The 50,763-nt window shown below is 62.9% G+C and carries 49 protein-coding genes, 1 tRNA gene and 3 pseudogenes; 23 read left to right on the top strand and 30 right to left on the bottom strand.

Annotated elements, in window-relative coordinates; all coding sequences use genetic code 11:
• From ACX80Z_RS14845 to ACX80Z_RS14835, 3 genes and pseudogenes are all read left to right on the top strand, one after another.
• Positions 1-134: pseudogene (locus tag ACX80Z_RS14845) on the top strand (IS30 family transposase); the annotation flags it as partial.
• 876 nt (positions 135-1,010) lie between these two features.
• Positions 1,011-1,304, top strand: coding sequence for a hypothetical protein (locus ACX80Z_RS14840; RefSeq protein ID WP_459316402.1), 294 nt, complete (start codon positions 1,011-1,013; stop codon positions 1,302-1,304).
• A gap of 116 nt (positions 1,305-1,420) precedes the next feature.
• Positions 1,421-2,077: an alpha-ketoglutarate-dependent dioxygenase AlkB family protein gene (locus tag ACX80Z_RS14835; RefSeq protein WP_459316401.1), complete on the top strand. Its 657-nt coding sequence runs from the start codon at positions 1,421-1,423 to the stop codon at positions 2,075-2,077.
• Between the two features lie 14 nt (positions 2,078-2,091).
• On the opposite strand, the gene ACX80Z_RS14830 is transcribed toward ACX80Z_RS14835, so the two are convergent.
• Positions 2,092-2,619 (bottom strand): mycothiol transferase, encoded by a 528-nt coding sequence (locus ACX80Z_RS14830; protein WP_459316400.1) that lies wholly within the window; start codon positions 2,617-2,619, stop codon positions 2,092-2,094.
• 37 nt (positions 2,620-2,656) lie between these two features.
• Positions 2,657-3,397 carry a FadR/GntR family transcriptional regulator gene (locus ACX80Z_RS14825; RefSeq protein WP_459316399.1) on the bottom strand — a complete coding sequence of 247 codons (741 nt, stop codon included), beginning with the start codon at positions 3,395-3,397 and terminating at the stop codon, positions 2,657-2,659.
• Positions 3,398-3,553: 156 nt separating this feature from the next.
• Between ACX80Z_RS14825 and ACX80Z_RS14820 the strand changes: the two genes are divergently transcribed.
• The 5 genes from ACX80Z_RS14820 (at position 3,554) to ACX80Z_RS14800 (ending at position 10,328) form a co-directional block, all read left to right on the top strand.
• Complete coding sequence (locus ACX80Z_RS14820; protein WP_459316398.1) at positions 3,554-4,783, top strand: alpha-hydroxy acid oxidase; 1,230 nt, start codon at positions 3,554-3,556, stop codon at positions 4,781-4,783.
• Between the two features lie 475 nt (positions 4,784-5,258).
• Positions 5,259-5,591 (top strand): hypothetical protein, encoded by a 333-nt coding sequence (locus ACX80Z_RS14815; protein WP_459316397.1) that lies wholly within the window; start codon positions 5,259-5,261, stop codon positions 5,589-5,591.
• Positions 5,592-5,801: 210 nt separating this feature from the next.
• The gene (locus tag ACX80Z_RS14810) at positions 5,802-7,805 is read left to right on the top strand and encodes an S-layer homology domain-containing protein (protein WP_459316396.1); all 2,004 of its coding nucleotides are present in this window, start codon (positions 5,802-5,804) and stop codon (positions 7,803-7,805) included.
• A gap of 74 nt (positions 7,806-7,879) precedes the next feature.
• Entirely contained in the window at positions 7,880-8,371 is a 492-nt protein-coding gene (locus ACX80Z_RS14805) for a heme-degrading domain-containing protein (protein WP_459316395.1), read from the top strand.
• A 325-nt stretch (positions 8,372-8,696) separates the two neighbouring features.
• The gene (locus tag ACX80Z_RS14800) at positions 8,697-10,328 is read left to right on the top strand and encodes a ribonuclease J (RefSeq protein WP_459316403.1); all 1,632 of its coding nucleotides are present in this window, start codon (positions 8,697-8,699) and stop codon (positions 10,326-10,328) included.
• A gap of 311 nt (positions 10,329-10,639) precedes the next feature.
• On the opposite strand, the gene ACX80Z_RS14795 is transcribed toward ACX80Z_RS14800, so the two are convergent.
• From ACX80Z_RS14795 to ACX80Z_RS14740, 12 genes are all read right to left on the bottom strand, one after another.
• Entirely contained in the window at positions 10,640-10,897 is a 258-nt protein-coding gene (locus tag ACX80Z_RS14795) for a hypothetical protein (RefSeq protein ID WP_459316394.1), read from the bottom strand.
• 63 nt (positions 10,898-10,960) lie between these two features.
• On the bottom strand, positions 10,961-11,191 hold the full coding sequence (locus tag ACX80Z_RS14790; RefSeq protein ID WP_459316393.1) for a hypothetical protein: 231 nt from the start codon (positions 11,189-11,191) through the stop codon (positions 10,961-10,963).
• Positions 11,192-11,277: 86 nt separating this feature from the next.
• Positions 11,278-12,153 carry an HpcH/HpaI aldolase/citrate lyase family protein gene (locus ACX80Z_RS14785; protein WP_459316392.1) on the bottom strand — a complete coding sequence of 292 codons (876 nt, stop codon included), beginning with the start codon at positions 12,151-12,153 and terminating at the stop codon, positions 11,278-11,280.
• On the bottom strand, positions 12,150-13,337 hold the full coding sequence (locus tag ACX80Z_RS14780) for a CaiB/BaiF CoA transferase family protein (RefSeq protein ID WP_459316391.1): 1,188 nt from the start codon (positions 13,335-13,337) through the stop codon (positions 12,150-12,152). Before ACX80Z_RS14780 ends, ACX80Z_RS14785 begins: the two co-directional genes overlap by 4 nt.
• The gene (locus ACX80Z_RS14775) at positions 13,334-15,295 is read right to left on the bottom strand and encodes an SUMF1/EgtB/PvdO family nonheme iron enzyme (protein WP_459316390.1); all 1,962 of its coding nucleotides are present in this window, start codon (positions 15,293-15,295) and stop codon (positions 13,334-13,336) included. The genes ACX80Z_RS14780 and ACX80Z_RS14775 overlap by 4 nt, the downstream gene beginning before the upstream one ends.
• The gene (locus ACX80Z_RS14770; RefSeq protein ID WP_459316389.1) at positions 15,292-16,224 is read right to left on the bottom strand and encodes a ribokinase; all 933 of its coding nucleotides are present in this window, start codon (positions 16,222-16,224) and stop codon (positions 15,292-15,294) included. Before ACX80Z_RS14770 ends, ACX80Z_RS14775 begins: the two co-directional genes overlap by 4 nt.
• On the bottom strand, positions 16,221-17,588 hold the full coding sequence (locus ACX80Z_RS14765) for an ADP-ribosylglycohydrolase family protein (protein ID WP_459316388.1): 1,368 nt from the start codon (positions 17,586-17,588) through the stop codon (positions 16,221-16,223). The genes ACX80Z_RS14770 and ACX80Z_RS14765 overlap by 4 nt, the downstream gene beginning before the upstream one ends.
• On the bottom strand, positions 17,585-18,754 hold the full coding sequence (locus tag ACX80Z_RS14760; RefSeq protein ID WP_019484091.1) for an ADP-ribosylglycohydrolase family protein: 1,170 nt from the start codon (positions 18,752-18,754) through the stop codon (positions 17,585-17,587). Before ACX80Z_RS14760 ends, ACX80Z_RS14765 begins: the two co-directional genes overlap by 4 nt.
• 71 nt (positions 18,755-18,825) lie before the next feature.
• Positions 18,826-20,121, bottom strand: a complete 1,296-nt coding sequence (locus ACX80Z_RS14755) for an ABC transporter substrate-binding protein (RefSeq protein WP_459316387.1) — start codon at positions 20,119-20,121, stop codon at positions 18,826-18,828.
• 52 nt (positions 20,122-20,173) lie between these two features.
• Positions 20,174-21,013 (bottom strand): carbohydrate ABC transporter permease, encoded by an 840-nt coding sequence (locus ACX80Z_RS14750; protein ID WP_019484089.1) that lies wholly within the window; start codon positions 21,011-21,013, stop codon positions 20,174-20,176.
• Entirely contained in the window at positions 21,010-21,963 is a 954-nt protein-coding gene (locus ACX80Z_RS14745; RefSeq protein ID WP_459316386.1) for a carbohydrate ABC transporter permease, read from the bottom strand. The genes ACX80Z_RS14750 and ACX80Z_RS14745 overlap by 4 nt, the downstream gene beginning before the upstream one ends.
• On the bottom strand, positions 21,960-23,084 hold the full coding sequence (locus ACX80Z_RS14740; RefSeq protein ID WP_459316385.1) for a LacI family DNA-binding transcriptional regulator: 1,125 nt from the start codon (positions 23,082-23,084) through the stop codon (positions 21,960-21,962). The genes ACX80Z_RS14745 and ACX80Z_RS14740 overlap by 4 nt, the downstream gene beginning before the upstream one ends.
• A 209-nt stretch (positions 23,085-23,293) precedes the next feature.
• Between ACX80Z_RS14740 and ACX80Z_RS14735 the strand changes: the two genes are divergently transcribed.
• Both ACX80Z_RS14735 and ACX80Z_RS14730 read left to right on the top strand, forming a co-directional pair.
• Positions 23,294-23,860, top strand: a complete 567-nt coding sequence (locus ACX80Z_RS14735; RefSeq protein ID WP_019484086.1) for a DM13 domain-containing protein — start codon at positions 23,294-23,296, stop codon at positions 23,858-23,860.
• A gap of 215 nt (positions 23,861-24,075) precedes the next feature.
• Positions 24,076-24,285: pseudogene (locus ACX80Z_RS14730) on the top strand (transketolase-like TK C-terminal-containing protein); the annotation flags it as partial.
• 436 nt (positions 24,286-24,721) lie between these two features.
• On the opposite strand, the gene ACX80Z_RS14725 reads toward ACX80Z_RS14730, so the two are convergent.
• Positions 24,722-24,919, bottom strand: coding sequence for a PDDEXK nuclease domain-containing protein (locus ACX80Z_RS14725; RefSeq protein ID WP_459316384.1), 198 nt, complete (start codon positions 24,917-24,919; stop codon positions 24,722-24,724).
• A 374-nt stretch (positions 24,920-25,293) separates the two neighbouring features.
• On the bottom strand, positions 25,294-25,533 hold the full coding sequence (locus tag ACX80Z_RS14720) for a DUF1016 N-terminal domain-containing protein (RefSeq protein ID WP_459316383.1): 240 nt from the start codon (positions 25,531-25,533) through the stop codon (positions 25,294-25,296).
• Positions 25,534-26,870: 1,337 nt separating this feature from the next.
• On the opposite strand from ACX80Z_RS14720, the gene ACX80Z_RS14715 reads away from it, so the two are divergent.
• Both ACX80Z_RS14715 and ACX80Z_RS14710 read left to right on the top strand, forming a co-directional pair.
• On the top strand, positions 26,871-27,110 hold the full coding sequence (locus tag ACX80Z_RS14715) for a hypothetical protein (RefSeq protein WP_459316382.1): 240 nt from the start codon (positions 26,871-26,873) through the stop codon (positions 27,108-27,110).
• Between the two features lie 147 nt (positions 27,111-27,257).
• Positions 27,258-27,758, top strand: coding sequence for a hypothetical protein (locus ACX80Z_RS14710; RefSeq protein WP_459316381.1), 501 nt, complete (start codon positions 27,258-27,260; stop codon positions 27,756-27,758).
• A gap of 129 nt (positions 27,759-27,887) precedes the next feature.
• On the opposite strand, the gene ACX80Z_RS14705 is transcribed toward ACX80Z_RS14710, so the two are convergent.
• From ACX80Z_RS14705 to ACX80Z_RS14690, 4 genes are all read right to left on the bottom strand, one after another.
• Positions 27,888-28,259: a hypothetical protein gene (locus ACX80Z_RS14705; protein WP_459316380.1), complete on the bottom strand. Its 372-nt coding sequence runs from the start codon at positions 28,257-28,259 to the stop codon at positions 27,888-27,890.
• Between the two features lie 174 nt (positions 28,260-28,433).
• A complete protein-coding gene (locus ACX80Z_RS14700; RefSeq protein WP_459316379.1) occupies positions 28,434-29,093 on the bottom strand; it encodes a nucleoside/nucleotide kinase family protein in 660 nt (219 codons plus the stop codon).
• Between the two features lie 258 nt (positions 29,094-29,351).
• Positions 29,352-29,678, bottom strand: coding sequence for a hypothetical protein (locus ACX80Z_RS14695; protein WP_459316378.1), 327 nt, complete (start codon positions 29,676-29,678; stop codon positions 29,352-29,354).
• Between the two features lie 1,014 nt (positions 29,679-30,692).
• Positions 30,693-30,765 (bottom strand) — tRNA-Ala (locus ACX80Z_RS14690).
• A gap of 51 nt (positions 30,766-30,816) precedes the next feature.
• On the opposite strand from ACX80Z_RS14690, the gene ACX80Z_RS14685 reads away from it, so the two are divergent.
• The 4 genes from ACX80Z_RS14685 (at position 30,817) to ACX80Z_RS14670 (ending at position 35,983) form a co-directional block, all read left to right on the top strand.
• The gene (locus ACX80Z_RS14685; protein ID WP_459316377.1) at positions 30,817-32,337 is read left to right on the top strand and encodes a DHA2 family efflux MFS transporter permease subunit; all 1,521 of its coding nucleotides are present in this window, start codon (positions 30,817-30,819) and stop codon (positions 32,335-32,337) included.
• Positions 32,338-32,461: 124 nt separating this feature from the next.
• Positions 32,462-33,955, top strand: a complete 1,494-nt coding sequence (locus ACX80Z_RS14680; protein ID WP_459316376.1) for a S10 family peptidase — start codon at positions 32,462-32,464, stop codon at positions 33,953-33,955.
• A 100-nt stretch (positions 33,956-34,055) separates the two neighbouring features.
• Positions 34,056-34,184 (top strand): hypothetical protein, encoded by a 129-nt coding sequence (locus tag ACX80Z_RS14675; protein WP_459316375.1) that lies wholly within the window; start codon positions 34,056-34,058, stop codon positions 34,182-34,184.
• An 8-nt stretch (positions 34,185-34,192) separates the two neighbouring features.
• Positions 34,193-35,983, top strand: coding sequence for a glycoside hydrolase family 15 protein (locus tag ACX80Z_RS14670; RefSeq protein WP_459316374.1), 1,791 nt, complete (start codon positions 34,193-34,195; stop codon positions 35,981-35,983).
• Between the two features lie 10 nt (positions 35,984-35,993).
• Here the strand turns inward: ACX80Z_RS14670 and ACX80Z_RS14665 are convergent, their stop codons facing one another.
• Together ACX80Z_RS14665 and ACX80Z_RS14660 are read right to left on the bottom strand one after the other, a co-directional pair.
• Complete coding sequence (locus tag ACX80Z_RS14665) at positions 35,994-37,607, bottom strand: amidohydrolase (protein ID WP_459316373.1); 1,614 nt, start codon at positions 37,605-37,607, stop codon at positions 35,994-35,996.
• A 50-nt stretch (positions 37,608-37,657) separates the two neighbouring features.
• Complete coding sequence (locus ACX80Z_RS14660; protein ID WP_459316372.1) at positions 37,658-38,158, bottom strand: DUF456 domain-containing protein; 501 nt, start codon at positions 38,156-38,158, stop codon at positions 37,658-37,660.
• 109 nt (positions 38,159-38,267) lie between these two features.
• Here ACX80Z_RS14660 and ACX80Z_RS14655 point away from each other — a divergent pair, with 109 nt between their 5' ends.
• Positions 38,268-39,308 (top strand): YrzE family protein, encoded by a 1,041-nt coding sequence (locus ACX80Z_RS14655; RefSeq protein ID WP_459316371.1) that lies wholly within the window; start codon positions 38,268-38,270, stop codon positions 39,306-39,308.
• A gap of 58 nt (positions 39,309-39,366) precedes the next feature.
• On the opposite strand, the gene ACX80Z_RS14650 is transcribed toward ACX80Z_RS14655, so the two are convergent.
• The 6 genes from ACX80Z_RS14650 to ACX80Z_RS14625 all read right to left on the bottom strand — a co-directional run bounded on the left by ACX80Z_RS14650 (position 39,367) and on the right by ACX80Z_RS14625 (position 45,508).
• A complete protein-coding gene (locus ACX80Z_RS14650; RefSeq protein ID WP_459316370.1) occupies positions 39,367-41,439 on the bottom strand; it encodes a cytochrome c oxidase assembly protein in 2,073 nt (690 codons plus the stop codon).
• On the bottom strand, positions 41,432-42,268 hold the full coding sequence (locus tag ACX80Z_RS14645) for a DsbA family protein (protein WP_459316369.1): 837 nt from the start codon (positions 42,266-42,268) through the stop codon (positions 41,432-41,434). Before ACX80Z_RS14645 ends, ACX80Z_RS14650 begins: the two co-directional genes overlap by 8 nt.
• A gap of 39 nt (positions 42,269-42,307) precedes the next feature.
• A complete protein-coding gene (locus tag ACX80Z_RS14640; protein ID WP_459316368.1) occupies positions 42,308-43,561 on the bottom strand; it encodes a Dyp-type peroxidase in 1,254 nt (417 codons plus the stop codon).
• Positions 43,558-44,163, bottom strand: a complete 606-nt coding sequence (locus tag ACX80Z_RS14635; protein ID WP_459316367.1) for a copper chaperone PCu(A)C — start codon at positions 44,161-44,163, stop codon at positions 43,558-43,560. The genes ACX80Z_RS14640 and ACX80Z_RS14635 overlap by 4 nt, the downstream gene beginning before the upstream one ends.
• 42 nt (positions 44,164-44,205) lie before the next feature.
• On the bottom strand, positions 44,206-44,766 hold the full coding sequence (locus ACX80Z_RS14630) for a copper resistance CopC family protein (RefSeq protein ID WP_459316366.1): 561 nt from the start codon (positions 44,764-44,766) through the stop codon (positions 44,206-44,208).
• Positions 44,767-44,887: 121 nt separating this feature from the next.
• On the bottom strand, positions 44,888-45,508 hold the full coding sequence (locus ACX80Z_RS14625; RefSeq protein WP_459316365.1) for a hypothetical protein: 621 nt from the start codon (positions 45,506-45,508) through the stop codon (positions 44,888-44,890).
• An 86-nt stretch (positions 45,509-45,594) separates the two neighbouring features.
• Between ACX80Z_RS14625 and ACX80Z_RS14620 the strand changes: the two genes are divergently transcribed.
• Entirely contained in the window at positions 45,595-46,188 is a 594-nt protein-coding gene (locus ACX80Z_RS14620; RefSeq protein ID WP_019484064.1) for a vitamin K epoxide reductase family protein, read from the top strand.
• A 3-nt stretch (positions 46,189-46,191) separates the two neighbouring features.
• On the opposite strand, the gene ACX80Z_RS14615 is transcribed toward ACX80Z_RS14620, so the two are convergent.
• Both ACX80Z_RS14615 and ACX80Z_RS14610 read right to left on the bottom strand, forming a co-directional pair.
• Positions 46,192-46,476, bottom strand: coding sequence for an ArsR/SmtB family transcription factor (locus ACX80Z_RS14615; protein ID WP_019484063.1), 285 nt, complete (start codon positions 46,474-46,476; stop codon positions 46,192-46,194).
• A gap of 123 nt (positions 46,477-46,599) precedes the next feature.
• A complete protein-coding gene (locus tag ACX80Z_RS14610; protein ID WP_019484062.1) occupies positions 46,600-47,511 on the bottom strand; it encodes an SDR family oxidoreductase in 912 nt (303 codons plus the stop codon).
• Positions 47,512-47,831: 320 nt separating this feature from the next.
• Between ACX80Z_RS14610 and ACX80Z_RS14605 the strand changes: the two genes are divergently transcribed.
• From ACX80Z_RS14605 to ACX80Z_RS14585, 5 genes and pseudogenes are all read left to right on the top strand, one after another.
• A complete protein-coding gene (locus ACX80Z_RS14605; RefSeq protein WP_459316364.1) occupies positions 47,832-48,674 on the top strand; it encodes an NmrA family NAD(P)-binding protein in 843 nt (280 codons plus the stop codon).
• A gap of 9 nt (positions 48,675-48,683) precedes the next feature.
• Positions 48,684-49,298: a flavin reductase family protein gene (locus tag ACX80Z_RS14600; RefSeq protein WP_459316363.1), complete on the top strand. Its 615-nt coding sequence runs from the start codon at positions 48,684-48,686 to the stop codon at positions 49,296-49,298.
• 439 nt (positions 49,299-49,737) lie between these two features.
• Positions 49,738-49,929 (top strand): helix-turn-helix transcriptional regulator, encoded by a 192-nt coding sequence (locus ACX80Z_RS14595; protein WP_024476534.1) that lies wholly within the window; start codon positions 49,738-49,740, stop codon positions 49,927-49,929.
• The gene (locus ACX80Z_RS14590; protein ID WP_459316362.1) at positions 49,919-50,347 is read left to right on the top strand and encodes a hypothetical protein; all 429 of its coding nucleotides are present in this window, start codon (positions 49,919-49,921) and stop codon (positions 50,345-50,347) included. Before ACX80Z_RS14595 ends, ACX80Z_RS14590 begins: the two co-directional genes overlap by 11 nt.
• A 152-nt stretch (positions 50,348-50,499) precedes the next feature.
• Positions 50,500-50,763 (top strand): annotated as a pseudogene (locus ACX80Z_RS14585) (acyl-CoA desaturase); the annotation flags it as partial.

Below are 50,763 nucleotides of genomic sequence, written 5' to 3'. Positions count from 1 at the left end.
CCCAGCGGTTGCTCGAGGTCGCGGCCGAACTCAATGACCGGCCGCGTAAAACCCTCGGCGGAATCACCCCCGCATACGCCATGCAACAACTACTATTCGAACCAGAAACCCCTACCGTTGCGACGACCGCTTGAATACACCGATCGCTAAATAGGACGACAGGATCGCCAACTGAAGCTGCGATTAACCCCCATTCCTGGCTAACAGTCACACCCTGATTGAGCGCTATCTTGAATCGGCAGCCCAGACTGGCGTGGCCTGCGAAGCGGCCTCGTTTAGCATTGTCCCGATGTCGGCTGCCGTCGTAGTCGGTGAGATGCCCCGCTCCGGCCAGGAACAGAAGAACTTCAGGGCACCCGGTGGCGGGAGCGGCCACAGCCACACTTCTCGACTCCAACTATCGGCGAACCCACTCGGTGGCCCCCCGATGGCTTCAATGACGGGATGATCCGGTGCCCACGTATAGATGTCCGTTCCCTCGGGGGCGCCCGCCGCCCAGGGTGATTCAGCGTCTGTGGATGTGTGCCGACCGTCGAGGAATTCGACTCCCCAAATTAGTCCCGGGGGTGTGAGCGGGGCGTGGACACGATGTTCATCAATCATCGTGAAGCCCCGGAGGATTCGGCGCCATTGCTTGGGATCGGTTTCCCGGATTTGTACCACCGTCCGTAGGACGAGGCCCTGTTGATAGACGGAAGCGCCTTCCAACCGAACAACAGTCGAGGACGAACGCCCGATCTCGACCGACAGCGCGGTGACCCCCGGCTGCACGTGCCAAGGCGGACCAGCCCAAGCGGGCCCAATCGGAGGCGGCTGCGATTCAAACGACATATGGCTCCTCGATGTGGTCACTACAGACTATGTGCAGAAAGGAGGGTTCACGCCCTGTCCACAATACGAGAGAAGGTCGGAACCCCACCTTGCCCTTCCCGTAAGCATCGATCCCTATATCGAATGGCATAGTTCGTACCGGTGGAGTATTGCCGTCCCGTCCGACTATCGTGGCATGCATGAGCGAGGGCGAATCTACAGCAAAGAAGCTGCATCCAAAGCTTGAGGCGATCCGCTCGCGAGCAGTCGAGCGAGGCAGGACCGTCCAGGTGGTCCATTCGACCGAATTAGTGGTCGAATGGGAACGAAGTCCCGGCTTTCTATCCCAAAGCGTCACTTTCTTGCTGGGCCTCGTAGGTATGCGCAGGGCGATTGAGGCACCCGAAACGCAACAGCCTTACAAGCTTGTCTATTCGATGAATTCCAGCGGACGCGTCCATAAAGAACAGCTCTGGGCGCCACACCGCATCTAACGCGAGACCATCGAAGACTCACAACCCTCGGGCCGAAAGGCCAAGACCTGCCGCTTGCACACTGCGGTTTCTGGTCCTCCGGGCCGTTATTGCGAATAATCGGCCACAATTGAGGCATGGATTCCTTACTGCCGCGGGAACGAAGCGAACCCGCTCCGGGCGCCGTCCACCTACCCGACTGGCTCAGCCTCGAGCAGCAACGCGAACTGGTTGTCGCGTGCCGCGGGTGGGCGGCAGGGCCCGTCCCGATACGGGCTGCCCGCATGCCCAACGGATCAATGATGTCGGTCAAGACCGTGTGCCTGGGCTGGCACTGGCAGCCCTACCGGTACACCAAGACCGCCGACGACGCCGGCGGCGGCCAGGTGGCCGAGTTCCCGGAGTGGTTGGCCCAGCTGGGCCGCGATGCAGTGACCGCTGCCTACGGCGGTCCGAACAGTTACGCACCCGACGCCGCCCTGGTGAATTTCTACGATGATGGGGCGGCGATGGGAATGCACCAGGACAAGGATGAGCGGTCCCCCGCCCCAGTGGTTTCCCTGAGCATCGGCGACTCCTGCGTCTTCCGCTTCGGCAACACCGAGACCCGAAACAAGCCCTGGACCGACCTTGCCCTCGAATCAGGTGACCTGTTCGTCTTCGGAGGCCCTTCCCGTTTTGCCTACCACGGTGTACTGAAAACCCAGCCGGGAACCAGCGATCCGGCACTTGGCCTCAAGGGCAGGCTGAACATTACGCTCCGCGAAACCGGGCTCACCGCACCCCGCGCCTAGTCCGGATCCAGACCCTAGTTCTCGTCCTGGGTCAGCAAACCCCGCACATAGGCCGCCTGTCCGACGTGCTGCATGCAGTCTTCGATCACGCTGACCAGTCGGACCTGAAGCGTCACGGGAGGGTTCCAGGAAGTGTCGACGATCCGGCTCAGGTCCGCCTCGCCGAGCCCGGTGACAAACTCCAGCGTGCGGGCATGCACGGCGTCGTAATAGTCGACCAATAGGTCAACACTGGCGGGGCGAACCTTACTGACCTGTGCCGAGGAATGTCCGTACCCCGTGTCCGATTCGTCGAGGTCCAGGGCGAAACGTCCAGCCCAACCGCCGACGACCCATAATTCCGGGAGCGCTGCGGCGTCGGCAATGTGGTTGTCCTGGACCCGCGCCAGATGCCAGACCAACCAGGCGATTGAATTTCCTGCCGCGCTGCCGGGGCCGGCGGGTCTGAACGCCAGTTGACTCGGGTCCAGACCGGTGACGACCCTGCGCACAGCGTCCGGAATTCTTCCGTAGGCCTCTTCAAGGGTTGCCGTTGCACTCATCATGTTGCCTCCGTCTATTCGTCGCGTCGTCCCTGAGTTATAAACCCGCTTCGCGGTAGAAGCCAGCGATATGGTCGGCGATCAGGACTGAGGCATCCGGCCCAGGCGAGCGAGCGGCGTCGTCGTTGTCGTCGTCGCTGGCGTCGTCGGCGGCGTTGTTGTTGTTCCCGTCGGCGATCGCCTGAAAGATGGCCCGATGCTCGGCTCGCAAGCGTTCAACAGTGCGGGTCCAGTCCGGCAGGCGGCTGGTCAACTCCAGCGTGTAGGACTCGATCGACCCGCGAAGCGAGGACATCATCGCGCCGATCAGCACATTCCCGGCCGCTTCGGCGAGCGCCACATGAAACAGGGCATCGAGGCGGAGGAATTCGGCGGCCGCCAACCCGGGATTGTCCATCTCATCCAGGAGGTCCTCGGCGACAGCCATGGAGGGCGCGGTGGCTTGTGCCTGCCCGACGGCCCAGGTTTCGAGCAGCAACCGCGTTTGGACAATGTCTTCCACTGGAAGATGCGAACTGGCCACGTGGAAGCGAAGAGCTGCGCCGAGCGCCACGGCCGGGTTTGCGGTGATCACTGTGCCAGCACCAGGGCCTGACCCTACCCCCGCCCGCACCACCCCCATCGCCTCAAGGACACGGATGCCTTCCCTGGCCGATGCGCGGGACACGTTCAATTGCTCAGCAACCGCGCGCTCGCCTGGAAGCCGCTGGCCAACGGCCAGCCGACCCGCAGCCAACTCGGCTTCAATCCACGACAGCACGAGCTCATGGTTACGCATGCACCAATAGTAGTCAGCGGTCGGACCACAGGGGCAAAGCACGAAGGCGCAACGCAACCGCTGGCAGCTATCAATGCTTGCGTGGCTGGGCCGGGTGACGGTAGAGTCCACCAAAAGCCCTGTGGTCCGACCACACCGGATTGAAGCGAGGTCAGCATGCCATCCCAGATTCCCCCAGCACTCAAACGACGCATCCCGAAAGTCAAGGACCTCGCCCCCCTGATGCAGTTCAAGAAACCTGAACTGGGCGCTGCCGCCCGGTTGAGGCGCGCCAGCACTATCTGGGATCTCCGTGATCAGGCCAAGCGGCGCACTCCCACCGCCCCCTTTGACTACACGGATGGCGCGGCGGAAGCGGAAATTACCTTACGGCGGGCCAGGGGCGCATTCCTCGACCTGGAATTTCGGCCCGGCATCCTCCGCAATGTGGAGACGGTTGACACCTCGGTGTCCGTGTTGGGTCAGTCCTCCACCCAGCCCTTCGGCATTGCCCCCACCGGTTTCACCCGGATGATGCAGTCTGAAGGCGAATATGCCGGTTCGCAGGCCGCCGAGGCCGCTGGCATCCCCTACACGCTGTCCACCATGGGCACCGCCTCCATCGAGGATGTGGCTACAGCAGCCCCGAATGGGCGGAACTGGTTCCAGCTCTACCTGTGGACCGACCGGGACCGGTCAATGGAATTGATCAGCCGCGCCGCCAAGGCGGGCAATGACACCCTTATGGTCACCGTCGATACTGCGGTGGCCGGGTCGCGGCTTCGTGATGTGCGCAATGGCCTCACCATCCCGCCAGCACTCACCGCGAAGACGGTACTGGACGCGTCCTACCGGCCGGCCTGGTGGTTCAATTTCCTCACCCATGAGCCGTTGGCTTTCGCCTCGTTGTCCCGCTATTCGGGAACCGTGGCCGACCTCATCAATTCCATGTTCGATCCCACCCTCACCTACGAGGACCTTGACTGGCTCCGCGAGGTCTGGAAGGGCAACCTGGTGGTGAAGGGCATTCAGACAGTCGACGACGCCAAGAAGGCCGTTGACCACGGAGTGGACGGAATTGTGCTGTCCAATCACGGCGGTCGCCAACTGGACCGGGCACCAATCCCTTTGCATCTGCTCCCGGACGTCGCGGCCGCGCTGAAGGGCAAGACGAACATCATGCTCGATACCGGCATCATGAGCGGCGGCGACATTGTGGCGGCACTGGCTCTCGGCGCCGACTTCACACTGATTGGGCGGGCCTACCTGTACGGGCTGATGGCAGGCGGACGAGCCGGTGTGGACCGGACCATTGAGATCCTCAGCAAGGAGACCGCGCGGACCATGCAACTGCTCGGCGTAAACCGCGTGGAAGACCTCAACCCCGACCACGTGCGACTGCTCTAGCGGCTCACGCTGCTCACGGGCGGCTAGTCTCGCGGGAGTTTGCGGTGCGCTTCAGCCTGGCGGTTCTTGCCGTCGTTGTGCGCCTTCGCCCCCTGTTGACGAGGTCGGCGTATTCACTCATCGACCGACCACTGCGATTGTGCGGTACGCCCCCGAACCCTGGAAGGCCCAGCGCATACACTGGCCCGGACTGCTCCAGGTGCGGAGCAAGCTGTTCGAAGTAATGGGATGAGACGCCAATACCGCAGACGAGTACGAACGGGTGCCGACCCCGAGCGCCGACGGAATTCACTCGAGTCCAGAGTTTGCCGCTATACACGCGGCCGACGCGAATTCTTTCGTCTTTATTTCTGGTCACGTCCTATTATCGACGATAAAACGTTCAAGTGACAGGTTTGGGGCTAGTATCAATCTTGAAACCCGCTTTTTGCGGGTTTCATCGACTACTGGGACCGAGCGAATGGAGCACCAGCGGATGAATTATCCGTTGCAGTACCGGCGTGCTCGTGCGCTGGTTTACGCGGTACTCCTGTTCTGGTTGTGGGCCTGGCTCGGCAGCAGCTTCTTCATCGCCAGTCTCTTCGGATCCCCTGTTCACGCGCTGCTGGCAATGTATGCCCTCAGCGTCGCGGTCCTGGTCTCAATTCCCGCATTACTGCTGGCCGTAGCCCGCATGCTCCTCACTCGGACGCGCGCGCAGACAGGCAACAGAGTTAGCCCCGTGGTGACCGATCTGAGTGCGCGGCGCTCCTCTGAACCAGCTCCCACCCACGAGCCTGACTGGTGGTTCTCGGACAAAGCGTCCTGAGTTTGGCAAAACCTGCGGGAATCCTTCGGGTATTTCGGAAAGACTTTGCCAAATTGGGGCGGTCCTCGTAGTAATAACAAACCATACTTTTGAGGTGACCTTTAGAGGTTCGGCGCTTGTGCGTGCCGAACCTGTTTTGTGTGTAGGACCTCCCGGGATCTGCCGCAAAGCGGTCAAGTCTCTCGCCCCGGTTGAGTTAGGAACAAACATATGCGCGTCTTCAGGCGATCCGCCGCGGCTCTGACCGCCCTGATCCTCTTGGCATCAACACTGCCCACCATGACCGCAGAGTCCGCCACGGCCGCCCCTCTCGCGCCAGCGGAAACCTCGGTCGTTGAGCCGGCCGCACCGGCGCCAGCAGATCCCGCCGAAACCGCGTTGGTTGAACCGACCGCACCGGCGGCAACCGCGTCCGAAGAACCAGCTGAATCGACGTCAGCCACGCCCGAAGAGCCTGCAATCGTCGAACCGGTCGAACCAGTCGACCTGACGTCGGTTGACCCGAACAGCAAAGACATCTTCGACCAGGTAGGCGGCGCCCCGCGCTCCATACACACCTACGAACCCGGCTATGACTTCGAAACCAACGGACAGCCCCTCGGACTCCAGCGTGAAGGCGCCGCCACCGCGGAGCCCCAGGATGTTCCAGCCAACATCGTCCCCGCACAACGCCAGGGCACCATCAAAGTCAAACTGGTCACCGTCAAGCTGGCCGACAGTTCGAGCACGGTCTCGATGCCACACGCCATCAATTCGGTGAATGTTTCAAGCAACTATTGGAAGTCGATGTCCAACAACCGGCTGTCGATGGCGGTCACCTCCCAGGTGGCGGGACACAAGACCAAGGCACGCTCCACCTGGTCCTACAACGACATCATGAACCAGGTCACCAACGAACTTCGCTGGACCTACAGCCCGTACACCGCACTCGTTGTCTTCATCCCGACAGCCCTGCAGGGCGGGATTCTGGGTTACGGCTGGAGCAGCAATGGCACCAGCGGACGAATTCTGATGCCGCAGTACAGCAACTTCACCACCAACGTGGTGACCCACGAATTTGGGCACGTCCTAGGGCTCATGCACGCTGACGCACTGCAGTGCCCCAGTGGCCAGAGTGACGTCCCTTCCTTCACAGGAACCGGCTGCTACATCCGCGAATACGCCGACACCATGGACCTGATGGGCTCCGCCCAGTGGTTCCAGACCCCGGCGATCAGCTCCAGTTTCTGGGATTACGGAAAGTTCGGCCGGGGAGACGAAATCCGCAACGTCGGCGTGGCAACGGGTCGTAAGAGCTACACACTGACACCGTGGGCGGGCACCGCCTCGAACCGGGCCGTGAAGTTCACTGATCCCCGATCCCGGGAGGTCTACTATCTCGAATTCCGGGCACCGGTGGGCTACGACAAGGCGCTGGCCGTCAACGGAAACTTCGGAGTGAAAATTGTGCAGCTAGGCGGTGCTGCTCCGAATGCATCGTTGGTCCTGATGCCTTCCACCAAACCGTTCGCCGGCTACTACGCTCCTAACCACGCCTGGAAAGCTGGCAGGACCTTCACCACTCACGCCGGAACCTCTGTCACCATCAACGCGCTGTCCACCTCCTCCGCCACGGTAACCATTGATGCGGGGTTGCCGTTCAAGGACCTTTCGAAGACCGGATTCCGCACCCAAATCGAATGGCTCCACGCCAGGAAGCTGGCCACGGGTTGGGCCGACGGCACCTACCGGCCCTCCGCCACCATGAACCGTGACGCCATGGCAGCGTACATCTACCGGCACGCGGGCAGCCCATCCTTCACCGCACCGGCACGAAGCCCGTTCAAGGACGTTCCGACCACCAGCCTGTACTACAAGGAAATCGCCTGGATGGAAGCCGTGGGCCTCACCACCGGGTGGGGCGACGGCACCTATCGTCCGCTGCAGCCCATCAGCCGGGACGCAATGGCCGCGTTTATGTACAGGTACACGGCCGACGCCTGCAATCTGGGTGGTGCCGCCGGGTTCACGACCCCCTCGACCGCGCCCTTCGCAGATGTCCCACGGGGCACCGAGTTCTACCGGGAGATCGCCTGGATGAAGCAGTCCGGCGTTTCCACCGGCTGGAACGACAGGACCTTCCGCCCGCTGGAAAACATCACCCGCGAAGCGATGGCTGCTTTCGTCTACCGGGTCGACGGCGTGCAGCGCCAGCTCGGCGGCTGCCGACTCTGACGGCTCCCCCCGAAGTTCCGATTTTTCCCGAGGGAGGCAGGTCTCAGGCCTCCCTCGGGGAGTACGTTTAGGTCATGGCCCCCTTGAAACCGGCAGACCCGCAACCATCTGAACTCATTGCACTGATCCAACTCGAGATTGCCGAACTCCAGTTTCCCCATTTCACCCTCGAGGACGCGCTTTCTCTGGGCCTGCGTCTGGTGAAGCTCGGCACCGACCGAGGTCTTCCGATCGCCATCGACATCAGCCGACCCGACCAGGTGTTGTTCCATGTGGCGCTGCCGGGCGCCACCCCCGATAACGAACTGTGGGCCAGGGCCAAGGCGCGTACCGCCGCGCGATATCAGGAACCGTCATACCTGGTTGGTCTGCGTGCCCTGGATAGCGGGGCCCGGATGGAAGACAATCCGCTCTTCGACACCACAGTCTTCGCGGCCCACGGCGGGTCGTTTCCCCTCTATGTGCGGGGCGTGGGAGCCGTGGCAACGGTGACCGTATCGGGACTCCCCCAACGTGATGACCACGATCTGGTGGTCGAAGCTCTCCGAGGACACCTCCGGCACTAAATACGGCTGGGTAGCTGTCCGTCCAGTAAGGTAAATAAGTGGACTTCTCCCTCGACATTTCGGCAAGCCGCCTCGCCGCTTGCAAAATGACTCCGCGGCGCGTGCCGCGGTCGCCCGCGAGGTCCACCTATGGCGTTGTAGTGGGAGTCTCCCGCTACCCGGTGATCGGCAGTGTTGCTGGCACCAATGAGGAAGATCAGATTTCGGCCAGTAACGGCCACCTGGCGGCGACCCGCTGCTCGCACATATCAATTGAAAACGAGTCAATACTGTGAATACCAACAAGACCACCCTGAACGCTCCGCCAGCCTTGGCGAAGGGCAGCATGCGCATCGTCGCCCTGGGAGGGATCGGCGAAATCGGTCGCAACATGACCGTGTTCGAATTCAACGGCAAACTGCTGATCGTGGACTGCGGGGTCCTCTTCCCCGAGGAAGTTCACCCCGGCGTCAACCTGATCCTGCCCGATTTCTCAGCGATCCGCGACCGGCTGCAGGACGTCGTCGGCGTCGTCCTGACCCACGGGCACGAAGACCACATCGGTGGTATCCCGTACCTTCTGAAGGAACGGGCCGACATCCCCCTGATCGGGTCCCGCCTGACGCTCGCGTTCATCAAGGCCAAGCTCAAGGAACACCGCATCAACCCGAAGACCATTCAGGTCGAAGAGGGCGCCAGGAAGCCGATGGGTCCGTTCGACCTTGAGTTCCTGGCCGTGAACCACTCCATCCCTGACAGCCTCGCCGTGGCCATCCGTACCAGCGCCGGAACGATCCTGCACACGGGTGACTTCAAGATGGACCAGTTCCCCCTTGACCGTCGCATCACCGACCTTGTCGGCTTCGCCCGGCTGGGTTCGGAAGGTGTTGACCTGTTCCTCACCGACTCCACCAACGCGGACGTCCCCGGTTTCACCACGTCGGAAAAGGACTTGCTGCCAGCGATCGACACGGTCTTCCGGACCGCTCCCCGTCGCATCATCGTTTCCAGCTTCGCCAGCCACATCCACCGCATCCAGCAGGTCATCGATACCGCGCACCGGCACCACCGCAAGGTGGCGTTCGTGGGCCGATCGATGGTCCGCAACATGACCATCGCCCGGGAACTTGGCTACCTCACCATCCCTCGCGGCATCCTGGTGGACTTCAAGAAGCTGCAGCAGTCCGATGACCACAAGGTGGTCCTCATCTGCACCGGGTCGCAGGGCGAACCGCTCGCGGCTCTGTCCCGGATGGCCGGAGGCGACCACGCCATCCGCATCGGCGAAGGCGACACAGTGTTGCTCGCCAGCTCACTGATTCCTGGCAACGAGAACGCCATCTACGGCGTTATCAACGCCCTGACCCAGCTCGGCGCCAATGTGGTCCACAAGGGCAACGCGAAGGTACACGTCTCGGGCCACGCCAGTGCCGGGGAGCTTGCGTACGTCTACAACATCGTCAAGCCCCGCAACGTCATGCCGGTACACGGCGAATGGCGCCACCTCAAGGCCAACGAGGCGATCGCCGTCGCCACTGGCGTCGACCCGAAGTCGGTGCTGATCGCCGAAGACGGCGTGACAGTTGATCTGGTCGACGGTAAAGCCACCATCTCAGGGAAAATTCCGGCTGGGCTGGTCTTCGTCGATGGTGACAGCGTGGGCCACACCACCGAGGACACCCTTGAGGAACGTCGTCGCCTTGCCGAAGAGGGCGCAGTCACCGTGCTTGCCATCATTGATGCGAAGACCGGCGAAATGGCTGAGCCGCTCGAGTTCTTCACCAAGGGCTTCGAGTGCAGCCAGGAGGACCTCGACAAGGCGTCTGATGCTATCGAGAAGTCACTGGCTAATCCAGGCGGCCGACGTGGCGGCGGGAACAACGATCCTGAGGAAGTCATTGAACGGGCCACCGCTTCGTGGATGCGCCGGTTCTACAACCGGACTCCAGTGGTGACCGCGATCGTCGTCGACGCCTAAGCACCGGCTCCAGGCAGCCGGACGACTCGGAAGCAGTCCCAGCCCGGCCTCGCCGCGCTATGGTGTCGACCTTTCGGGTGTGCTTCGTGCGCGGCAGTCTGGTTCGGTCTTTTCCTTGTGGTCGCCGGGCTCACCCCGGCGGCCTTGGGGCCTTGGGGTCCCTGGGGGCCTTGGCGGAGAAGCTGAGTTACACGACGTTTCACCATCGGTGGGTTTTCGGGCCGCCGGAGGGCCTGCCAGGCCAGCCTTTGTGCGGCGCGCCGTCTCGATGACGCTCGTTGCCTGGGGTGGGTATAGCTGCCGACGCGCTTCTACTGATCCTCCGGGTCCCGACCGTACGGCGCCATAGTTCGTTCTTCGAACTCGGCTCGCCGTGCGGCAGACTCCGCGAGCCGCCGTCGTTCCTGTTTTCGATGCCGCAGGAACACGAACGCCGCGTAGCAGCCGAGGCCTAGAAAGTAGACGGCAGCGATCGCTCGCCACCACGTAAAGGGGTCCCAGGCTGCAAATAGGGCCGCCGAGAAGAAGAACGAAACGATGTATAACGGGTGTGGTGCGTCCTTGGCCATGCTGTCACCTTTCGGGCGATGTGCGTGGAACCAAGCACACTATCAGGCGCTCCTACCGCAGGGTCAGGGAAGGCCTTCGTCGTTGCCGGCTGCTTCGATCCAGTCGATGACCTCATCTGGGTAGTAGCCGTCCGAGGCCTGACCTTCATTGGCCGGTCCAGTCTCAGAGGGGGTCGGCCCGCCCGCCCGCCGGATCTCTTCAATAATGTGCGCGGGCACCCTGTCACCGTTGTTCGCGATCAGCCAGCCTCGCGTCGAGGGCAGCAGCTTCGACCACCACTGTGCGTTTTCCATATCGGAAGTGTGGCAGTTCCACCGCTGCAGGCAAAGAGTGCCTGTCCAGCACCCGCCCCATCAGCGTTAGACCGGTCCGGTCGAAATCACTCATGCCGTCGATTTTCGGGGTCCGGCTTGTTCCCGGCGAGGGCGATTATCCGCTCGGCGGCACGCACCATTGCGACGTCAAGGAAAGTGCCATCCTGCAGCACGAAGGCTCCGGTCCCGTCAGCGGCGGCGTCGCGCACGCGATCCACGATGTTTTTTGCTCGAGCCACCTCCGAGGCATCCGGGGTGAAGACGCGGCGGATGACGTCAAGCTGCCGTGGATGCACCGCGGTGCGTCCAGAAAAGCCGAGGGCGCGGCCTGCGCGGCAACTAGCCTCCAGTCCGTCGACGTCGACGACATCGGCGTAGACGGCCATCAGAGGCGAGGGGAGGCCTGCTGCGGCTGCCGCATTCACGACGCGACTGCGTGACCAGGCAAGCCCCGCTTCTCCGGCGGGGCCGGCGGGAACCCCGAGCGCGGCACGCAGGTCCGCCTCACCGGTTGCAATAGTGGAAACTCCTGAGCAGGCGATCTCGAACGCCCGCTCGATCGACAGCGCAGTCTCGAGAAGTGCATGCACCTGGCGCCCAGGCATTGCTGTGCGGAGGGCGGTGATGTCCTCCGCCGTCTGCGTCTTCGGTAACCGCACCCCGAATGCCAGCGGAAGCGCGTCGACCGCGCTAAGGTCGGCTTCGTGCGCCGAAGATCCGACAGCATTCAGCCGCACCTGCACGGCGGGGGCCTGATCGCCGCAGGCCTCCCAATGCGCGGCGAATTCTGTCAGCGCCGCACGGGCACCCGCCTTGCGCGATGCGGTGACGGCGTCTTCGAGGTCGACAATGACCGCATCCGCTCCCGCGCGCAGCGCCTTGCCGAACCGTTCGGGTCTGTCGGCCGGCGCGTAGAGCGCGACAATGATTGGTTGGCTCATCGGATGCTTCCGTCCTCGCGCAGCGCCGTGAGTTCGCTGGCGGTGTAACCCAGCTCGGTCAGCACAGCCTCCGTATCGGCGCCATGAGCCCTCCCTGTAAATGCAATCGTCGCTTCGTCTCGAGACATCCGAAACAGCGGTCCCTGCATGGCCATATCGCCGAGGTCGGCGTCGTTGATGCGGTGGATCGTTCCGAGGGCGTTGAACTGCGGATCGGCAACGATCTCGGAGGGGTCGTAGATAGGAGCCACCGCGGCCTCTGCGGTCTCGAACGCAGCGATGACCTCGTCTCGCGAGTGCCGGGCGATCCATGAGCCGACGGCGTCATCGAGAATGTCGGCGTGCTCGGCACGGGTCGCGCCGGCGGCGAACCACGCCTCGTCGGCGAGTTCGGGTCGGCCGACGAGAGCTACGACGCGCTCAGCGATTGACTGCGCACTTGTCGACACAGCGACCCATGACCCGTCCTTGGTTCGATACGCGTTGCGCGGCGCGTTGTTCACTGAGCGATTTCCCGTGCGCGGTTGCGCGGTTCCCAATTGATCCCACCGCGTGATCTGCGGGCCGAGCATCGCGAGGATCGGTTCGATGATTGCGACGTCGACCTCCTGGCCTTTGCCGTCGCGATCACGGGCGTGAAGGGCGACCATGATCGCATAAGCGGTCGCGAGGGAAGCGACGCCATCCGCGAGCCCAAACGGTGGAAGCGTCGGCGGCCCGTCCGGTTCCCCGGTGGACGATGCGAATCCGCTCATCGCCTCAGCGAGGGTCCCGAACCCCGGCCTGCTCTTGTACGGACCGATCTGCCCGAACCCGGTGACGCGGGCCAGGACAAGCCCCGGATTATCCGCAGACAGCGTGGCGTAATCCAGCCCCCAGCGCTCGAGCGTGCCGGGACGGAAGTTCTCGATCACGACGTCCGCGGTCCGAGCGAGGCGCAGAAAAGCGTCACGCCCGCCCGCCGTATGCAGGTCGATTGCCACAGTGCGCTTGTTGCGGCCCAGCGTCTTCCACCACAGGTTTTGCCCGTCCTTACTCGGTCCATGACCGCGTGCTGGATCCGGCCTGTTCGGATGCTCGATCTTGACGACGTCGGCACCCATATCGCCCAGGTGCATCGCTGCCATCGGACCGGCAAAGAGCGTGGAGGCATCCACGATTCGCAAGCCGTTAAGAGGGCTCATCGAGTTCCCTCCTGGCCTGCGGCTTCGCCGTCGGCCACCTGATCGGTGCAGATGCGGAAGCCAATGGAGTTGGAAGCATCCTGGCCAAGCCCTGCCAGAAGGAGCTTCGCACTGAACTCCGGATGCTGGACCCCGCCGTCGAAGTACCAGTCCGAGCCCTCGCTGCGGTGGGCGCTCCCACCCTTGAGCATGACGAAGCGGGTACGGCCATCGGAGTGCTCAGACTCGGTCCAGTTCCATACTTCAGGAGTCCGGCGGAGAAAGCCCACCTGAGTGGCAGCCAGCTGCCACTCGTCTTCGGAGGGGAGACGCCCACCAGCCCAGGCTGCGTATTCGCGGGCCCGTGAAAACGTCACATTGGTGACGGGACGCTCGGGGTCCCGAGCAGTAGCATGCTCGCCGATCGCATCGAGGAAGCTGGCATATTCTGCCTCACTCACCTCAGCCACAGCGACCTGCACCGGAAGCGCGACGACGACGGAGCGTTCCAGCGTGCGAGGGTCGTGGAGTCGAGGAGGAAGAGGCTTCCACTCGTCGACGTAGGGTGCGCCGTTGTACATTCCCGTCTCTCGCATCCGGAACCGAACGGTCAGCGTGTGCTCGCCGGCAGGAACCGTGACAGTGGGCACGGATGCCGGTGTAACCGGACCATTCCAGCGAGGTGCGCTCATGCGTCGCGCGGTGCGGTGCCGGAAGGACGCGTCACGCTCCCCGGTTTCGCCGCTGAGAGCGGAGCGGACGGTGGCGAGCTCTTTGGGGACCCCGGCATCAGCGCTGATTTGCAGCGCGGCGGCTATTCCCCTCGGGGGCACGGTGATCGTGTCGGCGGTGTCACCGGTGTGCAGCGCCAACCAGCCGCGGCCGGCCAAACGATACTCGGTATCCGCGGCCGACGTGTTCGCCAGGAGCAGCAGCGTCACACCGTCGAGTTCGAAGGTCGACCCAACTATCGGGCCGTCGACAACCGTCAGCGGCGTCCACTCGCCCTCGACGAGCCAGCGATGGAATCCCCGCTGGACAGGAAGCATACGGCGCAACGTCGCAGCATCCCGGTCATTCCACCCGACCCACGCCCCAAAAACGACCTCCCAGACCATGATTCCGACACCGTTGAGCCAGGCCGAGCGTAGCTCCACGGCATGGTCCCGGTGCCACCGACGGATGTGGTGCTGCATGTGGCGGCGCTCAAACCATCGCGCGCGAAGGACGCCCGGAGTCTCGGAGTCGGCGAACCACTGGGCCCAGGACAGCGTGTGGTCGGCGATTCGCTCGGTCGCGAGCTTCGACTCACCCTCAAGCCCGATGCCGGGGCGCGCTGCATCCAGGGCCGCGACAAGCGCTGGGTCCGCCTTCTTCAGCGTGTCGAGGAAGACGCCGTCCGCGCCCAGGCGGCGTACTGCGTCTGCGAGCTCATGCGCGTCGTCGCCAGCTCGGCGCGTTCCCGTGTCCCAGGGGTTGTAGTCCAGGAACACAGCCACACCCGCAGCGCGCAAGACCGCGGCTGCTTCGGCAAGACCGGACACATTGTAGAAATCCCACTGGTTGCGGTCATCGATGCCGATAACGGGATACGCGTGCCACAAAACCATGCCATCAAGGCCCCCGAACCGATCGCGGCCGTCGGCCAGGAAACGCTCGGGCGTGAACCGCTGCGACTCGAAGTCGAAGAACAATTCGTCCCACAGCCAGACCTGCGCCACTGTGAAACACCGGCTCGCCCAAGCTGAGGCGTCGTCGTCGTACCGGGTGGGCTCGCCGTGCCGCTCCCGCGCTCCGTCTCGCCACGCAGTGAGCTGAGTGCGCCACCGAGCCAGATTTACTGAATCGGCCGGGGCGGCGAGTATCTTCGCGTCGTCGAGCGCAATCGCTGCGTCTCCGCTCAACAGGTCCGTCTCCAGCGGCACCCGACTGGGCAGATCAAGTTCGCGGGGATGCAATGGGTCGAAACCGCCGCTCATGCGTTTGTCCTTTCGATAAAGGCTGCCACTTCGCTCGCCGTCGGTACCGCGTCCTGAGCTCCGGATCGGGCAACAGCAAGCGCTGCGGCAGCCGCTCCTGCGCGAGCGGCTTGCAGGAGCAGGGGGATGTCCACGGTCCCCGGTGAACGGCCAGAGGCGTCGAGGGTCGCGGCGAACACTCCGCAAAAAGTGTCGCCAGCACCGGTCGTGTCGATAGGGTCAGCGGCGAATGCGGGCACGTCCGCCCGTTCGTCCCCGCAGACAACGAGCGAGCCGTGTCGGCCGAGCGTCACAACGAGTGCGCGCACTCGCGACGCGAGTGCCGTGACAGCGGTGTCGAGGTCACCTACTCCGGCGGCGTCGAGGGCCTCGTGCTCGTTCACGATCAGCACGTCAACCGACAGCAGCAGTGCAGCACCGTCGGTGACGAACGGCGCTGACGGTGCTGCATTCAGAAGGTGCCAGGCCTGGTTGTTACGAACGGACGCGGCATCCAGCACGATCGCGGTCGGAACTTCCAGCTGCGTCAACACGACGTTCGCGGCGTTCACGAGGCCGCGTTGCGCCGTAGTGAGGGAAGTAGGCACAGCATTTGCACCGGGCACGACGACGATGGTGTTCTCTGCTGCCGCGTCGACTGAAATCAGTGCCGTACCGCTGGGCCCGTCGACCTGTGACAGGCCGGAGACGTCAATATCGTCTGCGAGGAGGGCCTCTCGGAGCATCTCTCCGTCAGGGTCCGTGCCGACGGCGCCGACGAAAGCGACGGATGCGCCGCCCGCGCGGCGGGCGGCTACCGCCTGGTTGGCACCCTTACCGCCGCCGGTGCGCACCAGTGTTGATGCGAGGACGGTCTCCCCCGGCCGGGGGATCCGGTTGACGCGCGCGACGATGTCCTGGTTGATGCTGCCGACGATGACGACGCTCATGATGTTCCCTTCGACAACTGGTAGGTACGCTCAGCGAGCTGACGAATGGATCGCTCCGCATCACCGGGGAGAGAGGTAGCTATGCGGTCCTTGAGCGGCGCGGTCCAGGCCTCACCTATTGCATCGGCCCCGATCAGCCCGCCGACGACTGAACCGACGGTCGCGCCGACCGAGTCGGTGTCCCATCCGCCTGCGACGGCGAGCGAGATGGCGGCACCGAAGTCGTCGCCGTAGGCCTGGATGGCGCACGCCGTGAGCGCGGCGTTGTTGAGGGTGTGCACCCAGTGCATGCCCTTGAACTCCGTATGGAGTGCATTGAGTGCCGCATCGACGGTCAGCGAACCGTTGGCGAGGGTGCGGCCGGTCTTCCGGCCGACATGCACCGCGGCGGCGAGACGCGATGCTGGTGGCACAACCGTATCGGCAGCATCCAGCACGTGATCGGCGGAGGCCTCGGTGAGCGATGCGGAACACAGCGCAGCGGCCCACATCTCGCCGTAGATACCGTTGCGGGAATGGCTGAGCCGCGCGTCGGTCCAAGCCGATGCAGCGGCGGCGCGCACATCTCCGGGATGCACCCAGCCGTGCACGTCGGCCCGGATGAGAGCACCAATCCATTCGCGAAACGGATTGTGATGCCGTGCGGTGTCCGGCACAGTCCGAGCGTCGAGGAGGTTCCGGTAAGCCGCGCGTTCGGCGGTGAAGACCCTGCCTGCGGGCAGTGCCGCCAGCCACGCCCCCGCGATGTGCTCGGTCGTCAGGTTCTGGCCGTGAGCCTCAACCAGATCAAGCATAAGGATGGGGAAGTTCAGGTCGTCGTCTTCGGGCATCCCGTCGATGTTCTCCACGAGCGATGTCGGCGCGGAGCGGCGGTTCCATGGCCAGCGCTCCGCGGTATTTCCGGGGAGCCCCACTGCGGTGAAATAGGTCTGGATCGGCCAGTTCCCGGTTGCTCGTGCGATCTCCTCAATGCCTTCGCGGGGGATCTTCTCCACGGGCTTACCCAGCAGGCATCCCGCCGAGCGGCCCAGCCACGCTCCGTGCACCCGCGCGAACGCCACGGATGCGCTCGGGACCGGCACGACCGGCGGGAGTAGCGCGGCGATATCGACCCATTCGTCCGGTTCTTTGGCACTCGGCGCCTGCAGGGTCTGCAGCTCATCGAGCACCGTCCGGGCAAAGGCTCGCACCTCTGGTGGAGCGGCTTCGTTACTCGCCCCCGATGGCGCAAGTCGAGTCGACCCCCCGGCCTTCACCCATCGCTGCTCGATCGGAGCGATGTCGTTCTCCGCGACACCCTGTTCCCGAAGAGCGACGAGCTCAGCCGCGACTAGGTCCTCCGGCTGCGCCCAGGTCAGTCTCACGCCGCGTTGTCCGGGCCGAGCAAGGATTCCAACGCCGCAGCCCGCTGTGCGGCGCGGTCGGCATCTGCCCGCGCGACATCGCGCACCACTTCCGTCATCGAAGCCACCACTCCGTCGAGATCCAGGCGGCTGGCGGTGGTGACATCCGCGACCCAGTCGGTGGGCACGGCGCCGATGCCGTGGAGGCCACCGCAGATGGCGCCGGCCATGGTCGCGATTGAGTCGGAGTCACGGCCGTAGTTGACGGCGTCGAGCACCGCTGCACGAAGGTCGCCGTCTCGGGCGACAACGAAACCGAGAGCGACGGGCAGCTCTTCGATTGACTTGGTACGTGAGGGTAGACGTGCATCCATCGCCGGGGCACGGTACTGGTCACCCACCGTGTCGAATGGCGCAACAGCGGCACGCACAATCCGTGCGAGGTCGCGCGGATCATCCGATCCTCCGTCTGCAATGAAGGCGTCTACCGCATCAAACACGGCGCGGATCGCTGCGGCGGTTCCGTCGTGAGCGACAGACAGCACAGCTTCCCTCACCTCGGCGACGGTCGCACCGGGGGCCGCGGATGCTGCCACAGCTGCTGCGAACACACCTGCGGCCTCGCGTCCGTAAGATGACTGGTGCGCTCCGGCGATGTCGATGGCCTCCGCGTATGCGCTGCGCGGGTCGCCAATGTGCACGAGCCCGACGGGAGCCATGTACATGGTGGCGCCACAGTTGACGATGTTGCCAACGCCCGCCTCGCGGGGGTCGGCGTGGCCGTAGTGCAGTTTCGCAACGATCCACTTCTCGGCGAGAAAGACGCGCTGCAGGATGAGGGCCTGATCCTCGAGCTCGGGAACCCATCGACGCTCACCGATCATCAGCGGTACCAGATCGCCCGCGACGTCGTAGGCGTCGAGGTGACGGCGCCGTTTGGCGTACACCTCTACGAGTGCGTGGGTCATGAGGGTGTCGTCAGTGATATGCCCATCACCCTTGTGGTACGGCGCGATCGGTCGCGCGGTCCTCCAGTCGGCGAGGAAGGGACCAACGATGCCCTCGACCCGGCCGCCGTGTCGCTCCTCGATCTGTTCGGGGGTCCAGCCCTCCGTCGCACCACCCAGCGCGTCTCCCACGGCCGCGCCCGCGAGTACCCCGGCCACTCGATCCTGTAACACGTTCATTCTCTCTCCTTGATTGCCTCTGATAGCGACGACGTGGCGGGGGTGAACCGGTGGCTCACCCCCGCGCATCATCAGTCGGCGATGTCAGTCCAGCCGTCGGTCAGCTGGGTGGCCAGCTCTTCGCGGGTGATCTGGTCGGCCAGGTACTGCTGGAAGGCGGGCGTGGCGATGGTGTCCTTCCACTCCGTGTACTTCTCCACCTTGAGGAACGGGGGTCCCTCGAGGCCGTCTCCGGATGCCAGCACCTGGGTCCAGGCGGGGTTGTCCGCTGCCAGCGTTTCAACCTCGGCCCGGGCCGAGTCGGACGACGGGATGAGCGCATCGGCGTAGGCAATCTGAGCCAGGTTCTCGCCGCTTGTGAAAAAGTTGAGGAACTCGGCCGACTCCTCCACATACTCCGAATCGATATTCACCGAATAGGTCTGCGGATTCGCGGCCTGGATGGCACCGGCTGAACCCTCAAGCGGAGGCAACGCGACCCAGTTAAGACCCTCCGGGGCGTCGTTGGCGATGTTCGTGGCCTGGAACGAGCCCTGCACGGTCATCGCCACCTTACCGCCGTAGAACGACGCCAGCACCTCCGATCCGGACTGGGTTAGGGACGTGGGCTCGACTGATTCGTCGGTGTAGGTCATCTCATGGATGAGCTCCGGTACAGCGAGCTCGGCGTCACCGACCTCGATAGATGCATCGGTGCCTTCGCCCTCGAAGTAGCCGCCGTCGAAGCCGAGCGAGAGACTCATCATCGTCGCCGTCGGCGATCCAAGACCCCATCCGAGGCCGTAGTTGCCGCCCGTGGTCGTCGCTTGGGCGATCTCCCGCAGTTCCTCCCACGTCATGGTGTCGCCGCTAGGCATCTCCACACCCGCGGCCTCGAGAAGGTCGGCGTTGGCGAAGACCATGTATGACTGCAGTGTCGACGGGTACGCGATAATCTCGCCGTCCTGGGTAACGGAATCCCAGATGCCCTCTGAGATGTCGGCCTTCAGATCGTCGTCGATGTGGTCGGTCAGATCGGCAAGGTAGCCGTCGGACGCGAAGGAGACTATGGAGCTCGCCTCGTAGTGAATGATGTCTGGCGCCGTTCCGCCGGTGAACTGGGTGATGAGCTTGTCGAACGTCCCATCCCAACCGGCCTGAACGATCTCGACCTGGACATCTTCGTTCTCCCCATTCCACTCGTCGACTATCGCCTTCACGGCGTCCTGAGTCGCTGGCTGGTCGGACAGCGACTGGAACTGGAGGGTGACAGCCCCACCTTCATCGCTGTCCGATCCATTGCTTGCACTGCCTTGCTGGCAACCGCTCAGGGCGAGGGCTGCCACGCCCACGAATGCGACGGCGCCTATGCCTCGGATTTTCTTCATGCTGCTCACCTTTCTAGTTGTGATGCGTCTGGTGATTCTCTAATGGGCAGGGTCAGCCTTTGACTGCACCGGCGAGCATTCCGCCGGTTAGCTTCTTCTGCAGTATGGTGAAAATGATGAGCGACGGAATCGTCGCGAGGATCGCCCCGGCGGCCAGTGGACCGAGCTGCGTCTGTCCTTCGGCTCCCAGGAACGAACGCAGGGCGATTGGGAGCGTATAGAGCTCCGGACTCTGCAATAGGACGAGCGCCAGGAAAAACTCATTCCAGGCCGAGACGAAGGTGAACATGGCCGTCGCAACAAGCCCCGGTGCCAGCAGTGGGAGGATGATCGTCCGCAGGATCGTGATCCGGGAGGCCCCATCCATTTCACCGGCTTCCTCAAGTTCGACCGGGATCGCCGCAACGTAGCCCTGCAACATCCACAGGGTGAAGGGCAAGGTGAAGGTGACATACACCAGGATCAGACCCAGCAAAGTGTCATTGAGGCCGATCGAACGCAGCACCAGAAACAACGGGATGATGATGAGGATGGATGGGAAAACCTGGCTGGTGAGGATCCAGATTGTGCCCGCCGCACGCAGCCGCCCCTTGAGGCGAGCGAGGGCGTAAGCCATCGGCATCGACAGCAGCACCGTGATTATCATCGTTGCAAGCGACACCATCAAGGAGTTGCCAGCCGCTGGCAGGAGGTTCTGGCGCTCCAAAGCGGAACCGTAATTGCTGAAGTCCCATACGGCCGGCAAGAGGTTGACGGCGAGCGAATTCAGTTCCGCCGACGACTTGAACGAGGCGGACAGCAGCCACAGCAGCGGGAAGCCGAGAAAGAGGAGAAACGCCGTCAGCGCGGTGTACATCAGCACCGTCGCGTACCAGGGACGCTTGAAATTCACGACCGTGCTCCCTTCGTCTGGCGGAACTGGTTGACGAGGTACAGCGACAGGATCAACATGATCGCGATCACGAGTACGTCACCCATCGCCGAGGCATATCCGATTTCACGGTTACGAAAGGCCTCCAGATAGGTGAACAGAGGTGGAATCATCGTGCGACCTCCGGGACCGCCCTCGGTGAGGACATAGATGAGGCCAAAGGAGTTGAACTGCCAGATGAAGTCGAGGGCGGTTACCGCGAAAATGATTGGGCGTAGGGAGGGGAGGGTGATGTGCCAGAACCGGCGGAACGCTCCGGCGCCGTCGACCGCCGCAGCCTCATGCTGCTCGGATGAGACCGACTGCATACCCGCCAGCAGTAGCACGGTCGTCTGCGGGATGCCCGCCCAGACACCGACGACGATTACCGCAGGTAGTGCGGTCGAGAAGTCACCGAGCCAGTTGACGCCCGGGATGCCGACCGATTCGAGCACTCCGTTGAGTGGACCCGAATTGGGGTTGTAGATCATTCGCCACACGATCGCAATGACCACCGGCGGCATCGCCCAAGGGATCAGGGCCAGCACCCTGGTGAGACCCTTCAGGCGCAAATCGCTGTTTAGCAGGAGGGCCAGGCCCATCGCGCAGATAAGGGTGAGGAGCGCGACCGACCCTGCCCAGACAATGCCGATTCCAAACGATCCCCAGAAGCGGTGATCGCCGAGGAGTTCGATGAAGTTTCCGAAACCGATGAAGTTGATCTCGGCATTCCGCCTCAGCGTGGCATCGGTGAAGCCGAGAGCTACACCGCTCACCAGCGGGATGACGGAGAAGATGATGATTGGAAGGAGTGCCGGAATCACCAGGCCGATGGCTTCTCGACGTTGCGCGCGAGCGCGGTAACCGACCCGGTTCACTGCGCGCGGTGTCTTCTTCACCTCGCGCGGGGCCTTTGTGGCGCTAGTGCTCATCGGGCGGCCCTCTCGTCGTTGAGATCAATGGCTTCGGTGCGGTGGCTGGGAGGTGATGCGGCGGGGTCCTGACTGCGCGCGAGGGATGATCCGCGGACGACCAGCGAAGGTGCGACGGTAACTGTATGTGCTGGACGATTCGGTTCCACGATCCGCGCGAGCAGCAACTGCGCCGCGACGCGACCACGTTCTTCTGCGCCGAGGTCGACGCTGGTGAGGCCTGGGCGAATAACTCCTGCTAGTTCGGTGTTGTCGACGCCGGTGATCGCAATATCGCCGGGGACGGTCAGCCCGAGGTCTGTAGCTGCTTGGATTGAGCCGATGCCGATCAGGTCATTCGCCGCGACGATAGCGTCAGGACGCGGGCGTTCCTGTAGGACCCGGAGCGCTGCGGCGTAGCCCGCCGCGATAGTGAAGTCGTCCGCGCCGACGCTGCGCGCCGAGATGGCCGGGTGCGCAGCGACCGCAGCAGCAAACCCATCGCGACGGAGGGCGCCCGGGGTGGTGTCGCTGGGACCGTTCACGAACACGACATCCCCCCGACCCTCCTCGACGAGGTGGTCTACGAGAAGGCGCATAGCTGTGATCGAATCGGCGCGCACGGTGTCCAATTTGGCGCTGTCAGGCAACCGTCCGAGGACGACGACCGGCGTCGGTGTTAATGCGAGTGCCGCGAGGAGTTCATCCGTGACGCGTAGTGGCGAGAGGATCATGCCGTCGACATATCCTCTGCCGAGGTCCCGCACCACGTCGACGGATGAGGAGGACGTGCCCGTCGATGACAGCACCAGCCGGTAGCCGGAAGCGGAGACGACGCGTTCGATCGCGGTCATCATCTCGACGTAGACGGGGTTGCCGATGTCGGCGACAGCGTAGGCGAGCTGGTTCGTGCGACCCAGCTTCAGCGACTGCGCCGTCGCGTCGGCAACATACCCGAGTTCTTCGGCGGCTTGCTGCACCTTGGCTATGGTCTTGGCGCTCGCGATTTGACCGTTCAACGCCCGTGAAGCAGACGCAACGGACACACCGGCATGTACGGCAACCTGCGTGATAGTGACCCGGACCAACGCTCTCCCTCGAGTGTTGTAAACGTTTACAGTGAATGCACGAGATAATTCCATTGACGCGCGCTGGTGTCAAGAAAAGCGCCCTTGGACGTCCGGATAGTGTTTACTGATTCCCCTCGAGGCCGTGCGTGAGACCACCCGAATCGACTGGTTTCTGCCAAGTGCCACGATCGATGCCCCAGCTGGCCAGTCCTGAGCACCAAGACCGTGGCCATGCCCGGTTCTAACCGGAACTTGGGCATCGACACGATCGTTGGAAAGGCATGAACAGACGCATTGTTGTTCCGATTGTGGTCCTGTTGGCCTTCGCGGTTGTTGCCGTCGGGTTGTATCTGTTCCAGCCGTGGCGGATATTCACAAGTTCAACCGTGACCGAGGACATTCCTTCCGTTACGGAGACTTTCACCTCTGCGCCCGCCCAATCCGGGCAGCCATCGGTTGAGCCCTCCCAGCCATCGGTTGAGCCCTCCCCGATCGCTCCTCGTGAACTTCTTACGGGTGACCTGATCAGTCACGAACATGCCAGCACCGGTACCGCGAAGATCATTGAACTCGCCGACGGGAGCCAGATCCTGAGGTTCGAAGGCCTGGACACCTCCGACGGCCCGGACCTTCGGGTGTGGCTTACCGACGCCCCCGTAATCGAGGGAGTTGACGGGTGGCATGTCTTTGACGACGGTGCCTACCTTGACCTGGGTGCTCTCAAAGCCAACAAAGGCAACCACAACTACGCCATCCCGTCCGGGGTAGATCTGGCCGCCTATAGCTCGGTCAGTATCTGGTGCGAACGCTTCGCTGTCTCCTTCGCCGCCGCCGAATTGAGGGGATAAGTTTCGTCCTGAGCCAAGGACAGGGGGCAGCCGCGTCGATCACTGCCAATGGCACCCCGCCAGGACTCCAACTAACCAGGACTGAATTAGGCTCCGGCCATCCCGGGCCCTGTCTCTACGTCTTTTGAGTGCTGTGGCCGGACGTTTCGTGTCGTGACGGCTTCGGCAGCTCAAGCGCGATATGCCCGCACCGGTATGCGAGTTACGGCGTTGGACAGGCGGCGCTTCCGGCTGCAGTAAGGCGCGGGGTTGAAGCCGGACTTGCCTTGGGTTGGAAGGAATTCGTCGGTGACGCCGGCCGCTCCATCAGTCTCGAGCACTCCGGCGCCTCAGCGGACTACAAACGACTGTTCCAAGAATTCGGTATCACCGCGGAAGCAGTCGTAACCGCCGCCAAGGAATCCCGGAAAGACCTTCAGGTCTAGCTACCCGCCTGCAGGGCCGCCGTCCACCCCGAAAGCGGCGGCCCTGGCCTTCGACGCTGCGGAGCAACCCGCAATTGCCACGGGATGACCGGCAGTATTCGCAGACATGCAGCCATACCTATCACTTGCGCCGTAGGCAAGACCTCAGGGGAGTGGGGCCACCGATCATTGATATGAGGCAACCTATATTGGTGAACGCCATTAATCGGCTCCGTTGGCGTCGATCTGGTCGAAGGCTGCGGTGAGCTCGTCGGCCGCCAGCAGGGTGCGCCGCTCCGCGGCCGGCAGATTCTTGTATGTGTAGGTCATCACCGCCGTCGGTGAGTTGGTGCGGCCGAGTGCGTGCCGGACGATGGTCTTTCTTGCTGCCGCAAATCAGGATCCCGACCGTGTCGTTGTGGGCTGCCCGGCGGAGCTTGTCGTCGACCGGAGCGACTTAGAAGTTGAGCTTGCCGGCGTATTCGGGTTGGAACTTGCCGGTCTTGAGTTCGATGACGGAGTAGCGCAGCTGCTCGACGTGGAAGAACAGCAGGTCGAGATGGAAGTCGTCCCCGCCGACTTTGAAGTGGACCTGCCGGCCGACGAACGCGAACCCGGGTCCGAGCTCGCGGAGGGTGTCGACGATGCGGTCCATGAGGGCTTGCTTAAGGTCGCGCTCGGCGACTCGCCGGAGAGGCCGAGGAACTCGAAGGCGTACGGGTCCTTGGCTGTCTGCTGCGCCAGCTCGGAGTCCGGGGCGGGCAGGCTGCGCGTGAAGTTGGACGGCGCGGTTCCGATGCGTTCCATGGACTGGTTCATGATCATGTTCGCCAGGACATTCCTGGACCAGCCATACTCGCCCCGCGGCCGATGCGTACCAGCTACGGGTCTTGGCGCTAAAGTTCCTGTCGAGGATCGTACGGATGTGGCCCCAGGGCGATTGCGCCACAGGCTGTGGCGCCATTGACTCCCCCGGCGGCCGCCTGGCGGAGGCGGCGATGTACCGCAGGTTCCGGGGCGAGAAACCTGTCATGTCGGGAAACTCTGCCGGAGGTCCTCGGCAAGCCGGGCAACGATTTTACTCCCCCATCCGTCCAGGTTCTGACGCGCAAGGATGTCGCGACCAATCCCACAGTGCAACTCGATCAGCTCGATGTTGACCGTTCGCCAGGCTCTCCGACGGGCGCGGTGCACACGATCCTTCAGCGCCTGCAGCGTCAACCCATGCTCATCAGGCAGCGCCACGTCAAAGGTTGTTACAAACCCCATCCTTTAAGGCCTGCAAACGCTGACGTGTTGCAGCCCATGCCTGTCGGAGGCAGCGCCCTTGAGTGCCCCGTACCACCTATCGGACCCTGCAACGCATTATCGAGTCGCCATGGCGACGTTCCTCTACCGCGCTACCGGCACGCCATGCCGGTCCGCGGCGTCCTAGTGCGGCCCTCCACCTAACGAAAGGTAAACTATCGGCACTACAAAACCCTAGTCAAAGCATAGTTATCAACGTCTTTCGGCGTTATCGCTCCAAGAGGATTGACGCGGTGCGATTGCGGTGATAGTTCCCTCCTAGCCTGGGCAGAACCCCGTCCGGTCCGCAGTTCAGAAGACTTCCCCCTGCAACTCATGAGCGCGACGGCCTTCGGATAGTGCTGATCTACTCATCGACCGAACCAATTTGGTATAACTGCTGGCCCGTAAATGGGGCTGTTACGCTGAGAATGAGAATAGGGGGAGCGTCGCGATGGTGCAGGGCAAACTTTTCATTATTGGTGGAGTCCTACTAATCACTGGACTCCTGCTGTTAGCTCCAGGCGTCACGGGGTATTCCAGGGCAATAGCCAGTGACGGTGGGCTTGCTCCGTCGACTTGGATACTTCTTGCCGGAGGCGGGTGCATTGCAATCGTTGGGGTCGTGATTCTGTGCCGCGCACTTGTTCAGAGCCGCCGGCGTTCAAGGACGGTGCAAACTTACGACTCGCGAGAGGCTGCAGATTTCTCAACCCCTCGGCCTAAAGTTTTCGGCGAGAGGCCAGCTTGGATGGACCGACCTGCGAACCACATGGGCGATAACCACGGGCACAAGCGCGATTGACACGAGATAGATTCAATCCTTTCGGGATTGCTAAGTATTTCAGACTATCGCTTTTTCGCGATTTACCTCCATAGTTTCGGATATGGACCGCGCCCTGAACCAGTACGCCCCGGATCTGGATTGAAGCCTCCCGCCATGGGAGGAAGATCCGCCGAGGTAGATACCTTTTCAGTGATGGTCCCGCGCGCAGCACATGGTCTGCACAACCGTGGGATGGCGCTCTCGGGCTCCGTGGCGTCGGTAAGACGGGTTCTCCTGAATCATCTACCGAACTCAATGACCGGCCGCGTAAAACCCTCGACGGAATCACGCCCGCATACGCCATGCAACAACTACTATTCGAACCAGAAACCCCTACCGTTGCGACGACCGCTTGAATACACCGATCCCTTACCGCGACAAGCAACCAAGCAGGTGGGATTTTGATGAAATAGGGTTCAGTATTACTTTCCCATTTCAAGGCTGGGTGAACTTCGGGTGCCATGGGGTATCCCATGAGAGGGCTTGACGATACGTGGCTTACGACCCTGTCCTACTTTTTGCCGTCCTGGGGATGTTCGGAACCGGACTGCTAGGCCTGATTCTCCTCGTTGTTGGAGCGAGCTGGTTCATATCAAATCCGAAACAGGACGGTGAATCGCTCCTCCATGGTAAGCGAGCGAAAATGCTGGCGCTCTGCGCCGTCAGCTTTATCTTTCTGGGGATCGGCATCATCCCGTTCACAGGGCTTTTCCTTCCACTCTTGGGGTATTGATAAGCCCCTCTGCCATACCAGGGATTCAAACAAAAAATCGCTAGTGGATCCCTTGCTTCAACACGAATCGAGTCAATCAGCACCGACCGTCACTTCTCGACCGAGGACCATCCCCTATCTCTCTGTTACTGCGCTTAGCATGGTTGAATGGGGACCGTCTTAGATGAGCAACAACGTTATATTGTTCCGATCGTCGCGGTCGGCGTATTGATCACCGCAGCGTACGCGCTGATCGGTGCTTTACAGATTCTCGTGTGGAACCCCATGGCCGCCGTTCCCGGTATGAGCCTCCAAGAGATCAAGACTGCCATGTCGTCTGCAAACGAACAGCTAGTGGAAGCTCCGGTTTATGCATGGGCACTTATCGGTCCGATCCTCGCGCTTATCGTCGGTGCCTTCGCTATCGTCAAATACCCTGATTTGCCGTGGATGATTACCCGGTTCTTCTTGATCATCGTCATGCTCGGGATGCCTACCTACTTCTTCGCCTCTTTTAATCCTGGAATGAGCATCGCTGACGCGTTCGCCACCTCGGGCGGAGACCACGCTCCTTGGAGCAATATTCTCTACGGCATGAGCATCCTCTCGCTGATCCTCCTACTGGGGACCTCTACAAAGAAGGACCAGCCGCATCGGGACGCCACCTAGCTCTACTCGGATCCTTCGATCGATAATGGCCCTGGTACCGCGACTACTGTTCATTACGCGGATGAATCCCTACACATCACGCTGTGCAACGGCGCCCTTAAGCATCGATCCCCCACCGCAACAACTGCTTTACCCCCCGCCACAAGACCGGGAAGTCCGTCGATTAATGCATAAAGCTTCGACTGCTGTGGCGGCACCAAGCATGACGACTGTGCCGAAAGTAGTGCCGAAGGCGACAAGTATCGCTCCGACCACCCACAGGCCGGTCAAATCCATGGCAGATGCAGTGCTGATCCATGCAAGCGTGAAGGAGGCAGGAATCACCAGTAATGCCACGGCGAAATGCAACATTCTGTAGGCGAGCCCTACCACCACCACGCCACACACGAGCGCGCCCACTCCTTGCCATACCTCATAAGGGCCAGCCATTTCACCGGTCGCCGAATCGAACTGGTACTCGGAATCCCAGCCGAACCACCCGAACCAAAGGCCTGATGACAAGAGAGAAATTAGGACGACAGACAACCATTGCTTAAGGGGCGGCCGGTTAGGGCTTCGGGTCAGGCGCATCCTCCACTCTATGTCTCATGCAACAACCCATTCATTCAGCCCGTCTAGCCTTTTAGGCACAACATTCCCGTGTACGGATTTGTACTATGCCCGTAAGCCGATCCTTTACCGGACGGTCGAGATCTCGCCGGGACAGATTACTTTGGGTGAGGAGAAATCCGAGTTATCCACCAGGAACGTGGCCTGTTCCCAAGGTCGGGCGGCGGCGAAGTAGAGGCGTTGTCCTCCGACGTACCTCCGCATCTTTGGGTGCTCAGGGTCGGGGCTGCTGCCATTTCGGACTGCCATTCGTGTCGCAGTTTCTTTGAACGGAACGTCCAGGAATACCGAAGCATCCCAGCAGGAGTTGAGTTCGTCACGGTGCAGGAACATTCCTTCTACTACGACCACCGCTTCCGATGGTGCGTGGATGGGGTCCACTTGTTTCGTTCGGTCCATTGCTGGGTCATAGGAGGCCGGCGAGTACCAGCCGTCCCCCTTAGGCCCGAGGGGGTCGAACACCTGATTCTTTAGGGCCGCGTAGTTGTAGGTATCTTCCCAAAATCCTTCGGGAGAAGTGCGTCCCTTCGAATGCCTGACAGCCGAGGGGTTGAGGAAGTTGTCGGCGTGGATGACGATCACGGGTCGATCCTGGATCTCCGATACCAGGTTTGCGGCGAAAGATGTCTTGCCACTGCCATCTACGCCGTCGATTGCCACGAACCGGCGCCCTGGACCGATGGCGCTGAGAATGTCTGTCGCGAGTGATCGCATGAACTTCTGCATGTCGCAATATTGTCAGAAGCGGCCTCGAACCTGTGTCCGTAAGCCGGTCCTTCACCGCGACACTTTTTCGCCGTCCCCCGACCGCAAAAATCCCATGTTGTGAATCGCAGCGGTGAATGGCGTGGTTTTCGCAGCGTTTGATGGCCGACCAACGTCTATATCAGGATGGGTTTGCGGTGCGTGGGGTCGGGTGGTGTTGCGTGGAACGGTTGAGCCGGAGGTCTTCCATCAGGACAGATCCGATTTGATCGAGTTGGATCAGGGTGTGGTTCTGGTCCAGGTGTTCTGAGAGGTGGATCGTTGCCAGTGCTGGCGTGGACCGTCCCATTCGCGGGCGACGTCAGTCAGCCATATCGTCGTGTTGGGGTTCCATCCCGCGATAACCGTCGACGTGTCTTTATCGATTCGCAGCGCACGGTTGGCGTAACCCAGGTATGCCAGGACTGTCAGGTGAACTGCGTCCCACTGTTCTGCAACCTTTTCCCAGTCCGGGATCACCCACCTGCCGTCATACCCGGTGCACCGGAACCAGTCATGGCGCCGCGACGCCGTGACCTCCAATGGGTACTCACGGCACAACGACACCCAGTCATCGTCTGTATGAACCTCATAGGTCCGGCCAGCACCACGCACGGGGAGCGCCGTGGCGTGCTCCCACCCGGGAGAGTCCTCGATGAGGTTTAATCCCAGCGGTATGCGCCCGAACGATTGCAGGGCTCCTTCCGGGAAGGACCACCATGTTCCTGACCAGTTGGCGTGAGGATCCTGTGGTCGTTCCTTCTGCGCGCGGGACTCCTCGGCTCGCGCACCGTGGGCCCAGGCCGACAGGGCTTTCGCAGGTTCCCTCTGTAGCGGTGCTGGGTCCTCTGCTGATCGCCAGTCAATGGACCATTGTTCGGTCTGCCGTTCGTCCGACCACCACGTGGTGGAGGGTGAACGGCGGATCTGATTTCCGGGTCCAACTCCATTGCCACTTCCAGGCACAAACGCCGCCCACGAGGCCCCGCCAACAACACCTGCGTGCCCGTAATCATTCACTCACCCTACGCGCGAGACCACAGCACCACCTAGAAGGATCACCACGCCTCCGGGTACGACGACCGTTCATCGATCCCGCACCGCGACGTTCGTACGTGGTGGAAATCAGTGTGAGTTGGGGGCAGCTCCTCGTTTGGATGTTGTGGTCAGAAAGCTGATGGCTATGCCGGTCAGGACTAGCGCTATCGCCGGCCACAGGACTCCTGCCCAGTCCAGCAAACAGAAATCCGTTGCCACTCTCATTGACCAGGAATACAGTTCCTAGCAAGCCGCCGCACAGCTGGGTCACTCTGGAACTGCAATCACAGAAAAGCACTACATCGCCAAGGCAACCCAGTCGCCGAACCTCACCGCGGTCCTCCAGAAGTTTGGGACCGCATCACTATCCCGTCCGGAGGACATGTCTATGTGAGGACCACTCACCGTCGCTGAGGCCCAGACGGACGGAATGCAACACCCAAGGCTGATCCCGAACATCTGAAAGCGTGTGGTTGAGCCGTCGCAGGACAGAAACGAGGCCCTCCCACCCAACGTTTCCCGCAGGTCAGAGGGCCTTCAGAGTGGAGCTTAGGGGAATCGAACCCCTGACCTTTTCATTGCGAACGAAACGCTCTACCAACTGAGCTAAAGCCCCGCAAAAAGTACTGTAGCAAATCGGTGCCCGCAGCCGGAGTAACCTCGGAGAATGACCGCACAACGCTCCGCCGAGGAGCAGACCGAGATCAACGCCTGGCCTGCACTTTGGGCCCTGGTCATCGGATTCTTCATGATTCTCGTTGACTCGACCATCGTCTCCGTGGCCATCCCGGCAATCATGAACGGACTAGGAGCCGACCTCGACAGCGTGGTCTGGGTCAACAGCGCCTACCTTCTGGCGTTCGCCGTCCCGCTGCTGATCACCGGACGCCTCGGCGACCGGTTCGGCCCTCGCCGAATCTACCTCGCCGGCCTGACGGTGTTCACCCTGGCCAGCGTGTGGTGCGGGATGGCCGGGTCAGTGGAGATGCTCATCCTGGCCCGGGTCCTTCAAGGACTCGGCGCGGCGCTGATGACACCCCAGACCATGGCCGTCATCACCCGCATTTTCCCACCGGAACGCCGGGGTGCTGCGATGGGACTGTGGGGATCCGTGGCAGGCGTCGCCACCCTCATCGGCCCGGTGCTTGGCGGCCTGCTGGTCGACTCGCTGGGCTGGGAGTGGATCTTCTTCGTCAACGCACCGGTCGGCGTCGTCGGCCTAATCCTCGCCTACCGTCTGGTCCCCCGACTTCCGACCAACAGCCACAGCTTCGACTTCCTCGGCGTGGTCCTGAGCGCCGCGGGTATGTTCTGCCTGGTGTTTGGTATTCAGGAGGGCGAGACCTATGACTGGGGTACCATCGCCGGACCCATTTCGGTCTGGTCGCTGATCATCACCGGCGTCGTCCTGCTCGCGACCTTCATCCTCTGGCAGCGCTATAACCGCAAGGAGCCCCTGGTGCCGCTGGGGCTGTTCAAGGACCGCAACTTCTCGCTCGGCAACACCTCGATCTTCGCGATGGGCTTCGCCATCACCACTGTTGCTATCCCCCTGATGTTGTACGCCCAAAACGTTCGCGGCTTTTCCCCCACCGAAGGCGCCCTGCTGCTGACCCCCATGGCGATCATCTCCGGCTCGCTCGCCCCGCTGGTGGGGCGACTGGTCCAGCGCGGCAACCCCAAATACATGGCTGTCTTCGGATTCTCGGCCATGTCGGTGTCACTGTTCTGGCTAGGCGCCATCATGACTCCCGACATGCCCGTCTGGGCGTTGCTGCTCCCCATCTCGTTGCTCGGCCTGGCGAGTGCCGGCATCTGGGCTCCGGTTTCCCTGACGGCTACCCGCAACCTGCCTCGGTCCTCCGCGGGCGCCGGCTCCGGCGTTTACAACACCACCCGGCAGGTGGGGGCCGTCCTGGGGAGCTCTGCCATTGCGGCGATGATGCTCTCCCGTTTGGCCGCCAACATTGGCGACGGCGGAGCCGAAGCCGTGCCCGGACAGCAGCTTTCCGAAGCACTACAGCCCGGATATGCGGCGGCCATGGGCCAGTCCCTTTTCCTGCCGGCCACGGTGATCCTCATCGGACTCGGCGCCGCCCTGTTCTTTGCCCGCCCCCAGCTCCGGACCGGCTGGGCAGACGACGAATCGCCGTCGAGCGTCCCGACGTCGCCAAACGCAGCAAAGTAGCCACTTCGGGGCGGCCCCTTGGTGAGCAACCCGGACACGCGGGGCCAACCTGGACATCGGGATGGCCGACGACGGCGGACACCACGGAGTGGTTGCCTCTGGGAACTACCTGTACGCTCTAGTCATGGCTGACGACACCGCAGAAACTATCGAAGACTCCGCAACCTCCGAGAAGGTCAAAGAAGTCAAGGAAGTCACCGACGACTTCGCCATCCGGCAGCACACCACAGCGTCGGGCCTGAAGTACACGAGCACTACCGGCCGACTGGTCCTGCGCCGGGAGGAAACGAAGGACGGGAAGTCCGACGGGTTCAAGCCCAAGGCCGAAATCTTCATCGTGGCCTACACCAAGGACACCGAGCCCGACGACGACGGCGGCCAGACTCCCACTCGACCGGTCACCTTCGCGTTCAACGGCGGTCCCGGCTCGGCGTCGATCTGGCTTCACCTGGGTTTACTCGGCCCCCGCCGGGTCGATTCCGGCGATACCGGAGCCATGACTCCCGCACCGTTCGGGCTGGTGGACAACCCCGAGACACTCCTTGAACACAGCGACCTGGTCATGATCGACCCCGTCAACACCGGCTTCTCCCGCGTCGTCGAAGGCGAGAAGTCGGACGAGTTCCACGCGTTCATCGAAGACCGCGATCTGGTGGCCGAGGTCATCCGGCTCTGGACCACCCGCAACAACCGCTGGCTCGCACCGAAGTACCTCGTCGGCGAATCCTACGGAACCCTCCGCGCCGTCGCCGTCGCCGGCCGGCTGTTCGACGCCTACGGCATGGCCGTGAACGGCCTGGGCCTCATCTCCACGGTGCTGAACATGTCGACGCTGCGGTTCTTTCCCGGCAGTGACCTCCCGTACGCCCTGCACATCCCCACCTACGCGGCCATCGCCCACTTCCACGGCCGCCACCCGGGGCGCGACCTCGCCGACGTCGTTAGTGAAGCCGAAGCTTTTGCCGCCCGCGACTACGGGTACGCCCTGACGCAGGGCAGCCGACTCAGCGCTGAGGAGTACGACGACGTCGTCGCCCGACTGGCCGCGATTACCACCCTCGACGCGGACTTTGTCCGCCGCACCAACCTGCGGTGGCAGTACGGTGAGTTTGCCGCGGAGCTGCTCCGGGCGGATGGGCTTGCGGTTGGCCGGATTGACGGGCGGTTCACGGCGCAGCCCGCCAGCCTGCAGAGCTCCACCATGACCGATGACCCGAGCATCCGCGCCATCACCGGTCCGTACGCGGCAGCCATGAACCACTACGTGCGCGCCGAACTTGGCTACGAAAATGACTTGCCCTACGAAGTCCTCACTGCCCGGGTACACCCGTGGAGCTACAAGACCTTCGAGGGGGCACCCGTGGATGTGAGTCACACCCTTGAGCGGCTCCTGGTGCACAACCCCTCCCTCCGCGTCCACGTGGATTACGGCTACCAGGACGGCGCCACCCCGCATTTCGCGGCCGAATACGTGTTCGCCCACATGAATCTGACGGACCAGATGAAAGACCGATTCACGCACCACTATCACGAGGCCGGTCACATGATGTATCTAAAGCCTGAGTGCCGGTTGGCGCAGTTGGCGGCGCTGAAGGAGTTCGTGACGCACACCGGCTAGCCGCTATGCGGGCCATTCCCAGTTTCCTTCAAGCCAAACTATAAGTAGACTTAGGTTTCCCGTGGAAACCCTCGGTCCTCCAATAGATAAGGAACATGTCGTGCTGCTGAAGAGAATCCTGTGGACCCTCGTCCCCGTCATTGCCTCCAAGCTGCTCAAAAATCGACGTGGCAATAACGAGAACACCCGCGCCAACAAGACCCGGTACAACAAAAATCAGGGCCACTAGCCCACTGGATGATTGATCCGAATGAGCTAGCCGACCGCCGAGACGGCTACGTTGACCTGCGTTCCTATGCAGCAATCGGCGACGGGCGAACGGTTGCCCTGATCGCCCACGATGGATCGATCGATTGGTACCCCACCCCCGACCTCGACTCCACCCCTGCGTTCGCCCGGCTGCTGGACGCCGACGACGGCGGCGCGCTGGAGTTGTGCCCGGCTGAACCGTTCACCGCCACACGGGCTTATGTGGACGGCACCAACGTCCTGGCCACCATCTACACCACCAGGTCCGGCACCGTCCAGGTCACCGATTCCCTGAACACGGGCGTGGCAGGTCGACTGCCCTGGGGCGAGTTGGCCCGGCGAATCGAGGGCCTGACCGGGAACGTGCCGATGCGCTGGGCAGTCCGGCCCGGCAACTGCTTCCAGACCGCCTCACCCTGGGTCCAGTCCACCGACCACGGAGCAGTGTTGATGGTCGACGGCACCGCGCTGGGCGTCCGCGGCATCAACGAGGGCGATGTAACCATCGAGGGTCAGGCAATTTCCGGGGCCCTCACCACCGATCCCGGCTCACGCCACCTCATCGCTGTCGTCTCCACCCACGACGAGCCCCTGCCACTCCCCGATCCCCAATCAGTGGACGCCGGTATTGAACGAACCATCTCCAACTGGCAGACCTGGTCCAGGGAGTTCAGCTACGACGGACCCTACGCCGAGCAGGTGCTCCGGAGCGCCTTGGCCCTGAAGCTGCTGATCCACAGCCCCTCCGGTTCAATAGCCGCAGCCGCGACCACGTCGCTACCCGAGAGCAGGGCCGGCGGCAAGAACTGGGACTACCGGTACACCTGGCTGCGGGACACCGCCTACACCCTTCATGCGCTGGTCCGGACCGGAGTGCGCGAGGAAGTCCACGCCGCGGTGTCCTGGATGCTCAAAAACCTTCGCACCCAGGGCAGGGACCTGCAGGTCTTCACCCGCCTCAACGGAGAGATCCCCGCGGGCACACGCACCCCGGATCTTTCCGGCTGGCGAGGAATCGGCCCGGTGGTCGACGGGAACCCTGCAGCTGGCCAACTTCAGCTGGGCGTCTTCGGGGACCTGTTCGACATTGTGCGACTCTACGTCGAGGCCGGGCACGTCCTGGACCCCACCACGTCCCGCCAGCTCGCGGACATAGCGGATCTTGCGTGCAATACCTGGCAACAGCGCGACGCCGGCATCTGGGAACTCCCCGAGGAGCGGCATTACACCACCTCGAAGCTGGGCTGCTGGCATGCACTGGATAGTGCAGTGAAACTCTCCGAAGCCGGGCAACTGCAACGACCCGCCGAGCGCTGGCGGGCCGAGCGCGATCGGATCCGGGACTGGGTCGAAGCGAACTGCTGGTCGGAAGACCGGCAGAGCTACGTCTGGTATCCCGGCTCCCAGGAGTTGGACGCCTCGATCCTGCTGCACGCCATCAGCGGCTACGAGCGCGGACCGCGAATGTCCTCAACCATTGATGCCCTGCGGGGCGAGCTTGGAGCTGGCCCCCTCCTCTACCGGTACAGCGGCATGCAGGACGAGGAATCCACCTTTGTCGCCTGCGCCTACTGGATGGTGGCTGCCCTGGCCCTGGTCGGACGCAAGGAAGAGGCACGCTCCCAGATGGACGAACTGCTACCTCTGGCGAACGACGTCGGCCTGCTGGCCGAAATGATCGACGCCGATGACCGGCACGAGTTCATGGGTAACCTGCCGCAGGGTCTGAGTCACCTGGCCTTGATCACCGCCGCGCTATCCCTGTCCGACGGCGAGTAGCGCCACCCACTCACAGCTGGTGGTGGGTAAACCGACCACCCAGCAGGGTGGCCAGAACCGGGATGTCGGCGATGTCACCGGTCGGAACCTCCAGCGGCGATGCCTCGAGGACAGCGCAGTCAGCAAGCATCCCGGCGGCCAGCCGGCCCTTGATCCCACCGAATCCGGTAGCGTCCGCGGATCCGACCGTATAGATGCGGAGGGCTTCCGCAGCGGTGAGCCGTTCGGATGCGGCACCGAAAATGGCGCCGCCGGAGGTCAGGCGGTCCACGTAGGACTGGATGGAGCGCAGCGCTGTCCCATCAGCACAAGGCCGATCGGAGCTACCTGCCATCCGGATGCCCGCGTCGAGGAAGGACTTGGCCCGGTAGGTGAATGCCGCCCGGCGCGCCCCCAAGGACAGCGCCATCGCGTCGCCTATCGGGCGGAAGAAGGAGGCTTGAGGCGCCACCGCTACCTCCAGGGCGGCGAGTGCCGACAGCTGGTCCGGTCGGACCACCGCAGCGTGCTCGATCCGATGCGGCAGGCTCCCGTTGGGTCGATCAGGAAACTGGCGGAACGTGTCGATTGCCAGGTCCATGGCAGCGTCGCCGATCGCATGCGCGGCGATGGACCAGCCGGCACGGTGCGCGTCAACCATCTGCCGCCGCAGGGCCAACGGATCATCCAGCAGATAACCCTTGTTGACGCTGCCGGTGGCGTAAGGCTCGGTCTGCGCAGCCGTCTCGCTGGAGAGCGCGCCATCCAGGAAGATCTTCGCCGGGCCCAACGACAGCATGTTATCGCCGAACCCGCTGTACATCCCAAGGCCCAGACCGGCGCCCGTATCTGACTGCAGCGTCTCGATGGCGGGCATCAGCTGCGCCCGGGCGTGCAGCTTCCCCGCTGTCCGGGCGTCCTGGAACGCGCCCAGTTCGTCTGGTGCATGACCAATCCAGCCGCCCCCAATGCCGGCATCGGTGAAGCTGGTGATCCCCTCACTCGCGTACCGGGCGCTCGCCCGGTCGATGGCCGCGACCAGGGTTTCACGAGCGTAGGGGCGGAGCAGGTCAAGGACCAGGGCCTGGGCGGTTTCCTGCAGCAGGCCCGTCGGTTCCCCCGAACCGTCCCGCACAACCCTCCCGCCGACCGGATCGCTGAAGTCCTGGGCAAGAACTCCCGCCCGCCGGAGGGCCTCCGTGTTGGCGATTCCACCATGGCCTGAAGTCCGCCTGATGAACAGTGGTCGCCCTCCACTAACCCGGTCCAGGGCACCCCGGTTGGGGAACTGACCGCCGAACCGGTGGTGGTCGAACCCGCTGGCAACCAGCCAACCGCCGTCGTCGTCCGCCGGAGCCTGCGCCGCCGCATGGAGGCGGGCATACACCTGCTCCAGATCGGTGAGATGGGACAGGTCCACCTCACCGAGGGTGAGCCCGAACCAGGCGGTGTGGCAGTGCGCGTCATTCAGCCCCGGAATAAGGACCCTGCCCCGCAGGTCAATAACCTCTCTGGCGCTAAGGCCCGCCAGCTCGGTGTCGAAGCCGACGATCCGCCCGTTCAGGATGCCAACGCTCCCCGCTGCAGGACGCTGGGCGTCCATGGTGATGATACGGGCGTTGGTGAGGATGAGATCCAGCAACATGGTCAGCTCCCGAGCGACAGTTTTCAGACGATAGTGGTGTTCAGCGAGCCTTAGACGGTGGCAAAGTGCACCCACACGCCGATGACCCAGGCGCTTCCTGCGAGCAGTGCGAGCCCAAGTTCGACCAGAATTCCGATGCCGGTTGCCTTCAACGCAGCCCCGCTGGACGATAGCGCCGGGCCGACTTGCCGCTGCCGGGCGAATTCGCTCGCGAACAGACCAGCGGCGAAGCCCACGAAGAGCCCGACCACGGGGATCAGGAACATTCCCAGCACGCCAGTGACCAACCCGATCACGACCGATCTGCCCGGAATCTGGCGCTGCTGGAGTTTCCGGCCAGTCAGGACCGCGCCGGCGAGCAGGCCAGCGACAGCCAGCGCCGCTCCGACGCCAAATGCCATCCAGCCCGCGGTGCTGGACACCACCAGCGCCCACATCAGGAGGGAACCGATGATGAGAATGCTGCCCGGGAGGATTGGCACAATGACTCCCGCGACGCCAACCACGATCAGCAGGCCGGTCAGCACGGTCATCAGGATCTGAAATTCCATAGGAAAAGTCTCTCACTGCGCTGGCTCCCATCCGGCCACTCTTGTCCCCCACCGGCAGTAATAGTAAGGTTGCTGAGGAAGCCGTACGGCACCGATAGTAGGAGGCACCATGAGCACGCAAGGAACAGGGAACGACCCGGCAGAGGGCAACTCTCCCCGGGAGAACACCCCCAAACATTCTGACGGCACTGCGGATTGGCGTGATTCCTCTTCGGCCAGCGCCAACGACGGCGACGCCACCCAGGTGCACGACTACACCGACTCGCGCCGCTCCGACCGCGACGGTGACGCCACCGAGGTGCACCGCACCACCGACTCGCGCCGCTCCGACCGCGACAGTGACGCCACCCAGGTGCACCGCACCACCGACGGCGAGACCACCCGCGAACACCAGACACAGTCCGGCGGCTCATCAGGCGCAGTAGCTACCGGCGCCGGGGCGGGTGCCGTAGCGGCGTCGCCGTCTACCCGCACCCAGCCCGTCGCTGCGCAGCCGGTCAGTCATACCGCTGATCCGGATGACGACCGGTACCGCGACACCCACGACGACCGTCCAGCGCTACCGGCGTCGGCCGAACGGGCAGCCCTCCTGCAGCACGAGAAGGACACCTTTGGTGGCATGAAGTTTGGGTCGGCGTTCTTCGGCTGGCTCACCGCCACCGGGATGGCAGTGCTGCTCACGGCGCTCGTCGCCGCGGCTGGAGCAGTCTTCGGGCTCTCCACCAACACTGACCTGACCGATGCCGCCGACCAGGTGGCCGCAGATCCGCAGACCGTCGGGATCACGGGAGCAATTGTCCTGCTGGTGATCCTGCTCCTCTCCTACTTTGCCGGTGGTTACGTCGCCGGACGGATGGCGCGGTTCAACGGAGCGAAGCAGGGGGTTGCCGTGTGGCTTTGGGCACTCATCATCGCGGTACTGGTGGCGGTGCTCGGCTTGATCTTCGGAAGGCAGTTCGACATTTTCGCGAATCTCAACAGTTTCCCGCGGATCCCCCTCAATGAAGGGAACCTCACGACCGCGGGCATTATTGCTGTCATCGTGGCGCTGGTCGCAGCCCTCGTCGGAGCCGTCCTGGGTGGTCTCACCGGCATGCGCTACCACCGCAAGATCGACCGGGCGGACTACGACAACACGCCGACCCGATAGCCCTCAGCAACTGCGCCCCACCCGTGTCAGCTCATGGGTGGGGCGCAGTCGTGTGTGGTCAACGTCCCGGCGACCTCCGCTGCAGGCTTTCAAGATGCTGGTTGTAGGCGGTGAGTTTGGCGTCGTCGTCCCGGTCAGCGGCGCGGTCCTCGCGAACCGCTGTCCGTTCGTCGTCCTTCCGCCACGCCATGGCGACGCCTAACGCGAGGAGTACCGTCGGGATTTCCCCAATTCCCCACGCGATCGCGCCGCCTCGCTGCTGGTCAGCCAGCAGAGCTGCCTGATCGGTGAGCTGCAGGTTAGCCCACCAGGTGGGTGCCAGGATCTCTGTGCCGCCCAGGAGCGACAGGCCGAAGAAAGCGTGGAACGCCATGGTCGCGAGCAGGATGATCAGCCTGAACGGGTACGGCGATCGGGCTGGCCCCGGATCGATCCCGATGAGCACCCAGGCGAAAAGATATCCGGTAATAAGGAAGTGCACGATCATGAACACGTGTCCCACATGGGTGGACAGGGCCAGTTCGAAAACGGGTGAATAGTAGAACCCCACCATGCTGCCCACGAAAATCAGCCCAGCAACCGGGGGGCGGGTGAGGAAGTGACTGAAGCGTGAGCGGAAGAGCCAGAGCACCCACTCGCGGAGGCCTCGGCTGCCGTCGGTGCGCGGACGTGTCGACTTGAGAAGCAACAGGATCGGCGCCCCCAGCACAAAGAGCACCGGTGCGTACATCATCAGGCCCATATGTTGGATCATGTGCCCCGAAAAACTGGTCCTCCCATAGACGGCGGGCCCGCCGCTGGTTAGCCAAATCAGCAGGGCGCACCCTGCGAGGAAGGCCAGCGAGCGGGGAATGGACCAGCGATCGCCGCGACGCCGGACCCTGATGACCGCAGCCACGTAGGCTCCGGCGGCAACAAGAACCAGGAACCCAATCGTCCAGTCGGGATGCCACGAAGTTAGGAAGCTGGGGACAGTGAGCGGCTCCGGGTACGGGTAGCCGAGGAGGGAACGGCGCAGGTCGACGTCGGCGATTGACCCCTGCGGAACGGGCGGCGGACTCGCGGCAAGACCGGCGGACACGCCGATGGTAACAATCATCAGCGCCGCTTCGGACACACCAAAGGTAACGAACGCCCGTCGGTCCTCCGGGTCGCGGTCCAGGCGCGGCAGAATCCTGCGGCGCTGATACCACCCAGCGAGCCCGAGCAGGGTCAGGCTACCCATCTTCACCACCACGAGCAGACCGTAGGGTGTGGCCAGGTCCGCCAGGGACCCGAGGCGGAGGCTGGCGTTGATAATCCCAGAAAAGGCCACAGCCCCGAACGCCCACGCAGCCAGTGCTGAGTAGCGGCGAAGGACCCGCCCCGTGTCCTTGCCCAGCCGGGATCCCAGCAGCAGCACCGCCGCGAGCCCGCCGACCCACACGCACACGCCGACCAGGTGGAGCGCCAGGGAGTTGACGGCGTTGCCGTGGTCATCCGACCCGGCAGCATGCCCGGCCAGCGCCAATGGCAGGATCCCCATCGCTGCGATGGCCAGCGCAATACCAGCCCCCGTGGTCGACCGGACCATTGGCAGCATCACGACCAGAACCAGGACCGCTAACAGCGCCACCAACAGGATCTGCCCGAGCTCCAGTTCAGTGGCGAAGAACAGGAAAATCGACGCAAACCCCGGACTGTTGATCGGTTGGCCCGCAGTGTCAGCGGCAATCAGCACCAGCGAGGCGACCGAGGCGACAAACCAGACACCCGCCGAGATCCAGGCCCAATTGAGAGCCTTCCATTGGGCGAACCCAATGATCGACTTGTTCCGGTCGGACGCCGGCAGGAGACTGGCGCAGAGCACCAGGAAGCCGATTGTCATGGCAGCGCTGAGATCCTGGATTACCCGCGCGACTGGCCGAGCATGCACCACAAAGTCGCCGGGATCCGCCATGGTGGTTCGGTACGTGGTGAGCGCTTCGCTGAAGTACATCGACAGGATCGCGACCGCCAGGCTGACCGGCACTGCGATACCGAAAACTACCCGCACAATGCTGCGCTCCGGGATCCGCTCCCCCGATACTGGCCGCTCATCCCTCACGGCGGCCAGCTCAGCAGGATCCTGCAGCGGGCCGCCTTTAGGCACCTCGGGCCTCAATTGCGGCTTCGACGCCGATCACGAAATCGGCAGGCGACGCGAGTGGCTCACCATCGATGTACACGGTCGGCGTGCCTGAGATGCCCGAGGAGGATGCTGCGTTGGTGGTGAAGTCCACCCAGGGGCGGAAGGTACCTTCAGCAACGCAGGTGGAGATGTCCCCTGCGCCCGACGCTTCAGCGAGGTCGCTGAGCTCGTCATCGCTCAGTTCCCCAGTGGGGAAATTCCCGAATAGCGCTTGAGTGAATGGCAGGTATGCCTGCGGGGCCGTGTCAGCCACGCACGCTAGCGCGTTGGCTGCCCGGGAGGAGTACGCGCTGGTCGAGTTCCGGTCGAGGAAGGCAACGGTTCGGTACTCCAGGGTGACGTCGCCGTCGTCGAGCCACTGCTTAATTTGGGCTGAGTAGGTTGTTTCGAAGTCCGCGCAATGCACGCAGTTGACGTCGACCCACGCGACCACCTGGACCGGCCCGGGCCCAGCGTCGGCCTCCACCCCCGCCGGTGTTTCGCGTGTCTCCTCCAGCGCCGCCTCGGCGTCGACCGTCCCGGCAGCGGTGGCCGCCAGGTCGGTGGGAGAGGCAAGCGTGATCCCGCCATACTCATTGCCGTGGGCTGGCGCGGGACCGGCAGCCGGAACATCCGGGCGAATCGAGGACACAATCACCACAGCGATCACCGCGAGGACAGCCAGGACTCCGCCAATGATTCCCCACCTCATCAACAGGCGTGAGCGCTTTTCCCGCCGCTCGTGGTCCAGCCGAAGTTGCTGGGCTGATTCGCGGGAGGAGCCGGCGGATTTAGTGTTTGGTGCGGGCATTTTGGGGTTTCCTTTGAGTGGGAGGATGCGTGTTCGGGGTCAGATAGCGAAGAGCGAGTCTCCGATGAACCCGCCTTCAGCGCAGCCCGGCGGGATGGCGAACACTGCAGAACCGATGGGCGTGGTCCATTGGTTCAGGAGGTCCAGTTCGTCCAGTCGTTGCTGCAACGGGACGAATTGACGGTCGACGTCGGCCTGATAGCTGAGGAAGAGCAGGCCGGCGTCAGAAACAGGCCCTCCAGTTGGTGTCGTGTTGTAGTTATACGCACGACGGAATATCTTTTCGCCGGGCACGCTGGACCGGGCCCTGCGCGTGTGCGCGAACTCGGCGATGACCGGAAACCCCAAGGGGGTGGTCTTCTCGAAATCTGGTTCGTCCTTCTCATTGCGTCCGGTCAGCGGGGCGCCGTTCGTCAGGTAGCGACCGACTGACTCTTCACGGCCCGGACGGTCCAGCTCATCCCACGTGTCCAGGTCCATGGCAATTTTGCGGATCACCATCGACGTTCCGTTGAAAAGCCAGGCAGGAGAAGCGGAGCTGTCCCAGACCACCGTCTCGAGGTCGTCCGAGCCAAGTCGGGGGTTGGCTGTCCCATCGACCTGGCCAAACAGATTGCGCATCGTCACGGAGGCCTCTTCCGAACCGAACGCCCGCCGGAATCCTTCCGTCGACCAGCGGACCTGGCCGAAAGACCGGGTGTCCTTGAGGAGCATCCGCTGCGCATGCGACACCGTGACGAGATCTTCAGAGGCGACGTGAATTAGGAGATCGCCTCCGCACTGATCCTCGTCGAGATCGTCAATGGAGAAGGCGGGGAGCGGCTTGAGCCAGGAGGGTGCACTGTTGTCACCAGCGAGCCGCACAATGCGTTCCCCGAACCCGAAGGTCACTGTGAGACGGGCTGGAACGATGGCCAGCTCCGGTTCCGGATCTGCCAGGGCCGCCGCGCCCTGTGTCAGACGGGCCGCATCGTCGGTAAGGAGCCGCATCAGTCGAACCACCTGTTCCGCTGTCTGTACCTGAACCAGATCCACAGCGGTAATCACTGTGTGAGACTGGGCTGGAGTATCAATACCCGCCTGGCGCGCCCCGTAGAACGGGATGGTTACTGCGCCGTGGATCGCCGATCTGGCGTCCTCGGCGTGGCCTGCAGCAGCAGTTGACGAGGCGTCCCTCCAGGAGGAACCGATCAGGGCGGCGGTGGCCGCACCCACACCGGTGGCGGCGCCTCCCCACAGGAAACGCCGACGATTCAGCCCCGGCAGGGCATCATTGGTATCCGATTGAGTCACTGGTCGGGTGCCCCTTCATCGGCGGACCCGGAGCGAGTATCCGAGCCCCTGTCATCAGCTGAGCCGGAGTCGGAATCCGTTTCGATATCCACGGACTCGTCGCCGTTGTAGGTTTCATTCGCTCCCGAGTAGTCCTTGACAGGTGCATCGAAGCTGAAGATCGAGCCATCCTCCATGGTCAGCTCGAAGCCAACAGTGTCACCTGCCAGCAGCGGTGCAGTGAGGCCCATCAACATCAGGTGGTCGCCTCCTGGCGCCAGGATCATTTCGACTTCGGAGACGACAAATCCCCCGTCTTTCTCCTGCATCATCATCTGACCGTCGTCCCCTGCGACTGTCTCGTGCAGCTCTATCATTGGGGACGCTGCGGTGGAGGCCGAGATGACTGTCACCTCGGCGCCGTCCGTCGACAGGATCCCGAAGGCAGCGCTCATGCCTTCTTCGGCTGATTTCACCCAGGCATCCTCGATGGACACGGAATCGGCCTGTGCTGCCACGGCAGTACTGGGAGCGGTTTCGGAAGCTGTTGCTGCGCAGCCCACGAGGGCGGTGATTGTTCCCAGGGCAACAAACCCGGTGGCGAACTTGGTGGAGAGTTTCATGGTGATTCCTTAGCTAAGTAGTGGCGGTGACGGCGCTCTTGATCAGCGGGCACGTCGGAGACGCAGAACCAGCGCGAACATGCCGAGGCCGCCAGCGGCTCCTATCAGGGCGTACTGCCAAACCGGCAGCATGGCCCAAAAGCCAGCCGATGGTTCCGGTTGTCCGGCGAGGTCGCCGGGCGCAGCATCAGGAGTTGCGGTTTCGACCGACGGCGCGCTTGCGGCGGCCGTGATGGGTTCTGCGGAGGCTGGGTCGCCGACAATGAAGTCGAAGGACCCAGCAATGGGATGTCCGTCGCCCGAGACCACGCGCCACCGCACCTGATAGGCGCCGTCGTCGAGGTCGGCGACTGTCTGAGTCAGAGTATTACCGGCTAGTTCGGGAACTCCGATGGTGCGATCTGTGGAGGTGGAATCAACCACCAGCACCGCTGCGCCCAGATCCAGGATGTCCGCGCTGAAAGCGAGGTCAATGGATTCTGGAGCTGTCGCCAACTCGTCCCCCTGTTGGGGGTTGCTGGAAACTAGCTCATCGTGTGCACTAGCGCTGGGCAAAGAGACGGATCCACTACCTAAAGTGATTCCGCCCAGAGCTAATGTCACGAGTGCTGCACGTCGGAAAATGCGAACCAACCCGCCAGAACGCGGGGTGGGCAAAGGGTTCTCCTACCTTTGTGAGGTACGCGAAGTCAGGCGGTGATTCTCGGTGCCGCAGCTGACCGGGTCAGGCGAAAGACAGCTGCTGGACCGGGGGCCCTCGAAGGCGACGCCTTGAGTCGGCATGCAGGAGATCGTGCATACCCAGGGTTGCCGGACGGACAGGAAGGGAGCGCAGCTCCTCGGAGACCGGGCAGGAGCCAACCCAACGGATCATCGCCGTCAAGGATGCAGCCAGGGCGCCAACCAAGGCCCACCACAGCGCTTCGCCGTGACGCACCAGAGCAATCGTCAGTAGACCAGCCGCGAAGTGGGACACGATCATCAGGATGCCCGGATGCTCAGTACCGGTCAGGGCAGCCGATGGGACCGGCAAAAATAGCTCATGGCCGTGGCCGGTACTCGATCCGGTCGGTGCTGTCGAACCGCTAGTGAACAAGGCGAAGAGCGAGTGAAAAACCACCTGGCTGATCGCTACCCCAACGGTTATTCTCGCAAGGGTCAGTCGACGGCCGGCAAGAATGACGCATACGAGCGTCCCGAAGGTCAGCGCAACGACAACCGCGATCGTTGGAACGCCACCGCCAGCGATAGCATGTGAGGCACCGGCGAGGAAGGTCGATGCGGCAGCAGCGAGTAGCCCACGGGTTAGGCGGGCGGCTGGTGTCACACTGGTCCTGCCAGACATTGTTCCTCCCTCCTGAAAATTGTAACCTCTTCTACGGAGAGTAGAAAAAGTTGCACCACGACCACCAAGGCTCCGAGAAAGTCACCATGGACACCGCTACGCCACGATTCGCGCAGGACAGGCCTTTTGGTCTGATCCTGGTCATCTCAGGGGTGGTGGGGTGGTTGGCATCTGGTCAGTTGGTCCTTGAACGGCTGGCTGTCTACGCGGACCCCAACTACGTCACCAGCTGCGACGTCAACGCCTTCGTTTCCTGCGGTGAAGTCTTCAAGACCTGGCAAGCGAGTCTCTTCGGCTTCCCCAACCCCCTGCTGGGTATTGTCGCGTTCTCCGTCGTCATCACCACGGGGGCCATGCTTCTCGCCGGGGCAAACGTAGCTCGCTGGTACTGGCGCGCATTGCAGGTGGGTGTGACTCTGGGGATGGTCTTCACCATCTGGCTATGGAGCCAGGCCCTCTTTGCGATCGGGATCCTCTGCATCTACTGCATGATCGTGTGGGCTGCGATGATCGTGCTCACCATTTTCCTCACTTCACGCAATTTTGTTTGCGGCGTGTTTCCGGCGAGCGAGCGAGTGCGCCAGTTCCTCAGCGGATGGACGGGGACCACGGCGGCACTGTTGGTGATTGCGACGGCGGCCACCGTATTCTTCCGGTTCATCGGCGTATTTGCCGGCTGACTTTCAGGCTGGCCGGCCCGTCCAGCCTGCACGGAAGGGCTCCAACCATTGATCCACGTCCCGCAGGGGCCCGGCCTCTACGGCATACAGGCGCCGGGTACCGTCCCCACGGACGCGAGCAAAACCGTTCTCGCGTAACACCCGAAGGTGCTGCGAGACGGCAGGCTGGGAGATCCCAAATTCGGTGCGGATGACCCGGGCAATATCGCCAGCCGCCCATTCCTCATCGAGGAGAAGCTCAAGAATCCGGCGGCGAACCGGGTCGCCGAGGACGTCAAAAGCATGCATAAGCAGAACCTATCAAAAAGTGCTTATATTCGTCTAGACTTATATACGCGACATCCCCTGCCACCGGGCCGAAGCGGCCCGCCAGCAGGGGACAATCAAGATCTTTCACCTCAACAACACGGGCTAGGGCGAAGGCTTTCCGCCGTTGACATTCAAGGTTTCGCCCACCACATAGCTTGACTCGGAGGACGCAAGGAAGACGTAGGCCGGGGCCAGCTCGGTGGGCTGTCCTGCGCGACCCAAGGGGGTGTCCTTGCCAAACTCCGGCAGCTTGTCCTTTGGCTGTCCATCCGAAACCTGCAATGGGGTCCAGATCGGACCAGGAGCAACGGCGTTGACCCGAATACCCTTGGGTGCCAACTGCTCGGCGAGGCCCTTGGTGAAATTGTTGATCGCAGCCTTGGTGCTCGCATAGTCCAGCAGAGTCGACGACGGGCTGTAAGCCTGAATCGATGTCGAGTTCACGATGCTCGACCCGGGCTTCAGATGCTTCAGCGCTTCACGGGTGATCCAGAAGAACGAATAGATGTTCGTCTTGAAAGTTTCATCCAACTGCTCATCGGTGAGGTCTTCAAGACGCTCGACCGCAATCTGCTTGCCGGCATTATTCACAAGGATATCCAGGCCACCCAGCTGTTCGGCGGCATCGTTCACGAGTGAACGGCAGAAAGCCGCATCGGTCAGGTCGCCCGGAAGCTTGACGGCCTTCTGGCCGCTCTCTTCGATGAGGCGCGCCACCTCGACGGCGTCGGGCTCCTCGACGGGGAGGTAGGACAACGCGACGTCGGCACCTTCGCGGGCGAAAGCGATAGCGACGGCAGCCCCGATACCGGAGTCCGCTCCGGTGATAAGCGCCTTGCGCCCCTTGAGACGGCCGGTGCCACGATAAGAGGTCTCGCCGCGGTCCGTCTGTGGTTCCAGATCCCGATCCAACCCGGGTTCGGGCTGGTCCTGCTTGGGGGCCGAGATGCTCGGGAAACGAGTCACCGGATCCTGGAAGGTGTACTGGTCAGTCGTTGAAGTCTTGTCAGTCATGCGTTCCTCACTAGCCGTGCGTACGTACGATACGGTCTGTGCAGGCCAACCGGGAGACGGATCGAATACCGCCCTCCCCGAAAGCTAAGCCTACTGACTATCCTAGGACGTACCCACCCATCAGACAAGGCAGTGCGGGGAAGCTAGAAGATCTGAGCGAAGAATCCCGCACCAATACTCGCCACGAGAGCGATGATGAGAAGCCAGACGATGGGCACACGGTATTTGTTGATGTAGCGCATGGTCCCCCAGTCTAGGCGAGCCTGGCAGCTTGCCGCCGAGCGGAAATAATTCACCACCTCCCCACGCTGCAAAAGGGTATGGACAAGCTGATAGCAGTTACTGGATCGACCGGGGCCATCGGCGGCGCTACGGCACGCATTCTTGCTGCGTCCGGGCTCGCACTTCGCCTGCCGGTCCGAGACCTCGGCCGCGCACCGGCGCTGCCGGGCGCAACCGCCGCTGAGTGCAGCTACGCGGACCGTTCGGCAGCCGTGACAGCTCTTGAGGGTGTCCACACCCTCTTCATGGTCTCAGCAAGCGAATCCAAAGATCGCGTGGAGCAGCATCTGACCTTCGTCGACGCAGCCAGTGAAGCCGGTGTGCAGCACATTGTGTACACCTCATTTTTCGGTGCCGCCGCGGACGCCACCTTCACCCTCGGGCGCGACCATTGGGCCACCGAGGAACACATTCGCCGTTCCGGGATGGCCTACACCTTCCTCCGCAACAATCTGTATCTGGACGTCCTACAACATTTCGCCGACGACGACGGCGTCATTCGCGGCCCCGCTGGCAACGGGCGATTGGCCGCGGTGGCCCGGGCGGACGTGGTGCAGGTGGCCGCCGTTGTCCTTAGGGATGCCGCCGCCCATGCGGGCAACACCTATGAGCTGACCGGCCCCACGGCGCTAACCCTGGCGGAGGCTGCAGCGATCATTTCGCAGGAAACCGGCCGGGAGGTCACTTACCGGGCCGAATCGGTCGGTGAAGCGTACGGTTCCCGGCAGCACTTCGGCGCGCCCGACTGGCAGCTCGATGCCTGGGTCAGCACCTACACAGCAATTGTCGAAGGAGGGCTGGCCCGGACCACCACCACGGTGCAGGATCTGACGGGTCAACCAGCACTGGATCTCGCTCAAGTCCTCCGCGGCGACCGCTAGGCTCAAAGGATGCGCAGAGACTTCAGCAGAGACGACACCTCGACGCGTGACTTCTACCGGCTGCTCACCTCGACGGTGGTACCCCGCCCGATCGCCTGGGTGTCGTCCCGGTCAGCGGCAGGCGAGGACAACCTGGCGCCGCACTCATTTTTCACCATCGCGTCGGTGGACCCCCCGATGGTCGCTTTCACATCGGTAGGGCGGAAGGACACCCTGCGCAACATTGAGGAAACCGGCGAGTTTGTCGTCAATCTCGCGCCAGAGCAGCTGTTCGAGCAGATCAACGCCACCGCCACGAATTTTGACCGGGAAGTCAGCGAGTTCGACGCCGCCGGTCTCACCCGGGAGCCGAGCCACACGGTGACGCCCCCACGACTGCGGGAGTCTCCGGTCGCCCTGGAGTGCAAGCTACATCTGGTGCAGCCCATCGGGGATTGCTTTGTGGTTTTCGGCGAGGTGACCCATGCAGCCATTTCCGAGGACGTCCTGGACGGGACCCACCCACTGATGGACCGCCTCAAACCACTGTCCCGGCTAGGCCGCGATGAGTGGGGTACCACCGGAGTCGTTCACACGATCAAGCGCATTCCCGTGGAGGAGTGGCCGGGGCACTTCCGCGGCTGAACGGGTACCGCGGAAGCGCCCCGGCCACTCCTCCTCCCGGGTTTCACCTTCCAAACAGTCGACCAAACCAACCTGGCTGAGCCTGCCCCTCAGACCGCGCACGCTTCGGCTCGACGGTCGGATTGCAGGAGCACTGATCCTTCTTTGGTACCGACCGCATTACCTGATCGACGTGATTTCCACAGCCGGCCCAGGTGGTTTTCCGGCAGCGCATACAGGTGGTTGTCCGGCACATGCGAACTCTCTTTCATTAGGGTCCAGGCTGGAATCGTGGACGGCGTTCACTCAAGTATGCAAATACCCCTAGGGGTATGTCAAATACAGGCCACGCCGAGACTGACCCTCCTTCGCCCACGAAAGGTCAAGGAAGCTTGACATGATGGCAGAAGTCAAGGAAGCTTGACCCCATGACAAGCTTCCTTGACCACTTTGGTTTCCAGTGAGGAACGATCTCAGTACGCTCCGCCGCGCGGCTGGCATCTCCCAACGTGAACTCGCAGAAGTCCTCGACGTTTCGCGTCAGACCATCAATTCCATTGAGACCGGCCGCTACGATCCGTCGCTCCCACTGGCCATAGCTATCGCCCGACACTTTCGCAGCACCGTAGAGGAGATCTTCCATGTCGACTAGCACCTATACCTCAAAGCAAAAGGCCGCGGTCCTCGGGCTGGTACTGGCAGGGCTGACTGGTCTCATCGTGACAGGGCTGTTGCTTCAGGAGTACGGGCCGGGAAATATGGGGGCTGGCCTTCTGGCGGGCGGCGCCGTCGGCCTGGTCGCCGCCCTGATTGGCCTGTGGCGCATCACCAAGACCCCCTCACGAGTGAGCACCTTCGAACGCGCCTGGACCCAGACGGGCGATGAACGGGACAACGCCGTCCTCACCAGATCGCTGGCAATCCTAGGACTCCTAGCGGTCCCGCTGACCGCCATCGCGGCAATAGCCGTGGGCTTTGGGGCTGCCGTGGAGATGGTTCTGGCTTTGCTGCTGCTGGCACAAGCTTTGGTGGGAGCCGTCGCGTTCGTTGCGATCAACCGTAAGAGCTGACGCCTCTTTGGGCGTCGATCCTCACAGATCACTAACTATGCCGTAGGGCGCATACTTACAGGCGGCATACATCTAACTCACATAAACTACGTATATCCGCGGGTTTAGCATCCCTTCGTCTGCTGGGGACAGAATCTAACGCAGGGACACTTATGAGTACTACAACCTCCGGCCGTAGCGTGCGCGTTGCTAAGCCGAACGACGTCGTCGCCTCCTATGCGACGCTGCTGAAGCAGGTACGCAAAGAAGGTCTGCTGAACCGTCGCCGCCGCTTTTACGTTTCCGTCTTCGCTGCACTGGCATTAACCATGGGTGCCGCCTGGACCGGTTTCGCCCTGCTGGGCGACACCTGGTTCCAGTTATTGATCGCCGCCGTGCTCGGCGTCGTCTTCACGCAGATCGCGTTCCTGGCCCAC

The organism is Arthrobacter sp. TMT4-20 (assembly GCF_054510775.1).
Note: the sequence above shows the minus strand (reverse complement) of the source record. Positions and strands in the feature narration are given on the sequence as shown.

Excerpts from the sequence above, each read along its gene's own strand:
- ACX80Z_RS14590 (WP_459316362.1), top strand. The coding sequence starts at position 49,919 with ATGTCGACTAGCACCTATACCTCAAAGCAAAAGGCCGCGGTCCTCGGG.
- ACX80Z_RS14665 (WP_459316373.1), bottom strand. The coding sequence starts at position 37,607 with ATGTTGCTGGATCTCATCCTCACCAACGCCCGTATCATCACCATGGAC.
- ACX80Z_RS14810 (WP_459316396.1), top strand. The coding sequence starts at position 5,802 with ATGCGCGTCTTCAGGCGATCCGCCGCGGCTCTGACCGCCCTGATCCTC.
- ACX80Z_RS14605 (WP_459316364.1), top strand. The coding sequence starts at position 47,832 with ATGGACAAGCTGATAGCAGTTACTGGATCGACCGGGGCCATCGGCGGC.
- ACX80Z_RS14805 (WP_459316395.1), top strand. The coding sequence starts at position 7,880 with ATGGCCCCCTTGAAACCGGCAGACCCGCAACCATCTGAACTCATTGCA.
- ACX80Z_RS14680 (WP_459316376.1), top strand. The coding sequence starts at position 32,462 with ATGGCTGACGACACCGCAGAAACTATCGAAGACTCCGCAACCTCCGAG.
- ACX80Z_RS14760 (WP_019484091.1), bottom strand. The coding sequence starts at position 18,754 with ATGAACGTGTTACAGGATCGAGTGGCCGGGGTACTCGCGGGCGCGGCC.
- ACX80Z_RS14835 (WP_459316401.1), top strand. The coding sequence starts at position 1,421 with ATGGATTCCTTACTGCCGCGGGAACGAAGCGAACCCGCTCCGGGCGCC.
- ACX80Z_RS14725 (WP_459316384.1), bottom strand. The coding sequence starts at position 24,919 with ATGGACCGCATCGTCGACACCCTCCGCGAGCTCGGACCCGGGTTCGCG.
- ACX80Z_RS14610 (WP_019484062.1), bottom strand. The coding sequence starts at position 47,511 with ATGACTGACAAGACTTCAACGACTGACCAGTACACCTTCCAGGATCCG.
- ACX80Z_RS14670 (WP_459316374.1), top strand. The coding sequence starts at position 34,193 with ATGATTGATCCGAATGAGCTAGCCGACCGCCGAGACGGCTACGTTGAC.
- ACX80Z_RS14740 (WP_459316385.1), bottom strand. The coding sequence starts at position 23,084 with ATGGAATTATCTCGTGCATTCACTGTAAACGTTTACAACACTCGAGGG.
- ACX80Z_RS14840 (WP_459316402.1), top strand. The coding sequence starts at position 1,011 with ATGAGCGAGGGCGAATCTACAGCAAAGAAGCTGCATCCAAAGCTTGAG.
- ACX80Z_RS14780 (WP_459316391.1), bottom strand. The coding sequence starts at position 13,337 with ATGAGCCCTCTTAACGGCTTGCGAATCGTGGATGCCTCCACGCTCTTT.
- ACX80Z_RS14660 (WP_459316372.1), bottom strand. The coding sequence starts at position 38,158 with ATGGAATTTCAGATCCTGATGACCGTGCTGACCGGCCTGCTGATCGTG.
- ACX80Z_RS14620 (WP_019484064.1), top strand. The coding sequence starts at position 45,595 with ATGGACACCGCTACGCCACGATTCGCGCAGGACAGGCCTTTTGGTCTG.
- ACX80Z_RS14625 (WP_459316365.1), bottom strand. The coding sequence starts at position 45,508 with ATGTCTGGCAGGACCAGTGTGACACCAGCCGCCCGCCTAACCCGTGGG.
- ACX80Z_RS14775 (WP_459316390.1), bottom strand. The coding sequence starts at position 15,295 with ATGAGCGGCGGTTTCGACCCATTGCATCCCCGCGAACTTGATCTGCCC.
- ACX80Z_RS14635 (WP_459316367.1), bottom strand. The coding sequence starts at position 44,163 with ATGAAACTCTCCACCAAGTTCGCCACCGGGTTTGTTGCCCTGGGAACA.
- ACX80Z_RS14800 (WP_459316403.1), top strand. The coding sequence starts at position 8,697 with ATGCGCATCGTCGCCCTGGGAGGGATCGGCGAAATCGGTCGCAACATG.
- ACX80Z_RS14685 (WP_459316377.1), top strand. The coding sequence starts at position 30,817 with ATGACCGCACAACGCTCCGCCGAGGAGCAGACCGAGATCAACGCCTGG.
- ACX80Z_RS14830 (WP_459316400.1), bottom strand. The coding sequence starts at position 2,619 with ATGAGTGCAACGGCAACCCTTGAAGAGGCCTACGGAAGAATTCCGGAC.
- ACX80Z_RS14820 (WP_459316398.1), top strand. The coding sequence starts at position 3,554 with ATGCCATCCCAGATTCCCCCAGCACTCAAACGACGCATCCCGAAAGTC.
- ACX80Z_RS14700 (WP_459316379.1), bottom strand. The coding sequence starts at position 29,093 with ATGCAGAAGTTCATGCGATCACTCGCGACAGACATTCTCAGCGCCATC.
- ACX80Z_RS14755 (WP_459316387.1), bottom strand. The coding sequence starts at position 20,121 with ATGAAGAAAATCCGAGGCATAGGCGCCGTCGCATTCGTGGGCGTGGCA.
- ACX80Z_RS14785 (WP_459316392.1), bottom strand. The coding sequence starts at position 12,153 with ATGAGCCAACCAATCATTGTCGCGCTCTACGCGCCGGCCGACAGACCC.
- ACX80Z_RS14770 (WP_459316389.1), bottom strand. The coding sequence starts at position 16,224 with ATGAGCGTCGTCATCGTCGGCAGCATCAACCAGGACATCGTCGCGCGC.
- ACX80Z_RS14655 (WP_459316371.1), top strand. The coding sequence starts at position 38,268 with ATGAGCACGCAAGGAACAGGGAACGACCCGGCAGAGGGCAACTCTCCC.
- ACX80Z_RS14745 (WP_459316386.1), bottom strand. The coding sequence starts at position 21,963 with ATGAGCACTAGCGCCACAAAGGCCCCGCGCGAGGTGAAGAAGACACCG.
- ACX80Z_RS14790 (WP_459316393.1), bottom strand. The coding sequence starts at position 11,191 with ATGGAAAACGCACAGTGGTGGTCGAAGCTGCTGCCCTCGACGCGAGGC.
- ACX80Z_RS14735 (WP_019484086.1), top strand. The coding sequence starts at position 23,294 with ATGAACAGACGCATTGTTGTTCCGATTGTGGTCCTGTTGGCCTTCGCG.
- ACX80Z_RS14825 (WP_459316399.1), bottom strand. The coding sequence starts at position 3,397 with ATGCGTAACCATGAGCTCGTGCTGTCGTGGATTGAAGCCGAGTTGGCT.
- ACX80Z_RS14645 (WP_459316369.1), bottom strand. The coding sequence starts at position 42,268 with ATGCCCGCACCAAACACTAAATCCGCCGGCTCCTCCCGCGAATCAGCC.
- ACX80Z_RS14720 (WP_459316383.1), bottom strand. The coding sequence starts at position 25,533 with ATGGGGTTTGTAACAACCTTTGACGTGGCGCTGCCTGATGAGCATGGG.
- ACX80Z_RS14815 (WP_459316397.1), top strand. The coding sequence starts at position 5,259 with ATGAATTATCCGTTGCAGTACCGGCGTGCTCGTGCGCTGGTTTACGCG.
- ACX80Z_RS14710 (WP_459316381.1), top strand. The coding sequence starts at position 27,258 with ATGGGGACCGTCTTAGATGAGCAACAACGTTATATTGTTCCGATCGTC.
- ACX80Z_RS14600 (WP_459316363.1), top strand. The coding sequence starts at position 48,684 with ATGCGCAGAGACTTCAGCAGAGACGACACCTCGACGCGTGACTTCTAC.
- ACX80Z_RS14795 (WP_459316394.1), bottom strand. The coding sequence starts at position 10,897 with ATGGCCAAGGACGCACCACACCCGTTATACATCGTTTCGTTCTTCTTC.
- ACX80Z_RS14615 (WP_019484063.1), bottom strand. The coding sequence starts at position 46,476 with ATGCATGCTTTTGACGTCCTCGGCGACCCGGTTCGCCGCCGGATTCTT.